The organism is Burkholderia sp. Ed8 (genome assembly GCF_040761425.1).
Taxonomy (GTDB): domain Bacteria; phylum Pseudomonadota; class Gammaproteobacteria; order Burkholderiales; family Burkholderiaceae; genus Burkholderia; species Burkholderia seminalis.
Map to the genome: position 1 here is coordinate 56,860 of NZ_CP142886.1, position 57,471 is coordinate 114,330.

Annotated in this window: 51 protein-coding genes and 1 pseudogene (2 of these 52 cut by a window edge); 27 read left to right on the top strand and 25 right to left on the bottom strand. The window is 69.4% G+C overall.

The window, feature by feature from the left end:
* The 7 genes from VXM69_RS14075 to VXM69_RS14105 form a co-directional block, all read left to right on the top strand.
* Positions 1-273, top strand: the 3' end of a protein-coding gene (locus VXM69_RS14075; RefSeq protein ID WP_034190788.1) for a UDP-2,3-diacylglucosamine diphosphatase. 666 nt of this gene lie to the left of the window's left edge; the window shows 273 of its 939 coding nt (coding positions 667-939); its start codon lies off the left edge, out of view; it ends in the stop codon at positions 271-273.
* A gap of 29 nt (positions 274-302) precedes the next feature.
* A complete protein-coding gene (locus VXM69_RS14080) occupies positions 303-1,337 on the top strand; it encodes a glycosyltransferase family 1 protein (protein ID WP_034190787.1) in 1,035 nt (344 codons plus the stop codon).
* Positions 1,334-1,870, top strand: a complete 537-nt coding sequence (locus tag VXM69_RS14085; protein WP_069705560.1) for a diacylglycerol kinase — start codon at positions 1,334-1,336, stop codon at positions 1,868-1,870. The genes VXM69_RS14080 and VXM69_RS14085 overlap by 4 nt, the downstream gene beginning before the upstream one ends.
* Before the next feature lie 206 nt (positions 1,871-2,076).
* Complete coding sequence (locus tag VXM69_RS14090; protein ID WP_034190785.1) at positions 2,077-2,835, top strand: TetR/AcrR family transcriptional regulator; 759 nt, start codon at positions 2,077-2,079, stop codon at positions 2,833-2,835.
* Positions 2,832-3,413: a TIGR00730 family Rossman fold protein gene (locus VXM69_RS14095; RefSeq protein WP_049031317.1), complete on the top strand. Its 582-nt coding sequence runs from the start codon at positions 2,832-2,834 to the stop codon at positions 3,411-3,413. Before VXM69_RS14090 ends, VXM69_RS14095 begins: the two co-directional genes overlap by 4 nt.
* 22 nt (positions 3,414-3,435) lie before the next feature.
* Positions 3,436-4,197, top strand: coding sequence for an SDR family oxidoreductase (locus tag VXM69_RS14100; protein ID WP_034190783.1), 762 nt, complete (start codon positions 3,436-3,438; stop codon positions 4,195-4,197).
* A 229-nt stretch (positions 4,198-4,426) separates the two neighbouring features.
* The gene (locus VXM69_RS14105; RefSeq protein WP_124609487.1) at positions 4,427-6,319 is read left to right on the top strand and encodes a glycosyltransferase family 39 protein; all 1,893 of its coding nucleotides are present in this window, start codon (positions 4,427-4,429) and stop codon (positions 6,317-6,319) included.
* Between the two features lie 153 nt (positions 6,320-6,472).
* On the opposite strand, the gene VXM69_RS14110 is transcribed toward VXM69_RS14105, so the two are convergent.
* From VXM69_RS14110 to VXM69_RS14185, 16 genes are all read right to left on the bottom strand, one after another.
* Positions 6,473-7,090 (bottom strand): DUF924 family protein, encoded by a 618-nt coding sequence (locus VXM69_RS14110; RefSeq protein ID WP_059558120.1) that lies wholly within the window; start codon positions 7,088-7,090, stop codon positions 6,473-6,475.
* Positions 7,087-7,818 (bottom strand): alanyl-tRNA editing protein, encoded by a 732-nt coding sequence (locus VXM69_RS14115; protein ID WP_367189765.1) that lies wholly within the window; start codon positions 7,816-7,818, stop codon positions 7,087-7,089. Before VXM69_RS14115 ends, VXM69_RS14110 begins: the two co-directional genes overlap by 4 nt.
* A 104-nt stretch (positions 7,819-7,922) precedes the next feature.
* Complete coding sequence (locus tag VXM69_RS14120; protein ID WP_034190779.1) at positions 7,923-8,333, bottom strand: group II truncated hemoglobin; 411 nt, start codon at positions 8,331-8,333, stop codon at positions 7,923-7,925.
* A 43-nt stretch (positions 8,334-8,376) separates the two neighbouring features.
* On the bottom strand, positions 8,377-10,992 hold the full coding sequence (locus tag VXM69_RS14125) for an ABC transporter permease (protein WP_367189766.1): 2,616 nt from the start codon (positions 10,990-10,992) through the stop codon (positions 8,377-8,379).
* Complete coding sequence (locus VXM69_RS14130) at positions 10,989-11,606, bottom strand: DUF4126 domain-containing protein (protein ID WP_034190778.1); 618 nt, start codon at positions 11,604-11,606, stop codon at positions 10,989-10,991. Before VXM69_RS14130 ends, VXM69_RS14125 begins: the two co-directional genes overlap by 4 nt.
* A gap of 240 nt (positions 11,607-11,846) precedes the next feature.
* Positions 11,847-12,167, bottom strand: a complete 321-nt coding sequence (gene sugE, locus VXM69_RS14135) for a quaternary ammonium compound efflux SMR transporter SugE (protein ID WP_034190777.1) — start codon at positions 12,165-12,167, stop codon at positions 11,847-11,849.
* A 160-nt stretch (positions 12,168-12,327) separates the two neighbouring features.
* Positions 12,328-12,609 carry a DUF333 domain-containing protein gene (locus tag VXM69_RS14140; RefSeq protein WP_034190835.1) on the bottom strand — a complete coding sequence of 94 codons (282 nt, stop codon included), beginning with the start codon at positions 12,607-12,609 and terminating at the stop codon, positions 12,328-12,330.
* Positions 12,610-12,767: 158 nt separating this feature from the next.
* Entirely contained in the window at positions 12,768-13,466 is a 699-nt protein-coding gene (kdpE, locus tag VXM69_RS14145; protein ID WP_034190776.1) for a two-component system response regulator KdpE, read from the bottom strand.
* A complete protein-coding gene (locus VXM69_RS14150; RefSeq protein ID WP_059558123.1) occupies positions 13,459-16,302 on the bottom strand; it encodes a DUF4118 domain-containing protein in 2,844 nt (947 codons plus the stop codon). Before VXM69_RS14150 ends, kdpE begins: the two co-directional genes overlap by 8 nt.
* Before the next feature lie 152 nt (positions 16,303-16,454).
* A complete protein-coding gene (gene kdpC, locus VXM69_RS14155; protein ID WP_049036776.1) occupies positions 16,455-17,036 on the bottom strand; it encodes a potassium-transporting ATPase subunit KdpC in 582 nt (193 codons plus the stop codon).
* A 25-nt stretch (positions 17,037-17,061) separates the two neighbouring features.
* On the bottom strand, positions 17,062-19,146 hold the full coding sequence (gene kdpB, locus VXM69_RS14160; protein ID WP_034190773.1) for a potassium-transporting ATPase subunit KdpB: 2,085 nt from the start codon (positions 19,144-19,146) through the stop codon (positions 17,062-17,064).
* A gap of 46 nt (positions 19,147-19,192) precedes the next feature.
* Positions 19,193-20,998 (bottom strand): potassium-transporting ATPase subunit KdpA, encoded by a 1,806-nt coding sequence (gene kdpA / locus VXM69_RS14165; RefSeq protein ID WP_367189767.1) that lies wholly within the window; start codon positions 20,996-20,998, stop codon positions 19,193-19,195.
* On the bottom strand, positions 20,995-21,087 hold the full coding sequence (gene kdpF, locus VXM69_RS14170; protein WP_006752209.1) for a K(+)-transporting ATPase subunit F: 93 nt from the start codon (positions 21,085-21,087) through the stop codon (positions 20,995-20,997). The genes kdpA and kdpF overlap by 4 nt, the downstream gene beginning before the upstream one ends.
* A gap of 300 nt (positions 21,088-21,387) precedes the next feature.
* A complete protein-coding gene (locus VXM69_RS14175; RefSeq protein WP_069705567.1) occupies positions 21,388-22,362 on the bottom strand; it encodes a quinone oxidoreductase in 975 nt (324 codons plus the stop codon).
* A 176-nt stretch (positions 22,363-22,538) separates the two neighbouring features.
* The gene (locus tag VXM69_RS14180; protein WP_034190770.1) at positions 22,539-22,931 is read right to left on the bottom strand and encodes a methylglyoxal synthase; all 393 of its coding nucleotides are present in this window, start codon (positions 22,929-22,931) and stop codon (positions 22,539-22,541) included.
* Between the two features lie 56 nt (positions 22,932-22,987).
* Complete coding sequence (locus tag VXM69_RS14185; protein ID WP_034190769.1) at positions 22,988-23,767, bottom strand: SDR family oxidoreductase; 780 nt, start codon at positions 23,765-23,767, stop codon at positions 22,988-22,990.
* Positions 23,768-23,974: 207 nt separating this feature from the next.
* Between VXM69_RS14185 and upp the strand changes: the two genes are divergently transcribed.
* The 13 genes from upp (at position 23,975) to VXM69_RS14250 (ending at position 35,395) form a co-directional block, all read left to right on the top strand.
* Complete coding sequence (gene upp, locus VXM69_RS14190; RefSeq protein WP_006478229.1) at positions 23,975-24,625, top strand: uracil phosphoribosyltransferase; 651 nt, start codon at positions 23,975-23,977, stop codon at positions 24,623-24,625.
* A 217-nt stretch (positions 24,626-24,842) separates the two neighbouring features.
* On the top strand, positions 24,843-25,571 hold the full coding sequence (locus VXM69_RS14195) for a YebC/PmpR family DNA-binding transcriptional regulator (RefSeq protein ID WP_034190768.1): 729 nt from the start codon (positions 24,843-24,845) through the stop codon (positions 25,569-25,571).
* Between the two features lie 105 nt (positions 25,572-25,676).
* On the top strand, positions 25,677-26,957 hold the full coding sequence (gene purD, locus VXM69_RS14200; protein WP_034190767.1) for a phosphoribosylamine--glycine ligase: 1,281 nt from the start codon (positions 25,677-25,679) through the stop codon (positions 26,955-26,957).
* Positions 26,958-27,075: 118 nt separating this feature from the next.
* Entirely contained in the window at positions 27,076-27,999 is a 924-nt protein-coding gene (hemF, locus tag VXM69_RS14205; protein ID WP_034190766.1) for an oxygen-dependent coproporphyrinogen oxidase, read from the top strand.
* Between the two features lie 14 nt (positions 28,000-28,013).
* Positions 28,014-28,739 (top strand): nicotinate-nucleotide adenylyltransferase, encoded by a 726-nt coding sequence (locus VXM69_RS14210; protein ID WP_226104024.1) that lies wholly within the window; start codon positions 28,014-28,016, stop codon positions 28,737-28,739.
* A gap of 4 nt (positions 28,740-28,743) precedes the next feature.
* Positions 28,744-29,184: a ribosome silencing factor gene (gene rsfS, locus VXM69_RS14215; protein ID WP_367189768.1), complete on the top strand. Its 441-nt coding sequence runs from the start codon at positions 28,744-28,746 to the stop codon at positions 29,182-29,184.
* An 18-nt stretch (positions 29,185-29,202) separates the two neighbouring features.
* The gene (gene rlmH / locus VXM69_RS14220) at positions 29,203-29,673 is read left to right on the top strand and encodes a 23S rRNA (pseudouridine(1915)-N(3))-methyltransferase RlmH (protein WP_006484265.1); all 471 of its coding nucleotides are present in this window, start codon (positions 29,203-29,205) and stop codon (positions 29,671-29,673) included.
* Positions 29,674-29,724: 51 nt separating this feature from the next.
* Positions 29,725-30,357, top strand: a complete 633-nt coding sequence (locus VXM69_RS14225; protein WP_367189769.1) for a nucleoside triphosphate pyrophosphatase — start codon at positions 29,725-29,727, stop codon at positions 30,355-30,357.
* An 8-nt stretch (positions 30,358-30,365) separates the two neighbouring features.
* A complete protein-coding gene (rng, locus tag VXM69_RS14230) occupies positions 30,366-31,835 on the top strand; it encodes a ribonuclease G (RefSeq protein ID WP_034190763.1) in 1,470 nt (489 codons plus the stop codon).
* Between the two features lie 127 nt (positions 31,836-31,962).
* The gene (locus VXM69_RS14235; RefSeq protein ID WP_367189770.1) at positions 31,963-32,298 is read left to right on the top strand and encodes a YggL family protein; all 336 of its coding nucleotides are present in this window, start codon (positions 31,963-31,965) and stop codon (positions 32,296-32,298) included.
* 267 nt (positions 32,299-32,565) lie between these two features.
* A complete protein-coding gene (locus VXM69_RS14240; RefSeq protein ID WP_367189771.1) occupies positions 32,566-33,528 on the top strand; it encodes a PRC-barrel domain-containing protein in 963 nt (320 codons plus the stop codon).
* Positions 33,525-34,787: an MFS transporter gene (locus tag VXM69_RS14245; protein WP_034190760.1), complete on the top strand. Its 1,263-nt coding sequence runs from the start codon at positions 33,525-33,527 to the stop codon at positions 34,785-34,787. The genes VXM69_RS14240 and VXM69_RS14245 overlap by 4 nt, the downstream gene beginning before the upstream one ends.
* Positions 34,788-34,828: 41 nt before the next feature.
* A complete protein-coding gene (locus VXM69_RS14250; protein ID WP_034190759.1) occupies positions 34,829-35,395 on the top strand; it encodes an FUSC family protein in 567 nt (188 codons plus the stop codon).
* Between the two features lie 56 nt (positions 35,396-35,451).
* Here the strand turns inward: VXM69_RS14250 and VXM69_RS14255 are convergent.
* Positions 35,452-35,831 (bottom strand): annotated as a pseudogene (locus VXM69_RS14255) (RcnB family protein).
* Between the two features lie 94 nt (positions 35,832-35,925).
* Positions 35,926-37,677, bottom strand: a complete 1,752-nt coding sequence (gene msbA / locus VXM69_RS14260) for a lipid A export permease/ATP-binding protein MsbA (RefSeq protein ID WP_367190185.1) — start codon at positions 37,675-37,677, stop codon at positions 35,926-35,928.
* A gap of 225 nt (positions 37,678-37,902) precedes the next feature.
* Here msbA and VXM69_RS14265 point away from each other — a divergent pair, with 225 nt between their 5' ends.
* The 3 genes from VXM69_RS14265 to VXM69_RS14275 all read left to right on the top strand — a co-directional run bounded on the left by VXM69_RS14265 (position 37,903) and on the right by VXM69_RS14275 (position 41,038).
* Positions 37,903-38,655 (top strand): glycosyltransferase family 2 protein, encoded by a 753-nt coding sequence (locus VXM69_RS14265; protein ID WP_034190756.1) that lies wholly within the window; start codon positions 37,903-37,905, stop codon positions 38,653-38,655.
* 123 nt (positions 38,656-38,778) lie between these two features.
* Entirely contained in the window at positions 38,779-39,621 is an 843-nt protein-coding gene (locus tag VXM69_RS14270) for a glycosyltransferase family 2 protein (protein WP_367189772.1), read from the top strand.
* Between the two features lie 136 nt (positions 39,622-39,757).
* The gene (locus VXM69_RS14275; protein ID WP_034190754.1) at positions 39,758-41,038 is read left to right on the top strand and encodes an O-antigen ligase; all 1,281 of its coding nucleotides are present in this window, start codon (positions 39,758-39,760) and stop codon (positions 41,036-41,038) included.
* Between the two features lie 133 nt (positions 41,039-41,171).
* Here the strand turns inward: VXM69_RS14275 and VXM69_RS14280 are convergent, their stop codons facing one another.
* The 3 genes from VXM69_RS14280 to dnaE form a co-directional block, all read right to left on the bottom strand.
* Positions 41,172-42,350, bottom strand: coding sequence for a glycosyltransferase family 9 protein (locus VXM69_RS14280; protein ID WP_367189773.1), 1,179 nt, complete (start codon positions 42,348-42,350; stop codon positions 41,172-41,174).
* 163 nt (positions 42,351-42,513) lie between these two features.
* Entirely contained in the window at positions 42,514-43,599 is a 1,086-nt protein-coding gene (locus VXM69_RS14285) for a glycosyltransferase family 9 protein (RefSeq protein WP_049032629.1), read from the bottom strand.
* A gap of 307 nt (positions 43,600-43,906) precedes the next feature.
* A complete protein-coding gene (dnaE, locus tag VXM69_RS14290) occupies positions 43,907-47,440 on the bottom strand; it encodes a DNA polymerase III subunit alpha (protein WP_034190751.1) in 3,534 nt (1,177 codons plus the stop codon).
* 216 nt (positions 47,441-47,656) lie between these two features.
* Between dnaE and VXM69_RS14295 the strand changes: the two genes are divergently transcribed.
* Positions 47,657-48,511: a sulfurtransferase gene (locus tag VXM69_RS14295; protein ID WP_034190750.1), complete on the top strand. Its 855-nt coding sequence runs from the start codon at positions 47,657-47,659 to the stop codon at positions 48,509-48,511.
* Between the two features lie 19 nt (positions 48,512-48,530).
* Positions 48,531-49,424, top strand: coding sequence for a tRNA glutamyl-Q(34) synthetase GluQRS (gene gluQRS, locus VXM69_RS14300; RefSeq protein ID WP_034190749.1), 894 nt, complete (start codon positions 48,531-48,533; stop codon positions 49,422-49,424).
* A 174-nt stretch (positions 49,425-49,598) separates the two neighbouring features.
* Here gluQRS and VXM69_RS14305 read toward each other — a convergent pair whose 3' ends face one another.
* From VXM69_RS14305 to purT, 4 genes are all read right to left on the bottom strand, one after another.
* Positions 49,599-51,170: a DEAD/DEAH box helicase gene (locus tag VXM69_RS14305; RefSeq protein WP_034190748.1), complete on the bottom strand. Its 1,572-nt coding sequence runs from the start codon at positions 51,168-51,170 to the stop codon at positions 49,599-49,601.
* A 399-nt stretch (positions 51,171-51,569) separates the two neighbouring features.
* The gene (locus tag VXM69_RS14310) at positions 51,570-51,950 is read right to left on the bottom strand and encodes an MliC family protein (RefSeq protein ID WP_034190747.1); all 381 of its coding nucleotides are present in this window, start codon (positions 51,948-51,950) and stop codon (positions 51,570-51,572) included.
* 86 nt (positions 51,951-52,036) lie between these two features.
* Positions 52,037-52,222: a DUF6726 family protein gene (locus VXM69_RS14315; RefSeq protein ID WP_006497052.1), complete on the bottom strand. Its 186-nt coding sequence runs from the start codon at positions 52,220-52,222 to the stop codon at positions 52,037-52,039.
* An 18-nt stretch (positions 52,223-52,240) separates the two neighbouring features.
* The gene (gene purT / locus VXM69_RS14320) at positions 52,241-53,455 is read right to left on the bottom strand and encodes a formate-dependent phosphoribosylglycinamide formyltransferase (RefSeq protein WP_069705573.1); all 1,215 of its coding nucleotides are present in this window, start codon (positions 53,453-53,455) and stop codon (positions 52,241-52,243) included.
* Positions 53,456-53,668: 213 nt separating this feature from the next.
* Here purT and VXM69_RS14325 point away from each other — a divergent pair, with 213 nt between their 5' ends.
* On the top strand, positions 53,669-54,214 hold the full coding sequence (locus VXM69_RS14325; protein WP_034190745.1) for an META domain-containing protein: 546 nt from the start codon (positions 53,669-53,671) through the stop codon (positions 54,212-54,214).
* A 177-nt stretch (positions 54,215-54,391) separates the two neighbouring features.
* Positions 54,392-57,471, top strand: partial view of a DNA translocase FtsK gene (locus VXM69_RS14330; RefSeq protein ID WP_367189774.1) — the 5' portion only. The gene runs 1,354 nt beyond the window's last position; 3,080 of the gene's 4,434 nt are visible here — the first part of the coding sequence; it begins with the start codon at positions 54,392-54,394; its stop codon lies off the right edge, out of view.

Genomic DNA, 57,471 nt, shown 5'->3' on the forward strand with positions numbered 1-57,471 from the left:
GTCAAGAACGCGGTCAACTTCATTTCGCAGTTCGAGACCGTGATGACCGACGAGGCGCGCCGCCGCGGCTGCGACGGCGTGGTATGCGGCCACATCCACAAGGCGGAGATCCGCGACATCGACGGCGTGCTGTACTGCAACGACGGCGACTGGGTCGAAAGCCTGTCCGCGCTCGTCGAAACGATGGAAGGCGAACTGAAGATCGTCTACTGGACGGTGATGCGCTCCGCACCGTCGGAGATCACGTCGCGCAAGGCCAAGGCCACTGCCTGACACAACCCTACTTACAGGACAAAGCCGCGATGAAGATCATGATCGTCACCGACGCGTGGGAACCGCAGGTCAACGGTGTCGTGCGCACGCTGAAGAGCACGTCGCGCGAGCTCACCGCGCTCGGCCACCGCGTCGAACTGCTGACGCCGCTGGAATTCCGCACGGTGCCCTGCCCGACCTACCCCGAGATCCGCCTGTCGATCCTGCCGTACCGCAAGCTGCGCGCGCGGATCGATGCGTTCGCGCCCGACGCGCTGCACATCGCGACCGAAGGCCCGCTCGGCCTCGCCGCACGGCGTTATGCGCGCGCGCGCAAGCTGCCGTACACGACCGCGTACCACACGCGCTTTCCGGAATACGTGCAGGCGCGTTTCGGCATCCCGCTGGCCGCGACCTACCGCTTCCTGCACTGGTTCCACGGCCCGTCGCTCGCGGTGATGGCGCCGACGCCGGTCGTCAAGCAGGACCTCGAGAAATTCGGCTTCACGAACGTCGTGCTGTGGACCCGCGGCGTCGACCTCGAGATCTTCCGCCCGATGGAGTCGAAGGTGCTCAACACCGCGCGGCCGATCTTCCTGTACGTCGGCCGCGTCGCGATCGAAAAGAACGTCGAGGCGTTCCTGCGCCTCGACCTGCCCGGCTCGAAGTGGGTCGCGGGCGAAGGCCCCGCGCTCGCGGAACTGAAGTCGCGCTATCCGGAGGCGAACTATCTCGGCGTGCTGTCACAGGCCGAGCTTGCAAAGGTGTATGCTGCGGCCGACGTGTTCGTGTTCCCGAGTCGCACCGACACGTTCGGCCTCGTGCTCCTCGAGGCGCTCGCCTGCGGCACGCCGGTGGCCGCGTATCCCGTCACGGGCCCGATCGACGTGCTCGGCGAAGGCGACGCGGGCGCGATGCACGAGGACCTGCAGGAAGCCTGCCTCGAAGCGCTGAAGATCGAACGCACGACCGCGCGCGCGTGGGCCGAACGCTTCTCGTGGCGCGCGGCATCCGAGCAGTTCGCGTCGCATCTGAAGCCGCTGCCGAAGACCGCGTACTCGCCAGCCGAAGGTGCCGCCGTTTGAAACGAGACCTGAACGACAAGATCCCGCCTCCCGCCTCCACGCCGCAACGGCACCGTCCGTTCGACGAGGACGAGCCGCATGCCGAAGCGGACGTGCACGCGCACGAGCCGCTCGGCCCCGACGACCCATTGTCGCCGCTGCCGCCGAACCCGTACAAGCGCCACCGCGGCATCACGCGCGCGTGGTATGCCCTCAAGCATTCGCTGAACGGCTTTCGCGTCGCGATCCGCGAGGAGAGCGCGTTTCGCCAGGAACTCACGCTCGCCGCGCTGATGCTCCCGATCGGCGCATTCGCGCCGGTGCCGGCCGCGTCGCGCGCGCTGCTGATCGGCTCGGTGCTGCTCGTGCTGATCGTCGAGCTGCTGAACTCGAGCGTCGAGGCCGCGATCGACCGCATCTCGCTCGAGCGTCACGAACTCTCCAAGCGTGCGAAGGATCTCGGCAGCGCGGCCGTGACGGTCGCGCTGTTCGCGTGCGTGACGACGTGGGGCTTCGTACTCGGCCCCGTCGTCGCACGCTGGCTCGGCTTCTAGACGGGGACCGGGCGCGCGCGCCGCGGGCCGCCCGCGTGCGGCGCTGCACCATGCGCCGCGCGGGGGCGCGATCACGAAATGCCCCCGATGTGGCGAAACCCCGGTTTATAATCGTCCGCTAGACATAGAACAGCAACCCGCGCCGGACGAATCACGCAGCATCGATTGCAGCGCCCGCCAGTCCGGCACACACAGGGCCGGACGACATGGAAGCGAAACCTCCCCGCCGCACCCGCGAACGGATTCTCGAGTTGTCGTTGAAACTCTTCAACGAGATCGGCGAGCCGAACGTCACGACCACGACGATCGCCGAGGAAATGGAAATCAGTCCAGGCAACCTGTACTACCATTTCCGCAACAAGGACGACATCATCAACAGCATCTTCGCGCAGTTCGAGCAGCAGATCGAACGGCGGCTGCGCTTCCCCGAAGATCATCGTCCGACGATCGACGAAACCTGGTCGTACCTGCAGTACATGGCCGATTTCATGTGGACCTACCGGTTCCTGTACCGCGACCTCAACGACCTGCTCGCCCGCAACCGCACGCTCGAGACGCACTTCAAGCAGATCATCAGCCACAAGGTGCGCTTCGCGCGCGAGATGTGCGAGCTGCTCGTGTCCGACGCCGAAATGGTCGCGACGCCCGCCGAGATCGAAGTCATCGCGACCAACATGGCCGTGATCTCGACCTACTGGCTGTCGTATCAGTACGTGATGCATCCGCGCAAATACAACGATCAGGACGCGATTCGCGAAGAACTGCACCAGGTCAGCATGCACGTGATCTCCGTGATGGCGCCGTACCTGCGCGGCCGTTCGCGCCAGTTGTTCGACGATCTGGTCTCGGGCAAGCTGCCCAAGCGCCAGTTCACCGACTACCTGCCGCCGCGCGACGGCTCGCCGCGCCCGGCCGACAGCCCCGTCACCCTCGGGCAGGCCTCCGCCAAGGATTCCAAGCAATGAAGGCAGTCTGCGTTTATTGCGGCTCGTCGCCCGGCGTGCGGCCCGTCTATGCCGACGCCGCGCGCGCGTTCGGCCGCGCGCTCGTCGAGGCGGGCCTCACGCTCGTCTACGGCGGCGGCCGCGTCGGCCTGATGGGCGTGATCGCCGACGAGGTGATGGCAGCCGGCGGCCACGCGGTCGGCGTGATCCCCGAGCTGCTCGTCGACAAGGAAGTCGGTCACACGGGGCTGTCGGAACTGCACGTCGTGCCCGACATGCATCACCGCAAGAAAATGATGGCCGACCTCTCCGACGCGTTCGTCGCGATGCCCGGCGGCGCCGGGACGCTCGAAGAGCTCTTCGAGGTCTACACGTGGGCGCAGCTCGGTTATCACCGCAAGCCCGTCGCGGTCTACAACATCGATTCGTTCTACGATCCGTTGATCGCGCTGCTGCGCCATACGGTCGACGAAGGCTTCATGCGTCCGGCCTATTTCGACGCGCTGTGCGTCGAATCCGAACCCGTCGAACTGATCGAGCGGCTGCGCCGCTATCAGCCGCCCGCCCGCGACAAGTGGGCGCCCGACGCAGCGAAGTAACCGTCACCGGAAACCGCACGCCATGGCCGCACCGTCCGATCGCAAGGCCGTCCTCATCACCGGCGCGAGCCGGGGCATCGGCCGCGCGACCGCCGTGCTCGCGGCCGAACGCGGCTGGGACGTCGGCATCAACTACGCGCGCGACGCGGCGGCGGCCGAGCTCACCGCGCAGGCTGTCCGCGACGCGGGCGGCCGCGCGTGCATCGTCGCGGGCGATGTCGCGAACGAGGCGGACGTCATCGCGATGTTCGACACCGTGACGGCCGCGTTCGGACGGCTCGACGCGCTCGTCAACAACGCGGGCATCGTCGCGCCGTCGATGCCGCTCGCCGACATGACGGCCGACCGGCTGCGGCGGATGTTCGATACCAACGTGCTCGGCGCGTATCTGTGCGCGCGCGAAGCCGCGCGCCGGCTGTCCACCGACCGGGGCGGCCGCGGCGGCGCGATCGTCAACGTGTCGTCGATCGCATCGCGGCTCGGTTCGCCGAACGAATACGTCGATTATGCGGGGTCGAAAGGCGCGGTCGACTCGTTGACGATCGGTCTGGCGAAGGAACTCGGCCCGCACGGCGTGCGCGTCAACGCGGTGCGCCCCGGCCTGATCGAGACCGACATTCACGCCAGCGGCGGCCAGCCCGGCCGGGCAGCGCGCCTCGGCGCGCAAACGCCGCTCGGCCGCGCGGGCGAGGCACCGGAGATCGCCGAAGCGATCGTCTGGCTGCTCGGCGACGCGGCGTCGTACACGACGGGCGCCCTGCTCGACGTCGGCGGCGGCCGGTAATCTCGCCCGCCCGGCGCGCCCGAAGCGCCGCCAGGCACGCCCTGTCGTCACGACACCACAAATCTCCACAATTTCGTGACGGTTTCAGTAAACATTCGTAACAGTTCCGTGCTCTACTAGCGGGCAATCAGACAGGCGTCGTCTACGCCAAGTCTCCGCCACCCTGATGTGGCCCTTATCGGTCCCGCCCAAGTAGCGGACCGGCTCGACTCGACCCGAGATCTTTTCCATGCCTGGAACCGCAGCGCCCAGCCGGCGACGCACGTCTGTGCCCGCGCCGGCTCAGCACACCCGCTCGACTGCCGACACCGACGCCACCGCGACGCTCGACGCCGCCGGCACGCCCGTCGTGGCGTCGACCACCGCAACCCGCACCGCGCGCGACCGCGCGGCCCTGCTCGGCTGGCGGGCCTGGCTGCTCGTCGCCGTGCTGGTCTGCGCGTACACGCTGCCGGGCGTGCTCGGCCACGATCCGTGGAAACAGGACGAAACCTATACGTTCGGCATCATCCAGCACATGCTCGAGACCGGCGACTTCGTCGTGCCGACCAATGCCGGCCTGCCGTTCATGGAAAAGCCGCCGCTTTACGCATGGGTCGCGACGAGCCTCGCCTGGCTGCTGCAGCGCGTGATGCCGCTGCACGATGCGGCGCGACTCGCCAGCGCGCTGTTCGCCACGCTCGCGTTCGGCTTCATCGCACGTGCGGCGCGCGTCGCCAGCCGCGCGGACAGCTGGTTCGACCTGCGCGTGATCGGCCCCGTCGTGCTGAGCGCGAGCACGCTCGTCGTCATCAAGCACCTGCACGACATGATGACGGACGTCGCGCTGTTCGCCGGCACGGCGATGGGCTTCTGCGGGCTGCTCGAACTCGTGATGCAGCACGTCGCGCGCGCGCAGCAGATGCGGCACGGGCTGCCGGTCCGGCCGTCGGGCCGCTGGGCCGCGCCGCTCTTCGGCGCGGGCGTCGGCATCGCGCTGATGACGAAGGGGCTGTTCGTGCCGCTCGTGTTCGCGGCCACGCTCGTCTGCACGCTGGTGCTCTACCCGGCCTGCCGCACCCGCTCGTTCGCGCGCGCGCTCGGTGTCGCCGCGCTCGTGTTCGCGCCGTTCGCGCTGATCTGGCCGACCGCGCTGTTCCTGCGCTCCGAAACGCTGTTCATGACGTGGTTCTGGGACAACAACGTCGGCCGGTTCTTCGGCTTCTCCGTCCCCGAACTCGGCGCGGAAAACGACAAGCCGTTCTTCATCCTGCGTGCGTTCCTGCTCGTCGGCTTCCCGGTCGCGCCGCTCGCGATCGTCGCCGTCGCGCGCGGCGCATGGCGCGACTGGCGCACGCCGCGCGTCGCGCTGCCGGTGCTGTTCGCCGGTATCGGGCTCGTGGTGCTGCAAATATCCGCGACGTCGCGCCAGCTCTACATCCTGCCGTTCTTCGCGCCGCTCGCGCTGGTTGCTGCGCAGGCGATCGACCGCCTGCCGCGCCGGTTGCATCTCGCGTGGGATTATTTCAGCCGCGTGCTGTTCGGCACGACCGTCGCGCTCGCGTGGGCGATCTGGGCCGTAATGGCCGATCCGGCCGCGTCGCGCGCCGATCTCGCGCTGCTCGGCCGCTGGCTGCCGCTCGACTGGACGATGCCGATCCGGCCCGCGCTCGTGATCGGTGCGCTCGCGCTGACCATCGGCTGGCTGACACTGTTGCCGAAGCTGCGCTCGACGGGCCTGTGGCGCGGCGCGCTGTCGTGGGGCGCCGGCGCGCTCGTCGCGTGGGGCCTCGTCTATACGCTGCTGCTGCCGTGGCTCGACGTCGCGAAGAGCTACCGCTCGGTGTTCGACGACCTGAACGCGCATCTCGCGCTCGAATGGAACGACGGCGACTGCATGGCGAGCCTGCACGGGCTCGGCGAATCGGAAGCGCCGATGCTGTACTACTTCTCCGGCATCCAGCACACGCCGATCGACGACGCGAAGTCGACGCGCTGCACGTGGATGATCGTCCAGGGCGTGCGTGCCGTCGATCCGGCACCCGGCAGCGAATGGCAACTGTTCTGGACCGGCGCCCGCCCGGGCGACAACGAGGAACTGCTGCGCGTGTACGTGCGGACGCCCGAACAGCACCTGCAGTGACACAGGGCGGTGCGCCGCCCTGCCCGCCTTCATCTTTCGCACCGGTCGCGCCCGCCCGGTCGGCCGGCGCGCAACCTCTGCGCGATATCCATCCTTGACGCACCCGCATCAAGCCGCGGGCTCGCACTCCCCTTTACACCACGGCCTGGATCTTCAGAACGACGAACCGGGCTCGCGCAGGAACGCCGTTTCCTCGTCGGTCGACGCGCGGCCGAGGATCGCGTTCCGGTGCGGGAAACGGCCGAAGCGCTCGACGACCGCCGCGTGCAGCACGGCGAAGCGGTGATAACGCTCGCACCCGGCCTCGTCGCGAATGCCCGCGCACAGGCGCACGGCTTCGCGCTGGCTCTCGACCGACTCGTCGTGCTCGAACGGCAGGTACGCGAACGCACGATGATGCCCGCTCGGCAGCCGTGCGTCCCAGCCGGTCGCGACGACACGGCGGGCGATCGCGAGCGCCTTCGGATCGGCGGCAAACGCGCGCGGCGTGCCGCGATGGATGTTGCGCGAGAACTGGTCCAGCACGACGATCAACGCCAGCGCACCCGACGGCGAGCCGGCCCAGTGATCGCAGGCGCCGTCGCATGCGGCGTCGAGCAACGCGCCATAGCGTGCGCGCAGCAGATCGTCGAAGGCGGCGCCGCCGTTGAACCACACCTTGCGTTGCCGCCCGAATTCGGCCGAGCCCGGCTCGCCGAACCAGAAATCCAGAATCTCCCGTGCTTGCGGATCCAGCGCTGCCGCGCCGGCGTGGCCGGTGTCGATCGTCATGCAAACGCCAGGACGAGGCGCCGTGTACGCGCGCTCTTCTTTTCCAGTTTCGCGACCCGCAGCGCGCCGATTTCGGACGTGTTGCGCACATGCGTGCCGCCGCACGGCTGCAGGTCGACTTGCTCGATCCGCAGCAGCCGCACGCGGCCGAGGCCCATCGGCGGCTTCACGCTCATCGTGCGCACGAGTTCGGGCCGCTCGGCCATCTCGTCGTCGGTGATCCATTCGGTCGTGACCGGATGCGCGCCGCCGACCAGCGCCGCGAGACGCCGTTCGACGTCGTCGCGGTCGATCGCATCGGACGTCGCGAAATCGAGCCGCACGTAGTCGGCCGTCACGCTGCAGCCATCGACCGCGTACGGCAGCACCGCGCACATCAGGTGCGCGGCCGTGTGCAAACGCATGTGCCGGTAGCGGCGCAGCCAGTCGATCTCCGCGATCACGCGCGTGCCGGGCGCGAGCGCCGCGACGCGGGCCTCCTGCCCCGGCGCCGGCACGTGGACGGCGTCGTCGGGCGTCGCGCCGTCGAACTTCGCCTTGCGCGTGTCGGCGATCACGATCGTGCCGCCGTCGGGCAGCGTCAGCGTGCCGGTGTCGCCGGCCTGGCCGCCGCCGAGCGGATAGAACACCGTGCGGTCGAGCCGGATGCCGTCGTCGCCGACGGCCCGGACCATCGCGTCGCATTGCGTGAGGTACGCGTCTTCGCGAAACAGCGCTTGTGTCGTCATCGGGCGAGCCTCGTATCGGTGGAGGAAACGGCCAGTGTCGCGCGATGCCTCCCGCGCGCCCAGACGCAGATCGTCCGGCGCACGGGCAGCGGCGTACCGGTCGATCAACCGGGCCGGTTGCGCATCCAGTCGGCCGTGTCGTAGAACGAATGCATCAGCCGCTCGCGCAGCGGCTCGGCCAGCCCGACATCCTCCATCGCCCACGCCATGCAGCGCAGCCACTGGTCGCGCTCGACCGACGCGATCGGGAACGGCAGGTGCCGCGCGCGCAACCGCGGATGGCCGAACCGGCTGATGTAGTGGTCGGGGCCGCCGAGCCAGCCGCACAGGAACCAGAACAGCTTGTCGCGCGAGCCGTCGAGCGACTGCGGATGCAGCGCGCGAATCTGCGCGAACTCCGGCTCGAGGTCCATCAGGTCGTAGAAGCGGTCCACCATTTCGCGCACGCGGGCTTCGCCGCCCACGAGTTCGAACGCCGTCGGCTGCGACGGCGCATCGTCATTCACATCGGTCATACGGATAGTCGGAAAACGGGATCTTCGGGGCCGCCGGCGACGCTCATGCGTCGCGCAGCGACTGCAGCGCGGGGCGCCGCAACACATTATGCAGGCTCAGCCAGCCGGCCGCACCGGCGCAGGCGACACCGGCCGCGATGCCGGCCGGCACGAGCCACGGATCGACGGCGAGCTGGAAATCGAACACGCGCGACGCGAGCACCCAGCCGACCGCGATCGCGCCCGCCGAAGCCAGCACGCCGGCCAGCGCGCCGACCACGACGAATTCCGCGCGCTGTACCGCATTGACCTGCGCGCGCGACGCGCCGAGCGCGCGCAGCAGCGCGGCCTCGCGCACGCGCTCGTCGCGCGAGCCGGCAAGCGCCGTGTACAGCACGAGCACGCCGGCCGCGAGCGTGAACGCGAACAGGAACTGCACCGCGCCGACCACCTGCAGCATCATCCGCTGCAACTGCGCGAGGATCGGCGCGACGTCGATCGCGGTCAGGTTCGGATAGCGCGCGATCAGCGGATCGAGCAGCGCGGCGTTCGATGCGGGCAAATGGAAGCTCGTCAGGTAGACGGCCGGGAAATCCTTCAGCACCGGCGGCGGCATCAGCACGAAGAAGTTCACGCGGAACGAACCCCAGTCGAGCTTGCGCACGCTCGTGACCGGCGCGTCGACCGTCAGCCCCGTCACGTCGAAACGCAGCGTGTCGCCCGGCTTCACGTTCAGCGTCTTCGCGAGGCCGGCCTCGATCGAGATCTGCGGCGTCGCCGCGGTGCCGAACCAGTCGCCCTCGACGATCCGGTTGTCGGACGGCAGTTCGGTCGTATACGACAGGTTGAACTCGCGGTCGACGAGCCGGCGCGCCTCGTCGGACGGATACGCGTCCGGATTCACCGGCTTGCCGTTGATCGCGACGAGGCGGCCGCGCACCATCGGCGCGGGCACCGCGTCGCGCACGCCGTGCGCGGCCAGATAGGCCGCGACGTCGTCGCGCTGGTCGGGCTGGATATCGATCAGGAACTGGTTCGGCGCATCGGGCGGCGTCGACTGCCGCCAGCCCGCGACGAGATCGTTGCGCGTGATCGCGATCAGCAGCAGGCACATCAGGCCGAGCGCGAGCGCGGTGATCTGCAGCGCGCTCGCCGTGCCGCGCCGGTGCAGCGACGCCAGCGCGTAGCGCCAGCCGACGCCGGCGGCCACGCGCGCGTTGCGTACCGCACGTGCCGCCGCGAACAGCACGAGCCGCGCGATCAGGGCGAAACCGACCAGCGCGCCGGCGAAGCCGCCCGCGACGATCAGGCCGAGCTTCAGGTTGCCGGCCGCCACGATCAGCAGCCCCGCGAACAGCACGACGCCGATCGCATACGCGGCCCACGCGGTGCGCGACGCGTCGCCCCACTCGCGGCGCAGCACGCGCACCGGCGGCACGCGCGTGAGCGGCACGAGCGGCGGCAGCGCGAAGCCGAGCAGCAGCACGAGCGCCGCGCCCATGCCGATCAGCGCCGGCCACAGCGTCGGCGGCGGCAGCGCGACGTCGATCAGGCCGCCGAGCGCGGCCAGCAACGCCCAGTGGCCGCCGTAGCCGAGCACCGCGCCCGCGGCGCCCGAGACGATGCCGACCCCGGCGAATTCGAGCGCGAACAGCGCGCCGAGCGTGCGGCGGCTCACGCCGAGGCAGCGCATCGTCGCGCAACCGTCGAGATGGCGCCGCATGTAGCGCTGGGCGGCCATCGCGATCGCGACCGCCGCGAGCAGCGCGGTCAGCAGCGCGACGAGCGTCAGGAAATGGCGCGCGCGGTCCAGCGTCTGCCGCACCTGCGGCTGCCCCTCCTGCAACGACTCGAGCCCGACGCCGCGCAGTTTCCCGCCATCGACGCGCGCGTGCGCGTAGGCTTCGAAACGCGCGACGGCCGGTGCGTCGCCGGCGACCAGCAGCCGGTAGGTGACGCGGCTGCCGTAGCCCGTCAGCCCCGTCGCGGCGAGGTCGTCCGCGCGCATCATCAGCCGCGGCGAAAAATTGACGAACGAAAAACCGCGATCGAGTTCGCGGGAAATCGACGCGGCGACCGTGAACGTGCGCAGACCGACGCGCACGGTGTCGCCCGCCTTCAGGTGCAACGCGTCGAGCAACGCGGGATCGGCCCACACGGTGCCGGGCGCGGGAATCGCGGCCGCCTTCTGCGCGGTGGTCGCGCCGGCCGGCACGATGTCCACGGCGCCGCGCAGCGGATACCCGGGCGACACGGCCTTCACGGCTGCGAGGCGCGACGGCGCGGCATCGGCTGCCTGGCCGCCCGCGGCGGACGCGATCATGCTCGGGAAGATGGCGGTCGTCGCGGTGCGCAGGCCGAGCGCCCGGGCCTGCCGGTCGAACGACGGATCGACGGGACGATCGGCGCGCACGACGAAATCGGCGCCGAGCATCTGGCGTGCATCGCGCTCGAGCCCCTGGCGCAGCCGGTCGGCCAGAAAACCGACGCTCGTCAGCGCCGCGACCGCCAGCACCAGCGCGAGGACGAGCAACGTCAACTCGCCCGCGCGCCAGTCGCGCGCGGTCATCCGGGCGGCCTGGCGGATCAGGTCGTGCAGGCCGAAGCGGCCTGCCTGCGCGGGCCCGTCATGGCCGGGCTGCCCGGCCGGCGGCTGCGCCGCGTGTCGCCGCTCGTTCAATCGCGCTTGCCCCCGATCGAGTTGAGCCGCGACACCATGTGGTTCGCCATCCCGCGGAAGCCGCCCGACACGCCGCGCCACAGACGCGGCAGCGCCCACGCCGACGCCGCGATGAACGCGGCGAGCAGCACGAGGAACGCGAGCGGAACGAAGAACGCGAGCACGAGCCCGCCGACGACGAGGCCGTCCTCGGTCGACGACGCGACCCAGTTCGAAATCGGCTCGGGGGACAGGTTGATCAGCGCACGCGTGCCGGCCTTCGCGACGTGCGCGGCGCCGGCCAGCGAGCCGCCGGCGAGCCCCGCGACCGCGAGCACGGTCGGATCGGCATGGCCGAGCGCGCCGGCGGCCAGGACGGCACCGGCGGGAATGCGGATGAAGGTATGCACGGCATCCCACAGCGAGTCGAATGCGGGGATCTTGTCGGCCAGGAATTCGGTGAGGGTGAGCACGGCCGCCGCGCCGATGACCCACGGCGACATCAGGACGGCCAGCGTATCGGGCAGATGGAGCCAGCCGACCCGCGCGAGCACGCCGGCGATCAGCACCGTCAGGTACAGGCGCAGCCCGCTCGCCCACGCGAGCCCCGCGCCGAGCGAAATGGCTTCGATCATCGCCCTCTCCTTGCACTTTCCGTGCGATTTGCCGATTGACCGGATCGGGTCGGACAGGCCGGCCGCGCGGCGCGTGGCGACCGGCACCGCGTGCCGCGAGAGGCACGACGGTATTCAGGCCCGAATGCGTTCCATTATAGACAGGCTATCCGGGTGACCGGCGCAATTCCGCAGCGCGACATGCCGGGCACACGCGCGGCCGGATGCCGGTGCCGCGGTATCGACGCCCTGACGCCGGCGTCAGGCGGCCGACGACAGCTTGAGGCCGACCAGCCCCGCGACGATCAGCGCGGCGCTCGCGACGCGCGCGGCGGTCAGCGCCTCGCCCATCATCACGATGCCGAACACGAACGCGCCGACCGCGCCGATGCCCGTCCACACCGCGTACGCGGTGCCGAGCGGCAACTGGCGCATCGCGACCGCGAGCAGCCCGAAGCTGGCCAGCGCCGTCACGATCGTGAACACCGACGGACCAAGCTTCGTGAAGCCGTCCGACGATTTCAGGCCGGCCGCCCAGGCCACTTCCAGCAAACCGGCAATCAACAACCATACCCACGCCATCTCGACGTACTCCGTATCGGATGGGGCCGTCCCCGTTGAAGCGAATGACCCGGGGTCGTCCCCGGGCGGCGCCGAGTATAACAAGTTGCTTACGGACCGCCGCGGCGGGGCAGCCCAACGGCCGATCCGGGGCGCGATCGGCCGGGCCCGGCCAGTTCGGTCAGTTCGACACGCGCTTGGGCGCGCCGCCGCCGACGCAGCGGTCGTCGCGGTACAGCGCCCACTCCTCGCACACGCGGCCATCCTTGAACATGCACATCCCGACCTGCCCGCGCGGCAGGCTGCGGACCACGTGGCGGCCGCCGAGCTTCTCGCAGTTGACCGACGCGGGGTTGGCCAGCGCCGCCTGGGCGGGCGGCTGCTGCCCGGGCGGCAGCGGCTGGGCGAACGCGCCGGGCGCAGCAAGCGCCAGCGCACAGATGACGACCAGACGGACGGACATTGCACGCTCCTCGTTTTCGTTCGCGGAACGGTCAGGATAACGGGGAATGAGCGGACGGTGTGCGAGGCCGGCGCGCGGCGCGAGATTGTCGCGCCGGCGCAACCCTGCCGGCGCGCGACGTCCGGCGCGGGGATGCCGCCAGCGCCCTCGCCGCGCCGTCACGCGGCGCCGACGAGCCGGTAGCCGACGCCCGTCTCGGTGACGATGTACTCGGGCTGCGCGGGGTCGAGTTCGAGCTTCTGCCGCAGGTGCGCCATGTAGATGCGCAGGTAGTGATGGCTTTCGACGTGCGACGGCCCCCACACGTCGCGCAGCAGCTGGCGGTGCGTGAGCACACGCCCCGCGTGCCGCACGAGCGTCGCGAGCAGCCGGTATTCGAGCGGCGTCAGGTGCACGATCTCGCCGTCGCGCCACACCTGGCGCAGCGCGAGATCGACGGTCACGGTGCCGAAGCTCACCTTCGGCGACTCGTTCGCGCCGCCCTGGTTGCGCCGGCGCAGTTGCGCGCGGATCCGCGCGCGCAGCTCGGACACGCCGAACGGCTTGGTCAGGTAGTCGTCGGCGCCCGCGTCGAGCGCGGCGACCTTCTCCTCTTCCTGCGTGCGCGCGGACAGCACGATCACCGGCACCTCGGACCAGCCGCGCAGTTCGCGGATCACGTCGAGGCCGTCGGTGTCGGGCAGGCCGAGGTCGACGATCACGAGGTCGGGCTTGCGCGTGGCCGCGTCGATCAACCCCTGCTTGCCGGTCTCGGCCTCGAACACCGCGATGTCCTCCTCCTCGAGCGCGGCGCGCACGAAACGGCGGATCTGCTTTTCGTCCTCGATCAGGACGACGGTCAGGCTGGGTTCACTCATGGTCTGGCAATGACTCGGATGGGGACGAGGCGCCCGGCAGGTCGGATTCGTCGTCGGGCACGGCGGGCGCGGCCGGCGGCGTCTCGACCGGCAACGTGAACCAGAAGCGCGCGCCCGTCACGTGGCCGTCGGGCGCGGTGCGGTTGAGCGCGCCGATTTTACCGCCGTGCGCCTCGACGATCGCCCGGCAGATCGCGAGACCGAGCCCGATGCCCGGCGTCGCCGACTCCTTCTCGCCGCGCGTGAACTTGTCGAAGATGCGCGTTTCCATCCCGGCCGGCAAGCCCGGGCCGTGATCGTCGACATGCACGCGCACGAACGGCAGCCCGTCGTCGGTCACGCGCTCCGCGCCGATCTCGATCGACGTATCGGGCGGCGTGTACTTCGCGGCGTTCTCGAACAGGTTGGTGAACAGGCGCTCCATCAGCACCGCGTCCATCTGCAGCAGCGGCAGGTCGGCCGGCAGCGCGACGCGCGCGGGATGACGCGCGAGCACGCGCTTGCACGCGGCGAGCGCGGCGCCGACGGTCTCCTCGAGCAGCGACCATTGGCGCTTGAGCTGCAGGCTGCCGGCCTGCAGCCGCGCCATGTCGAGCAGGTTCGTGACGATGCCCGTCATGCGCAGCGCCTCGTCGTGGATCGCGTCGACCAGCTCGCCCTCGCGCTGCGCGAACCGCTCGGCCGCCGCCGCGTCGCCGCCCTGCGCGGCCGCGCGCCCGTTCGCGAGCATCGACGAGAAACCGACGATCGTCGTCAGCGGCGTGCGCAGGTCGTGCGAGATCGCCGACAGCAGCGAGTTGCGCAGCCGCTCGGACTCCATGTTGACGAGCGCGTCGCGCGCGATCTCGACGTAGTGCACGCGCTCGAGCGCGAGCGCGATCTGCGCGGCGAACGCGTCGAGCATCCGCTGCTGCTCGGGCACCTCGAGCTCGCGCGGCTCGCGCGACGCGACCGCCAGCACGCCGCGCGTGCGCATCGGCGCCTTCAGCGGCAGGTACAGCGCGGCCGTCGCGGGCAAGGTGTCGGTGCCGCGGCCGGCCGGCTTCTGCTGGTCGTACACCCACTGGCCGACGTCGCTGTCGAGGTCGGCACCCGTCAGCGTGACGGCTGCGTCCGGCTCCTCGATCTTCTGCCGCACCTTGTCCGCGCTGTCGGGCAGCAGGAACGCGACGCGGGCGCGGAACACCTCGCCCACGTGGCGGCTGCCGATCTCGACGATCTGCTCGGTGGTGAGCGCCGCGCCGAGCTCGCGCGCCATCGCGTAGATCGCGCCGGTGCGGCGCTCGCGGCGCTGCGCGACACTCGCCTGGCGCGTCAGCGTCGACGTCAGGTGGCTGATCACGAGCGACGTCAGCAGCATCCCGAAGAAGGTCAGCAGGTATTGCGTGTCGCTGACCGAGAACGACATGCGCGGCGGCACGAAGAAGTAATCGAACGCGGCCACCGACAGGAACGACTGCAGCACGCCCGGGCCGCGCCCGAGCCGCACGGCCGAGAACACCACGCCAAGCAGGTACAGCATCACGAGGTTCGTCAGGTCGAGCCGCTCGGACACGAGGCTCGCGACGACCGTGATCGCCGCGCAGATCGCGGCCGCATAGATGTAGTGGCGCGGCGGCGAACGATGCGTGCCGAACTGCGCGAACGCGTCGCGCCAGTCGCGCGCCCGCGCGTCGAGCGGCGCGGCGCGCGCCTCGTCGCTCGCGGACGCGCGGATCAGCATCAGGTCGACGTCGCCCGCGCGTTCGGCGAGCTGCTCGCCGAACGGCCGCGCGAGGCGGCGCAAGAGCCCGGCCTTCGGCGAGCCGCCCGCGACGATCTTCGACACGTTGCGCACCTTCGCATAGCCGATCAGCGCGGCCACCGCGTCGGCGCCCGCGAGCGTGGCCGTTTCCGCGCCGAGCTCGGCGGCGAGCTTCAGCGCATCGAGCGTGCGCTGCCGCCGCGCGTCGGGCAGCCGCTGCAGGCGCGGTGTCTCCACGTACACGGCAAGCCAGTCGGCCTTCAGGCTCGCGGCGAGCCGCGCGGCCGCGCGCACGAGCGTCGGCGCTTCGGCGCCCGGCCCGACGCACACGAGCAGCCGCTCGCGCGCCTGCCAGATGCGCTGGATCGAACGGTCGGCGCGGTATTCGCGCATTTGCGCATCGACCCGATCGGCCGTGCGGCGCAGCGCGAGTTCACGCAGCGCGATCAGGTTGCCCTTGCGGAAGAAGTTGCGCACCGCGCGCTCGGCCTGCTGCGCGAGATAGACCTTGCCGTCGCGCATCCGCTCGAGCAGCTCCTCGGCCGGCAGGTCGACGAGCGTGACCTCGTCGGCCGCGTCGAACACGCGGTCGGGCACGGTCTCCCACACGCGGATGCCGGTGATCGCGCCGACCACGTCGTTCAGGCTTTCGAGATGCTGGACGTTGACGGTCGTATAGACGTCGATGCCCGCGTCGAGCAGTTCGTAGACGTCCTGCCAGCGCTTCAGGTGCCGCGCGCCCTGCACGTTCGAATGCGCGAGTTCGTCGACGAGGATCAGTTGCGGCTGGCGGGCAAGCGCACCGTCGAGGTCGAATTCGGCGAGCGTGCGGCCGCGATAGTCGATGCGCGCGAGCGGCAATACGTCGAGGCCGTCGAGCAGCGCGGCGGTCTCGCCACGGCCGTGGGTCTCGACGATGCCGACGACGACGTCGACGCCTTCCTGCAGGCGCTGGCGCGCGGCCTGCAGCATCGCGTAGGTCTTGCCGACACCGGCCGACGCGCCGAAGAAGATCTTGAGCTGGCCGCGCCGCTGCTTTTCTTCGTCTCGCTGCAGCTTGTCGAGGAGTTGGTCTGGATCGGGACGGTTCATGCGTCAGGAAAGCGGAGCGCCCGGATGCGCGCGAGTACGAGCATTGTTGTGCCAAATCGCCGCAAAAGGCAAAGACGGCGCATGCGCCGTCGGGAATGAATGCGTCCGGCGCGGGTCATGCCGCGCCGGACGCCGGTCGTCGGGTACCCGAATCAGTGCGCGGCCTGCGCCGCGTCGAGCGCGAGGTTCAGCTTCAGCACGTTCACGCGCGGCTCGCCGAGCACGCCGAACTGGCGGCCCGTCGTGTTCGCGGCGACCAGCTGCGCGACCGCGTCCGGCGTCAGGTTGCGCGCCTTTGCAACGCGTTCGACCTGGTATGCGGCCGCAGCCGGCGTGATCTCCGGATCGAGACCGCTCGCCGACGCCGTCACGAGGTCGACCGGCACGGGCTTCGACATGTCGGTCCCGGCGTCGCGCAGCGCGGCGATGCGCCCCTTCACCTGGTCGGCGAGCGACGGATTCAGCGGGCCGAGGTTCGAGCCGCCGGAGCCGGTCGCGTTGTACGGCATCGGCGCGGTGGCCGACAGCCGGCCCCAGAAATACTTCGGCGCATCGAACGACTGGCCGATCAGCGCGGAGCCGACCGCCTGGCCGTTCTTCTCGATCAGGCTGCCGTTCGCCTGCGACGGGAACACGGCCTGGCCGAACACGGTCATCACGGCCGGGTAGGCCAGGCCCGTCACGGCGGTCAGGACCACAAAGAGCACGACGAGCGGGCGAATCAACGTTTTCATGATGTTTCCTTCAAGGACGGCCGGCTCAGGCCCAGCCGAGTGCGGCGAGCGTCATGTCGATCAGCTTGATGAACGGGAACGGCAGCAGCACGCCGCCGAGACCGTAGACCAGCAGGTTGCGGCGCAGCAGCGACGCGGCGCCGAGCGGCCGGTACGTGACGCCCTTCAGCGCGAGCGGGATCAGCGCGACGATGATCAGCGCGTTGAAGATCACCGCCGACAGGATCGCGGACGCCGGCGACGTCAGGTGCATGATGTCGAGCACGCGCAATTGCGGGTAGGTCGTCACGAACGCGGCCGGGATGATCGCGAAGTACTTCGCGATGTCGTTCGCGATCGAGAACGTCGTCAGCGAGCCGCGCGTCATCAGCATCTGCTTGCCGATCTCGACGATCTCGATCAGCTTCGTCGGGTTCGAGTCGAGGTCGACCATGTTGCCGGCTTCCTTCGCGGCCTGCGTGCCCGTATTCATCGCGACGGCCACGTCGGCCTGCGCGAGCGCCGGCGCGTCGTTCGTGCCGTCGCCCGTCATCGCGACGAGCCGCCCGGCGGCCTGGTGCTCGCGGATCGTCGCGAGCTTGGTTTCCGGCGTCGCTTCCGCGAGGAAGTCGTCGACGCCCGCTTCCGCCGCGATCGCCGCGGCCGTCAGCCGGTTGTCGCCCGTCACCATCACGGTCTTGATGCCCATCTTGCGCAGCTCCGCGAAGCGCTCCTTGATGCCGCCCTTCACGATGTCCTTCAGCTCGATCACGCCGAGCACGCGCGCCGCCCCTTCGTGCAGGTCGGCCACGACGAGCGGCGTGCTGCCGCGGCGCGCGACGTCGTCCACCGCGCGGCGCACGTCTTCCGGGAAGCGGCTGCCATGCGTCTCGACGTAGCGGCGGATCGCGTCGGCCGCGCCCTTGCGGATCTCGCGGCCCGGCAGGTCGACGCCGCTCATCCGCGTCTGCGCGGAAAAGCCGAGGAACGTCGCGTGCAATTGCGCCATGTCGCGCTGGCGGATGTTGAAGCGCTCCTTCGCGAGCACGACGATGCTGCGGCCTTCCGGCGTTTCGTCGGCGAGCGACGACAGTTGCGCGGCGTCGGCCAGCGCTTCCTCGGTCACGCCCGGTGCCGGCACGAACGTCGACGCCTGGCGGTTGCCGAGCGTGATCGTGCCGGTCTTGTCGAGCAGCAGCACGTCGACGTCGCCGGCCGCTTCCACCGCGCGGCCCGACGTCGCGATCACGTTCGCCTGCATCATCCGGCTCATCCCCGCCACGCCGATCGCGGACAGCAAGCCGCCGATCGTCGTCGGGATCAGGCACACGAGCAGCGCGACGAGCGCGGTGATCGTCACCACGTGGCCGGCCTTCATCGCATCGACCGAGAACATCGAGAACGGCAGCAGCGTCGCCGTGGCGAGCAGCATCACGATCGTCAGCGCGACCAGCAGGATCGTCAGCGCGATCTCGTTCGGCGTCTTCTTGCGCTTCGCGCCTTCGACCATCGCGATCATCCGGTCGAGGAACGCCTCGCCCGGGTTCGCGGTGACCTTGACGACGATCCAGTCGGACAGCACGCGCGTGCCGCCCGTCACCGACGAGAAGTCGCCGCCCGATTCGCGGATCACCGGCGCGGATTCGCCGGTGATCGCCGATTCGTCGACCGACGCGACGCCGTCGACGACCTCGCCGTCGGCCGGGATCACGTCGCCGGCCTCGACCAGCACGACGTCGCCCTTACGCAGATCCGACGCGGTCGTGACGCGGATCGGCGACTTCGGATGCGGCTCGTTGAGCTTCTTCGCCATCACGTCCTTCTTCGCGCTGCGCAGCGACGCGGCCTGCGCCTTCGAGCGCCCTTCGGCAAGCGCCTCGGCGAAGTTCGCGAACAGCACGGTGAACCACAGCCACAGCGCGATCGCGAGGATGAAGCCCGCGGGCGCCTCGGCCTGGCCGGCGAGCGCCGCGATCCACAGGATCGTGGTCAGGATACTGCCGACGTACACGCAGAACATCACCGGGTTGCGGAACTGCGTGCGCGGCGTGAGTTTCTTGAACGAGTCCACGATCGCCGGGCGCAGCAGCGCCGGGTCGAACATGGACCGTGTTGCGGAATGTTGAGTCATTGCGATCTCTTCAATCTCTTCAGTCTTTTCAACGTGTCGCCGCGCGTCATGCGCCCAGCCACATCATCAGGTGCTCGACGCCCGGGCCGAGCGCGAGCGCCGGCACGTAGGTCAGCGCGCCCACCAGCAGCACGGTGCCCAGCAGCAGCACGACGAACAGCGGACCGTGCGTCGGCAGCGTGCCGCTCGTCACCGCGATGCGCTTCTTCGCGGCGAGCGAGCCGGCGATCGCCAGCACCGGCACGATCGTGCCGAAGCGGCCGAACCACATCGCGATCGCGGTCATCCAGTTGTAGAACGGCGTGCCGACCGTCAGGCCCGCGAACGCGCTGCCGTTGTTGTTCGCGGCCGAGCTGAACGCGTACAGGATTTCCGAGAAGCCGTGCGGGCCGGGATTCGCGATGCCGGCCTTGCCCGCATCGGCGAGCACGGCGATCGACGTGCCGACCAGCACGAGCAGCGGCGTGAGCAATACGACGATCGACACCATCTTCATCTCGTACGCCTCGATCTTCTTGCCGACGTACTCCGGCGTGCGGCCGATCATCAGGCCCGCGACGAACACCGCGAGCAGCGCGAACACGAGCATCCCGTAGAGGCCCGAACCGACCCCACCGTAGACCACCTCGCCCAGCTGCATCAGCAGCATCGGCACAAGGCCGCCGAGCGGCGTCAGCGAATCGTGCATCGTGTCGACCGCGCCGCACGACGCGGCCGTCGTCGCGACCGTGAAGATGCCGGTCTGCGCGATGCCGAAGCGCGTTTCCTTGCCTTCCATGTTGCCGCCCGGCTGCAGCGCGCTTGCCGACTGATCGACGTGCAGCGCGGCGAGCGTCGGGTTGCCGCCCTGCTCGGCATTCACCTCGACACCGATCGCGATCACGAACGCGACCGTCATCGCCGCGAGCACCGCGATGCCCTGCCGGCGGTCGCCGATCATGCGGCCGAACACGAGACACAGCGCGGCCGGAATGATCAGGATCGCGAAGATCTGGACGAAGTTCGCGAACGGCGTCGGGTTCTCGTACGGATGGGCGGAGTTCGCGTTGAAGAATCCGCCGCCGTTGGTGCCGAGCATCTTGATCGCTTCCTGCGACGCGACCGGCCCCATCGCGAGCGTCTGCCTGGTCAGCGGCGTCGGCACCGTGACCGCATTCCCCTTGTCGTCCTTCACCGGATTGCCCTGCGCGTCGAGCTTCGGCGCCGCGTAGGTGCTCGTCTGCAGCACCGGCACGTCCTGGTAGGCCTTCATGTTCTGGATCACGCCCTGGCTCATCAGCAGCGCGGCGATCACGACCGACATCGGCACGAGCACGTACATCGTCACGCGCGTCAGGTCGACCCAGAAGTTGCCGATCGTCTGCGCGGTGTGACGTGCGAAGCCGCGGATCAGCGCGATCACGACGACGATGCCGGTCGCCGCCGACAGGAAGTTCTGCACGGTCAGGCCGAGCATCTGCGTCAGGTAGCTGACGGTCTGCTCGGGCGTGTAGTCCTGCCAGTTCGTGTTGGTGACGAAGCTGACGGCCGTGTTGAACGCGCCGTCGACCGTCATCGCGCCGAATTGCTGCGGGTTGCCGGGCAGGAAGCCCTGCAGGCGCAACAGGCCGTAGAGGAACAGCGCGCCGAGCGCGTTGAACGCGATCGTCGCGATCGCGTACTGTTTCCAGTTCATCTCGCTGCCGGCATCGACGCCGGCAATGCGGTACAGCGCGCGTTCGAGCGGCCCGAACACGCGCACGACGCGCGAGCTGCCGTCCATCACCGCGCTCAGGTAGCGCGCGACCGGCACGGCCGCCGCGAGCAGCACGACGATGAACAGCAGCGTCTGCAACAGGTTGTTCGCGTTCATTCGATGTCCTCCGCGCGCAGCAGCGCAAAGACGAGATACGCGAACAGCAGGGCCGTGGAGGCGCCCGCCAGCCAAAGCATCCAGGTCATGCCCGCCCCCCGCGACCGTATTGCACGAGCTTGTCGCAACCGGCAACCAAGCCGAGGATCAGCGTGGTGAAGAGCACCAGAGCGCCGATGAAAACCCCATCCATTTTTGTGTTCTCCGTCGTCGAAATCAGACGACTAGAACCTTATGGGAACGCACGTAAAGGACGGGTCAAAGGTATCGGGGCGGATATAAAAAACGTGTAAACACGCGGACGAGGCGAACCGGAAGGCGGGACGGGCGGCGCCGGGGCGCCGCCCGCGAGGGCGCGTGCCGGCGCGGCGCCGGCACGGAGAATCGGGTCAGGGAACGAGGATCGTCGAGCCGGTGGTCTTGCGCGCTTCGAGCTCGGCATGCGCGCGGCCGACTTCCGCGAGCGGATAACGCTGGTTGATGCTGGTCTTCACCTTGCCCGACAGGATCACGTCGAACAGCTCGGCGGCCGCGGATTCGAGATCGGCGCGCTTCGCGATGTACGAGAACAGCGTCGGCCGCGTGAAGAACAGCGACCCGCGCGACGAGAACTCCTTCGAATCGATCGGCGGCAGCGGGCCCGACGCGTTGCCGAAGCTGACGAAATAACCGAGCGGCGCGAGGCAGTCGAGCGAGCCGATGTAGGTGTCCTTGCCGATCGAATCGTAGACGACCGGCACGCCCGCGCCGTGCGTGATCTCCTTCACGCGCTGCGTGAAGTTCTCGCGCGTGTAGACGATCGGGTGATCGCAGCCGTGCGCCTTCGCGAGCGCGGCCTTTTCGTCGGAACCGACCGTCCCGATCACGGTCGCGCCGAGCGCCTTCGCCCACTGGCACACGAGCAGGCCGACGCCGCCGGCCGCCGCGTGGATCAGGATCGTGTCGCCGGCCTTCACCGGGTACGTGCGACGCAGCAGGTAGTGCGCGGTCAGGCCCTGCAGCATCACCGATGCCGCATCGTCGTAGCCGATGCCGTCCGGCAGCTTCACGAGCCGCCCGACCGGCATCACGCGCTCCTGCGCATACGCGCCGGGCGGCTGCCCGACATACGCCACGCGATCGCCGACCTTGAACGCGGTCACGCCGTCGCCGACGGCCGTCACCTCGCCCGCCGCCTCCATCCCGAGGCCGCCGGGCAGCGGTTGCGGATAAAGGCCGGTGCGGAAATACACGTCGATGTAGTTGAGCCCGACCGCGTGCTGCCGGATGCGGACTTCGCCCGCCTGCGGCTCGCCGACCTCGACATCGACCCACTTCATCACCTCCGGGCCGCCCGGCTGGTCGTATCGGATTGCTTTCGGCATCGTTTCGCTCCTCGTCTGTCTATCGGTCAGGAAAAATCCGGGTCGCCGATGCGCGGGCCGGCCGGTTCATCCAGGAACCGGGCTGCGGGTGCGCATCGAGACGCACGATTCTCGCGCGTTGCCGCCGTGCGTGCATGGCCCTGCCGCCGGCAGGGGCAATCGGGCGCGGCCCACGCCTAGCACACGTCCTGCATGGTGCGCGCCAGATCGTCGAGCAGCATCCGCGCGGTGGCGACGTTGGTCGCGACCGGCACGTCGTGCACGTCGCACGCGCGCACGAGCGCGGTGATGTCGGGATCGTGCGGCTGCGCGGTCATCGGGTCGCGCAGGAACACGACGATGTCGACGCGGCCCTCGGCCAGTTCCGCGCCGATCTGCAGGTCGCCGCCGAGCGGGCCCGACAGCTTGCGCTCGACCTCGAGCCCGTGCGCGGCCGCGATGCGGCCGCCCGTCGTGCCCGTCCCGACCAGCCGGCATTGCGCGAGCGTCGCGCGGTATTCGCCCGCGAGCGCGACGATCTCGTCCTTCTTCGCGTCGTGCGCAATCAATGCGATGCGGGGTTTGCTCATCTCCAGTTCCTTCGTCGTCCGGTTGTTGTCGTGATCGTGAATCGAAAAGCCGCGCGTCAGAACGTGCCCGGATACGCGCCGCCGTCGAGCAGCCAGTTCTGCCCGGTGATGTAGCCGGCATGCACGCTGCACAGGAACGCGCACGCCGCGCCGAATTCGGCGCGCGTGCCGAGGCGGCCGGCCGGGATGTCCTTCGTGCGCCGCGCGCGCAGGTCGTCGACCGTCACGCCCTGCGCCCGCGCCGAGGCGGCGAGCGTGGTCGCGATCCGGTCGGTGTCGAACAGCCCCGGCAGCAGGTTGTTGATCGTCACGCCCTGGCCCGCGACCTTGCGCGACAGCCCCGCGACGAAGCCGGTCAGCCCCGAGCGCGCGCCGTTCGACAGCGCGAGCACGTCGATCGGCGCCTTCACGGCGGAACTGGTGATGTTGACGATGCGGCCGAAGCGGCGCGCGATCATCCCGTCGAGGGTCGCGCGGATCAGCTCGATCGGCGTCAGCATGTTCGACTCGAGCGCGCGGATCCAGTCGTCGTGCGAGAAGTCGCGGAAATCGCCGGGCGGCGGGCCGCCGGCATTGTTCACGAGAATGTCCGGTTGCGGGCACGCGGCGAGCGCGGCCGCGCGGCCTTCCGGCGTCGTGATGTCGCACGCGACCGGGGTGATCGATACGTTCGACGCCGCGCGGATCTCCTCCGCGGTTTCCTCCAGCGTGTCGCGCGTGCGCGCGACGATCACGAGGTTCACGCCCTCGGCGGCCAGCGCTTCCGCGCAGCCGCGACCGAGCCCCTTGCTCGCCGCGCATACGAGCGCGGTCTTTCCTTCGATACCGAGATCCATCGTCGACTCCCTGGTGGCGACGCGCGCCGGGACGGCCCCGCCGCGCCGGTGGGCGGGCGAACGGGCGGGCGCGGCGCGCGGATTGTCGTGAGACGTCGATAATATCCGGATCATGCGGCGCGCCTTGGTAAAATTGCGGCCATAAGCGGCGGCCGGCGTTCGCCCGCCGCCGCCCCGATCCCCTTTTGCCGCCAAGGCGCCTCCGTCATGAAACAGGACAGCCGTTTCCCGAACCTCTTCATCACCGATCACCCGCTGATCCAGCACAAGCTCACGCACATGCGCGACAAGGACACGTCCACGCGCACGTTCCGCGAACTGCTGCGCGAGATCACGCTGCTGATGGGCTACGAGATCACCCGCAACCTGCCGATCACGACCAAACGGGTCGAAACCCCGCTGGTGGCGGTCGACGCGCCCGTGATCGCGGGCAAGAAACTCGCGATCGTGCCCGTGCTGCGCGCGGGCATCGGGATGTCGGACGGCCTGCTCGACCTGGTGCCGTCCGCACGCGTCGGCCACATCGGCGTGTATCGCGCCGAGGATCACCGCCCGGTCGAGTACCTGGTGCGCCTGCCGGACCTCGAGGACCGCATCTTCATCCTGTGCGACCCGATGGTCGCGACCGGCTATTCGGCCGTGCATGCGGTCGACGTGCTCAAGCGCCGCAACGTGCCGGCCGCGAACATCATGTTCGTCGCGCTGGTCGCCGCGCCCGAGGGCGTCCAGGTGTTCCAGGACGCGCATCCGGACGTGAAGCTGTTCGTCGCGTCGCTCGATTCGCACCTGAACGAGCACGCGTACATCGTGCCGGGCCTCGGCGACGCGGGCGACCGCCTGTTCGGCACCAAGAACTGAGTGCCCGCACGGCCGCGCGGCGCGCGGTCCGGTCCGCGACGGCCTGCCCGGCCGTTCGGCCAGGCGCGGCGGCCCCGAACCGGCGGTCGCCGCGTGATAAAATCACGATCCACTCGATACGCGCGGCCCCGCGGCTTCATGCCCGCCGACACGGCCGCCGACTCAACGACACACTGAAACAATCGCCCGCGCCGCGCGCCCGGGCACGGAGAAAGGTATGGCTGGTCATTCGAAATGGGCCAACATCAAGCATAAGAAGGCAGCGGCCGACGCGAAGCGCGGCAAGATCTGGACCCGCCTGATCAAGGAAATCCAGGTCGCGGCGCGCCTCGGCGGCGGCGACGTCAACTCGAACCCGCGCCTGCGCCTCGCGGTCGACAAGGCGGCCGACGCGAACATGCCGAAGGACAACGTCAAGCGCGCGATCGATCGCGGCGTCGGCGGCGCGGACGGCGCGAACTACGAAGAGATCCGTTACGAAGGCTACGGCATCAGCGGCGCGGCGATCATCGTCGACACGCTGACCGACAACCGCACGCGTACGGTCGCGGAAGTTCGCCACGCCTTCTCGAAATTCGGCGGCAACATGGGCACCGACGGCTCGGTCGCGTTCATGTTCGATCACGTCGGCCAGTTCCTGTTCGCGCCCGGCACGTCGGAAGACGCGCTGATGGAAGCCGCGCTCGAAGCCGGCGCGAACGACGTGAACACGAACGACGACGGCTCGATCGAAGTGCTGTGCGACTGGCAGGAATTCTCGAAGGTGAAGGACGCGCTCGAAGCCGGCGGCTTCAAGGCCGAACTCGCCGAAGTGACGATGAAGCCGCAGAACGAAGTCGAATTCACCGGCGACGACGCGGCGAAGATGCAGAAGCTCCTGGACGCGCTCGAGAACCTCGACGACGTGCAGGACGTGTACACGAACGCCGTCATCGTCGAGGAATGAGATGCCGGCCGCCGCTCGCCTGTCGCGGGCGGCGGCCCGACCGATTCCGCGGCCGGCGCGCCTGAGCGTGCCGGCCGCCCTGTTTTCTAGTCTGCGGGGAATCCCATGAAACTACTCGTCGTCGGTTCCGGCGGCCGCGAACATGCGCTGGCGTGGAAGCTCGCGCAGTCGCCGCGCGTCCAGATGGTCTACGTCGCGCCCGGCAATGGCGGCACGGCGCAGGACGAGCGTCTGAAGAACGTCGATATCACGTCGCTCGACGCACTCGCCGATTTCGCGGAAAGCGAAGGCGTCGCGTTCACGCTCGTCGGGCCGGAAGCACCGCTCGCGGCCGGCATCGTCAACCTGTTCCGCGCACGCGGCCTGAAGGTCTTCGGCCCGACCCGCGAAGCCGCGCAGCTCGAAAGCTCGAAGGATTTCGCGAAGGCGTTCATGAAGCGCCACGGCATCCCGACGGCCGACTACGAAACCTTCGCCGACGCGGCCGCCGCCCACGCGTACATCGACGCGAAGGGTGCGCCGATCGTCGTGAAGGCCGACGGCCTCGCGGCCGGCAAGGGCGTCGTGGTCGCGATGACGCTGGAAGAAGCGCACGCAGCCGTCGACATGATGCTGTCGGGCAACAAGCTCGGCGATGCCGGCGCGCGCGTCGTGATCGAGGAATTCCTCGACGGCGAGGAAGCGAGCTTCATCGTGATGGTCGACGGCAAGCACGCGCTGGCGCTGGCTTCGAGCCAGGACCACAAGCGCCTGCTCGACGAAGACCGCGGCCCGAACACCGGCGGCATGGGCGCGTATTCGCCCGCGCCGATCGTCACGCCGCAGATGCACGCACGCGTGATGCGCGAGATCATCATGCCGACCGTGCGCGGGATGGAGAAGGACGGTATCCGCTTCACGGGCTTCCTGTACGCGGGCCTGATGATCGACAAGGACGGCAATCCGCGCACGCTCGAGTTCAACTGCCGGATGGGCGACCCGGAAACGCAGCCGATCATGGCGCGCCTGAAGAGCGATTTCTCGAAGGTCGTCGAGCAGGCGATCGCGGGCACGCTCGACACGGTCGAGCTCGACTGGGACCGTCGCACCGCGCTCGGCGTCGTGCTGGCCGCGCACGGTTATCCGGACGCGCCGCGCAAGGGCGACCGCATCAACGGGATCCCGGCCGAGACCGAGCAGGCCGTGACGTTCCATGCGGGCACCACGCTCGGCGACGGCGACAAGCTCGTGACGTCCGGCGGCCGCGTGCTGTGCGTGGTCGGCCTTGCCGATTCCGTGCGCGAAGCGCAGCAGCATGCGTACGACACGATCAACCAGATCAATTTCGAAGGCATGCAGTACCGCCGCGACATCGGCTTCCGCGCGCTCAACCGCAAGAGCGCGTGACGTCGCAATCGCCGCCCCGCCCCCGCGCGGCGGCGGCTCCTCTGCCGGGGTTCGATAGAATGCCCGGCAGAGGCCTTTTTTACGGCCCCCGCTTCGGGCGGGGGCGCCCAGTCCAGACATGACCGATTCGACCTACGACGTGGCGCGCGTGCGCACGTACCTCCAGGGCCTGCAAACACGCATCGCCGACGCGCTCGGTGCGCTCGACGGCACGCCGCTCGCGACCGACACGTGGCAGCGCGGGCCGGCCGAACGCCTGCGCGGCGGCGGCTGCACGCGGATTCTCGAAGGCGGCCGCGTGTTCGAACGCGCGGGGATCGGCTTTTCCGACGTCGCGGGCGACGCGCTGCCGCCGTCGGCGAGCGCGGCGCGCCCGCAGCTCGCGGGCCGCGGCTTCGAGGCGCTCGGCGTGTCGCTGGTACTGCACCCGCGCAATCCGTACTGCCCGACCGTCCACATGAACGTGCGGATGCTGATCGCGACGAAACCGGGCGAGGCGCCCGTGTTCTGGTTCGGCGGCGGCATGGATCTGACACCCGTTTACGGTTTCGAGGACGACGCGCGGCATTTCCACCAGACCTGCAAGGATGCGCTCGACCCGTTCGGCGCCGAACTCTACCCGCGCTTCAAGAAATGGTGCGACGAGTATTTCTTCCTGAAGCACCGCAACGAAATGCGCGGCATCGGCGGGATCTTCTTCGACGATTTCTCCGAGCCCGGTTTCGAACGCTCGTTTGACCTGATGCAAAGCGTCGGCGATGCGTTCCTGCAGGCCTACCTGCCGATCGTCGAACGCCGCGCCGGGCTGCCGTACGGCGAGCGCGAGCGCGACTTCCAGGCGTATCGCCGCGGCCGTTACGTCGAATTCAACCTCGTGTTCGACCGCGGCACGCTGTTCGGCCTGCAAAGCGGCGGCCGGACCGAGTCGATCCTGATGTCGATGCCGCCGGTCGCGAACTGGCGCTACAACTGGCAGCCCGAACCGGGAACGCCCGAAGCGCGCCTGTACAGCGACTTCATCGTGCCGCGCGACTGGGTGTGAGCCCGCGCGCCCCGCTGCCCCAAGGAAAGGACGCGTTTCTGGACACCACCGCCCGCCCCGCCCCGCTGCCGCGTCGTATCGGCTTGCTGGGCGGTACTTTCGACCCGATCCACGACGGCCATCTCGCGCTCGCGCGCCGGTTCGCCGAGTTGCTCGGCCTGACCGAACTCGTGCTGCTGCCCGCCGGGCAGCCGTACCAGAAGCGCGACGTGTCGGCCGCCGAGCACCGGCTCGCGATGACGCGCGCGGCCGCCGGCTCGCTGTCCCTGCCGGGCGTGACCGTGACCGTCGCCACCGACGAGATCGAGCACGCCGGCCCGACCTACACGGTCGAGACGCTCGCGCGCTGGCGTGAGCGCATCGGTGCGGATGCCTCGCTGTCGCTGCTGATCGGCGCCGACCAGCTCGTGCGGCTCGACACGTGGCGCGACTGGCGCAAGCTGTTCGACTTCGCGCACATCTGCGTGTCGACGCGCCCGGGTTTCGACCTGGGCACCGCGCCGCCGGACGTCGCGCGGGAAATCGCCGCGCGGCAGGCCGGCGCCGACGTGCTGAAGGCCACGCCGGCCGGCCACCTGCTGATCGATACGACCCTTTCGTTCGACATCGCCGCGACCGACATCCGCGCGCACCTGCGCGAATGCATCGCGCGCCATGCGCAAATGCCCGATGCGTCGGCCGAGCATGTGCCGGCCGCCGTATGGGCCTATATTCTTCAACATCGCCTCTACCATTCCTGAATCCATGGATATTCGCAAACTGCAGCGCGTGATCGTCGACGCCCTCGAAGACGTCAAGGCGCAAGACATCAAGGTGTTCAACACCAGCCACCTGACCGAACTGTTCGACCGCGTGGTCGTCGCATCGGGCACGTCCAACCGCCAGACCAAGGCACTCGCCTCGAGCGTGCGCGACAAGGTCAAGGAAGCCGGCGGCGACATCGTCAGCTCCGAAGGCGAAGACACCGGCGAATGGGTGCTGGTCGATTGCGGCGACGCGGTCGTGCACATCCTGCAGCCGGCCCTGCGCCAGTACTACAACCTCGAGGAAATCTGGGGCGACAAGCCCGTGCGGATGAAGCTCGGCGGCGACAAGGGCCCGAACGGCTTTGCCACGGCCAGCGAAGGCGACGAGGAAGCCGCGCCCGCACGCCCGGCGCGCAAGACGGCCGCCCGCCGCCGTTAAGCCGTCACGCGTGTTCCGATGAAGCTTTTCATCCTCGCGGTCGGCCACAAGATGCCGGGCTGGATCGCATCCGGCTTCGACGAATACACGAAGCGGATGCCGCCCGAGCTGCGCATCGAGTTGCGCGAAATCAAGCCCGAACTGCGTTCGGGCGGCCGCAGCGCCGAAAGCGTGATGGCGGCCGAGCGGCAGAAGATCGAAGCCGCGCTGCCGAAGGGTGCGCGCCTCGTCGCGCTCGACGAGCGCGGCCGCGACTGGACCACGATGCAGCTCGCGCAGGCGCTGCCCGGCTGGCAGCAGGACGGCCGCGACGTCGCGTTCGTGATCGGCGGCGCCGACGGGCTCGATCCGGAACTGAAAGCGCGCGCCGACGTGCTGCTGCGCATCTCGAGCATGACGCTGCCGCACGGGATGGTGCGCGTGCTGCTCGCCGAACAGCTTTACCGGGCGTGGAGCATCACGCAGAATCACCCCTACCACCGCGCATGACGTGTCGTCCTCGAGACGCGCGCCGCGCGCGCACACCGAGATAACGACACCATGCCGTCCAGCACGTCCCCCGCGCTTTTCCCGATCCTTTACCTCGCTTCCCAAAGCCCGCGCCGCCAGGAGCTGCTGCAGCAGATCGGCGTTCGCTTCGAACTGCTGCTGCCGCGCCCCGACGAAGATGCCGAAGCGCTCGAGGCCGAGCTGCCCGGCGAAGCCGCCGACGCCTACGTGCGGCGCGTGACCATCGCGAAGGCCGAGGCCGCGCGTGCGCGCCTCGTCGCGAGCGGCAAGCCGGCCGCGCCGGTGCTGGTCGCCGACACGACCGTGACGATCGACGGCGCGATCCTCGGCAAGCCGGCCGACGCGGACGACGCGCTCACGATGCTCATGCGCCTCGCGGGCCGCGAACACGCGGTGCTGACCGCCGTCGCCGTGATCGATGCCGGCGGCGAACTGCTGCCGCCCGCGCTGTCGCGCTCGTCGGTACGCTTCGCGGCCGCGTCGCGCGACGCCTACGCGCGTTACGTCGAAACCGGCGAGCCGTTCGGCAAGGCCGGCGCGTATGCGATCCAGGGACGCGCCGCCGAATTCATCGAGCGGATCGACGGTTCCCATTCGGGTATCATGGGTCTGCCCCTTTTTGAGACCGCGGCGCTGTTGCGCACCGCGCGTGTCGCCTTCTGAAGCCCACCATGAACGAAGAAATCCTGATCAACCTCACGCCGCAGGAAACGCGGGTCGCACTCGTGCAGCAAGGCGCGGTGCAGGAGCTTCACGTCGAGCGCACGCTGTCGCGCGGGCGGGTCGGCAACATCTATCTCGGCAAGGTCGTGCGCGTGCTGCCGGGCATGCAGTCGGCGTTCATCGACATCGGCCTCGAGCGCGCGGCATTCCTGCACGTCGCCGATATCTGGCATCCGCGCCTCGCCGGCGAACCGCAGTCGGGCACGCCGCACCAGCCGATCGAGAAGATCGTGTTCGAAGGCCAGACGCTGATGGTCCAGGTGATCAAGGATCCGATCGGCACGAAGGGCGCGCGGCTGTCGACGCAGGTCAGTATCGCGGGCCGCACGCTCGTCTACCTGCCGCAGGAGCCGCATATCGGCATCTCGCAGAAGATCGAGAGCGAAGCCGAGCGCGAGGCCGTGCGTGCGCGCCTGACGGCCGTGATCCCGCCGGACGAGAAAGGCGGCTACATCGTGCGCACGATCGCCGAGGATGCGACCTCCGACGAACTGGCCGGCGACGTCACGTACCTGCGCAAGACGTGGGCGACGATCGTCGCGCAAGCGCAGCGCTTGCCGGCGACGAGCCTGCTGTACCAGGATCTCGATCTCGCGCAGCGCGTGCTGCGCGATTTCGCGAACGACGACACGACGCGCATCCAGGTCGATTCGCGCGAGACGTACCAGCGCCTCGCGGAATTCGCGGGCGAGTTCACGCCGGCCGTGAGCCCGAAGCTGCACCACTACACCGGCGAGCGGCCGCTGTTCGACCTGTACAACATCGAGACGGAGATCCAGCGTGCGCTGTCGCGCCGCGTCGACCTGAAGTCGGGCGGCTACCTGATGATCGACCAGACCGAGGCGATGACGACGATCGACGTGAACACGGGCGGCTACGTCGGCGCGCGCAACTTCGACGACACGATCTTCAAGACCAATCTCGAGGCCGCGCATACGATCGCGCGCCAGCTGCGGCTGCGCAATCTCGGCGGGATCATCATCATCGACTTCATCGACATGGAGAACGCCGAGCATCGCGACGCGGTGCTGTCGGAGTTGAAGAAGGCGCTGTCGCGCGACCGCACGCGCGTGACGGTCAACGGCTTCTCGCAGCTCGGGCTCGTCGAGATGACGCGCAAGCGCACGCGCGAATCGCTCGCGCACGTGCTGTGCGAGCCGTGCCCGACCTGCCAGGGCAAGGGCCAGGTCAAGACGTCGCGCACCGTGTGCTACGACATCCTGCGCGAGATCCTGCGCGAGTCGCGGCAGTTCAATCCGCGTGAATTCCGCGTGATCGCCGCGCAGCAGGTGATCGACCTGTTCCTCGACGAAGAGTCGCAGCATCTCGCGATGCTGATCGACTTCATCGGCAAGCCGGTATCGCTGCAGGTCGAGTCGAATTTGAGTCAGGAGCAGTACGATATCGTGCTGATGTAGCGCTCCGCCCCTGCGCCGCCGGCATCGCCGCGCGGCGTCCGGATGCGGTGCCCGGGCCGCTCGCGCCTGTCGCGCCGGCGCCCGCCGCCGCCCTTTCATTCACCCCTTTTCGCATTCATCACCCACCATGAGCCAAGGCTACAACCGCCGCCAGCGCAAGAAACTCCATATCGGCGAGTTCCAGGAACTCGCGTTCAACGCCACCGCGCACTACCGCAACGACATGACCGATCTCGCGCGCGGCGAACTGATCGACGCGTTCATCGACTTCGTCGAGGCGAACGGGCTGATGACCGTCGCATCCGCGGACGAAGGCATCGGCGCCTACGTGATCTCCGGCGCGCCGCGCGGCACGACGACCGACGCCGATCGCGAGCTCGTGCGCGGCTGGCTGGCCGCCCGTCCGGAACTGACGGACGTCAAGGTCAGCGATTTCACCGACGCGTGGTATCCGGACGCCTGACCTTCCGGTTTCCTGCGCCGCGCATCGGGCCATGCGCGGCGCCCGCATCGTCGCCGATGACCGGGCGCCGCGGCGCCACGCTTCGCTTCACCTCGCCCGCCACCGATCCCTTCCTTTTCCCGACGGTCAGCCTGCGACAAGCCGTCGAAATCGGTCCTGAAAGCAAGACACGTTAAACTCTCACCTCGCGTGGTGCGCCGCCCGCACCCGCCATCCATCGCCAGCCGCGTGCCCTCGGGCCGCCCCCGACCCATGGAGTGAGTGTCAATGAGCGGCGGACTTCCGTTTCCCGCATCCCGCAAGTCGTTGCCGTCCTCGACGGTCTTCCTGATTCTCGCCGCCGTCGCGCTGCTGTCCGGCTGCGGGCTGCTGCCGGTCCAGAACCCGCCCGCGCCGATCAGCGAGGCGCTCGTCGAGCCCATCGAGGAAACCGCCGGCGAGCCGCTGACGATGCCGCCCGTGCCGGCGCCGACGCAACCCGAGGCGCCGGAAGCACCGAAGAAGCCGCACCGCGAAGTGACGCGGCCGAAGCCCGTGCAGCGGCCCGAATCGCCGACACCGCCACCGCCGCCGCCCCCGCCGATCGTCGCGACGCGCCCGCTCGACCGCACCCAGATCCACGCGCTGCTCGACAGCGAAGTCGCGCGCCGCAACGGCAAGGTGGTCGGTCGCGCGGTCGACATGGTGGTGGACGGAAGCGGCAAGCCGCGCGAGATGGTCGTCAACCTGCAGGGCTTCATGGGCGTCGGCGACCGCAAGGTCGTCTTCCCGTGGAACGTGTTCCGCTTCACGCCGGGCGGCAAACAGGAGCCGATCGTGCTCGACGTGCCGTCGGGCGACCTGCCGCCGGCCGCGCGGCCGAAGGCCGTGCCGCTGTCGGGTTCGGCCGCGGCGTCGCCCGCGACGCGGCTGCCGATGCTCGACAGCGACGTCGAGCGCCCGAACGGCACGAAGATCGGCCGCATCGTCGACGTGCTGATCGACCGCGCCGCGCAGCCGCAGGCGGTCGTGCTCGACCTCGGCGGCCTCGTCAATACCGACCGCCGCTCGATCGCCGCGAGCTGGGGCGCGCTGCGCTTCGTCACGCGCGACAAGGCGCTGCACCCGCAGCTCGACCTGAACGACGCGCAGATCAAGGCGTCGCCGCCCTACGCGGCCGACAAGCCGGTCGTCGCGGTCTACCCGCCCGTCGCGCCAGCCCCGGCTTCCTCTGCGAGTGCTGCCCGATGACGATCAAGCATTCCGTCAGCGTACGCAGTCTGCGGTCCCTCGACTGGCTCAACTTCTTCGTTGCAAACGTTCAAACCGGCTTCGGCCCGTTCATCGCGTCCTACCTCGCATCGCACAAGTGGACGCAGGGCGAAATCGGCATGGTGCTGTCGATCGGCACGATCAGCGCGATGGTCAGCCAGGTGCCGGGCGGCGCGGCCGTCGATGCGCTGAAGAACAAGAAAGGCGCGGCCGCCTGGGCGATCGCAGCCATCATCCTGTCGGCGGTGCTGCTCGCGTCGAGCCCGACGATCGTGCCGGTGATCGCCGCCGAGGTGTTCCACGGTTTCGCGAGCTGCATGCTCGTGCCGGCGATGGCCGCGATCTCGTTCTCGCTCGTCGGCCGCGCCGACCTCGGCGACCGGCTCGGCCGCAACGCGCGCTGGGCATCGATCGGCAGTGCGGTCGCGGCAGGCCTGATGGGGCTCACCGGCGAATACTTCTCCGCGCGCGCGGTGTTCTGGCTGACCGCCGTGCTGGCGCTGCCCGCGCTGTTCGCGCTCGCGATGATCCAGCCGACCCACGAAGTGATCCCGCAATCGTCGAAGCCCGACGATCACCACGACGAAGCCGGCGAACGCGAAACGCTGCTCGAACTGCTGCGCGACCGCCGGATGCTGATCTTCGCTGCGTGCGTCGTGCTGTTCCACCTGTCGAACGCGGCGATGCTGAACCTCGCGGCCGGCGAAGTCACGGCCGGGATGGGCGAGAACGTGCAGCTCGTGATCGCCGCGTGCATCATCGTGCCGCAGGCGATCGTCGCGATGCTGTCGCCGTGGGTCGGCCGCTCCGCGCAACGCTGGGGGCGCCGGCCGATCCTGCTGCTCGGCTTCTCCGCGCTGCCCGTGCGCGCGCTGCTGTTCGCCGGCGTGAGCAGCCCGTACCTGCTCGTGCCGGTGCAGATGCTCGACGGCATCAGCGCCGCCGTGTTCGGCGTGATGCTGCCGCTGATCGCGGCCGACGTCGCGGGCGGCAAGGGCCGCTACAACCTGTGCATCGGGCTGTTCGGGCTCGCGGCCGGAATCGGCGCGACCCTCAGCACGGCCGCGGCCGGCTACGTCGCCGATCACTTCGGCAACGCGGTCAGCTTCTTCGGGCTCGCGGGCGCCGGCGCGCTCGCGGTGCTGCTGGTCTGGCTCGTGATGCCCGAAACGCGTGTCGCAAACGGCGAGGCGGCGGCCGACGAGCCGGCTGCCGCCTCGCCCGAACAGGCGCACTGAACGCGGCGCGCCGCCGTTACCCGCTTCTTGGCCGACTCACGATGGATACGATCAGGACACTCAACGAAGCCCGCCAGCAAATCCAGCAGTCGATCTTCGATCTGTTCAAGGGGCTGTCATTCAGCGAACGGCTCGCGCAAGGCGGGCTGATGGCGCTCCAGGCCGTCTGCGGCGCGTGCCTCGCGTATGCGATCGGCCGCGCGATGCATACCGAGCAGGCCGTATGGGCGGCGATCACCGCGATCGCCGTCACGCAGCACAACTACTCGGACACGATGTCGCTGTCGCGCGACCAGTTCATCGGCGCAATGGTCGGCGGCATGCTGGGCTTCGCCGGTGCGGCGGTCGGCGGCGATCGCCTCGTCACGTATGCGATCACGGTCGCGGTCGTGATCGTCTGCTGCTGGTGCCTGAACGTCGGCAGCGCGGCACGGCTCGGCGGCGTGACCGCGACGATCGTGATGCTGTTCCCGGGCAACGGCCCGCTGTGGGACATCCCGCTGGTGCGGCTCGGCGAAGTGACGCTCGGCACCGTCTGTGCGCTGGGCGTGTGCTGGGTGATGTCGAGAATCGAGCGGCGCTGGTTCCGCCGCGCGCAAGCGAAGTGACGCGGCTACCCGGCGCGCATCGCGGCATCGCGATACGTGCCGGGCGCTCGGCAAGGTCAGTCGCCGATCCGCAGCACGATGCCGGAACCGATCTGCACCAGCAGGTGATCTCCGCCGACGCCAACCCATTGATAGCCGCGCGGCGGCGGGCTCAGGCGATAGCCGCGCCAGTCGTCGATCACGTACTGGCGATCGCGGAATTCGGGGGAAGCCGGTCCCCCTTGTGCCACTCGCGGCGCGGCTGGTCGGCCCAGCGCGGCGGCACGTCGTCCTCATGGCGCATCTGGCCGGGCGGCATGTGTTTCGGGCCATGGCCATGCTGCATGCCGTGGCCGCCCCGGTCGTCGTGGTTGCCGTGGTCCTGCGCCATCGCGGCCGGCGCGGCGCAACCCGCCGCGATCATCGCGGCCAGCATCATCCCGTGCATCTTCCTCATCGCGCTCTCCCTCCGTGTCGTCACGTCGAACGAAACCACTCGAACTGCCCGATGAAGACTAGCACACGGCACCGCGCGGCCGCATGACCGCGCGTTACGCGGCCTGCTGCTGGTACTGGATCCGGTGCAGGTGCGCGTAGAGGCCGCCGTGGCGCAGCAGTTCGTCATGGCTGCCCTCCTCGACGATCTTGCCGGCCTCGAGCACGAGGATGCGGTCCGCACGCTCGATCGTCGACAGCCGGTGCGCGATCACGAGCGTCGTGCGGCCTTCCATCAGCCGTTCGAGCGCGGCCTGCACGTGGCGCTCCGATTCCGAGTCGAGCGCCGACGTCGCTTCGTCGAGGATCAGGATCGGCGCGTCCTTGTAGATCGCGCGCGCGATCGCGAGCCGCTGGCGCTGGCCGCCGGACAGCCGCATCCCGTTGCCGCCGACGAGCGTGTCGAGGCCCTCGGGCATCGCGGCGACCGCATCGGCGAGGTTGGCGGCCTCGAGTGCGGCCTGCACGCGCGCGCGATCGGGCGTCTGCCCGTACGCGACGTTCGCGGCGATCGTGTCGTTGAACAGCACGACGTCCTGGCTGACCATCGCCATCTGGCCGCGCAGCGCATGGAGGTCGTAGTCGGAAACCGGCACGCCGTCGACCAGGATCGCACCGTCGGTCGGGTCGAAGAAGCGCGGCAGCAGGTTCACGAGCGTCGTCTTGCCGCTGCCGGACGGGCCGGCCAGCGCGATCATCTCGCCCGGCGCGACCTTGAACGAGATGCGGTCGAGCGTCGGCCGCTCGGCCGCGCCGTAGTCGAACGACACGTTGCGGAATTCGATCTCGCCGCGCGCGTGCGTCAGCGGCCGGCCGCCGCCCTGCGGTTCGGCCGGCTCGTCGATCAGCCCGAAGATCAGCTCGGCGGCCGTCATCCAGCGCTGCAGCGGCTGGTTGACGTCGATCAGGTGCTTGAGCGGCGAGATCACCAGCAGCATCGACGTGACGAACGCGACGAAACCGCCGACCGTCGTCTGGTCGTTCGACGACTGCACGACCGCGATCGTGATCACGACCGCGAGCGCGATCGACGCGAGGAACTGCGTGAGCGGCTGCGCGAGGCCGCCCGAGATCGTCATGCGCATCGCGTAGCCGCGCAGGCGCTTGCTCATCGTCGTGAAGCGGTCCATCTCGTACGCTTCGCCGTTGTGCACCTTGACGACCTTGTAGCCGCCGACCGTCTCCTCGACGATGTACGACAACTCGTTGGTGAGCGTCTGGTGCTCGCGGTTCAGGCGGCGCAGGCGGCGGTTGATCTTGCTGACGAGCCAGCCGATGCCGGGCAGGATCACCGCGACGATCAGCGTGAGCCGCCAGTTCAGGTAGAACAGATAGCCGAGCAGGAAGATCACGGTCAGCGAATCGCGCACGAGCGTGACCATCACGCCGGTCAGCACCGACAGGATCTGGTTGACCTCGAACACGATCGCGTTGATCACCGTGCTGGCGGTTTCGCGCTGGAAGAACGACGCGCCGGTGTGGAGCATCCGCTGGAACATCTCGAGCCGCAGTTGCAGCAGGATGCGGTTCGATACGTAGTTGAGCAGGTAATTCGACGTGTACTGCGACACGCCGCGTACGAGCGCGAGGCCGATCACCGCGATCGGCACGTACCATTTCGCGTTGTCGCTGCCGTGCGCGCCGAAACCGTGGTCGAGCAGCGGCTTGAGCAGCGCCGGGATACCGGCCTCGGTGGCCGCGACGACGCCCATCGTCATCACGGCGAGCACCACGATGCCGATCAGCGGCCGGATGTACGGCCACAGGCGCTTGAGGACTGTGACCGGCGAGGTGCCGGTGCCGTCCATCGGTTTGCGAAGTGTGTTCTGGGTTTCCAAGGCAATCCTTCTTGAGCCGCGATGCGGCGCCCGGCGCGTGGCCGCCCGGGCGTTCGCCCCTGTCGGGCGGGTGCCTAAAAGGGCCCAACATTATAGCCGCACCGCCCCCGCCGGCACGGGCAGGGACGATGCGGCCGGCGGCCGGGCCGCGGGTATACTGCCGCTCACCGATTTCACCGCCTTTCCGACGATTTCATGGCTGAACCCTCCCTCGGCGTCGCCCTCATCGCCCTCAACGCGTCCGCGCGGCTCGCGCAGTGCCTCGGCGCGCTGTCGTTCGCCGACGACGTCGTCGTCATCGACGGCGGCAGCACCGACGATACCGTCGCGATCGCGCAGGCGCACGGCGCGCGCGTGATCGTCGAGCGCGACTGGCCGGGCTTCGGCCCGCAGAAGAACCGCGCGCTCGACGCGCTCGGCACCGACTGGATCCTGTCGCTCGATACCGACGAAGTCGTCACGCCGGAACTCGCCCGGTCGATTCGCGACGCGATCCGCGCGCCGGCCGCGCAGGTCTATGCGGTCGACCGGCTGTCGAGCTTCTGCGGCCAGTGGATCCATCACAGCGGCTGGTATCCGGACTGGGTGCCGCGCCTGTTCCGGCGCGGCACCGCGCGGTTCTCGGACGACCTCGTGCACGAGCGCCTCGTGTTCGACGGCGCCGCGCAGCGCCTGGCCGGCAAGCTGATGCACTATTCGTACGAGGACTTCGAGACCGTCGTGCGCAAGCTCGACGCGTATTCGACGGCCGGCGCGCGCCAGCGCCGCGCGGCCGGCCAGCGCGGCGGCTTCGGCAAGGCGCTCGCGCGCGGCGCGTGGGCGTTCGTGCGCACCTACGTGCTGCGGCGCGGGTTCCTCGACGGTCGCGCCGGCTTCATGATCGCCGTCTTCAACGCGGAAACCGTGTATTACCGCTTCCTGAAGCTCGGCCACGAAGCCGCGCGCTGAGCGCCCGCCCCGCACACCGCCGGCGTGCGGGCGACCCGGCGTTACAATGCCGGGCTGCCCGCGCCGCGCGTGCCCGCCCGAAGGCGCCGCCGCCCGCCACGACGACCAACGAATCCGACCGCCATGTTCTCCATCATCATTCCGACCTGGAACAACCTGCCGTACCTCAAGCTCGTCGTCGACAGCCTGCGCCGCCACTCCGCGTACGATCACCAGATCATCGTGCACGTGAACGACGGCTCGGACGGCACGCTCGACTGGGTGCGCGGCGAAGGCATCGAACACACCGCGTCACCGGCCAATATCGGCATCTGCCATGCGGTGAACCTGGCCGCCGCCCGGGCGTCGCGCGACTACGTCGTCTACATGAACGACGACATGTTCTGCTGCCCCGGCTGGGACACGGCCCTCGTGCGCCGTATCGAGCAGATGCCGACCGACCTCTTCATGCTGTCGGGCACGATGGTCGAGCCGGTCGACACGCGCAACCCGTGCGTCGTCGTCAGCAATTTCGGCCGTGACGCCGAGCAATTCGACGCGGCGGGCCTCGTCGCCGCGACGCCGAAGCTCGCCCGCGCGGACTGGCTCGGGTCGACCTGGCCGCCGACGCTCGTGCACCGCGACTGGTGGAACCGCATTGGCGGCTACAGCAGCGAACTGTCGCCCGGCATGAGCAGCGACAACGACTTCTCGATGAAATTCTGGGACGCCGGCTGCCGGATCTTCCTCGGCGTCGGCGACAGCCTCGTCTATCACTTCCAGCAGAAAAGCACGGGCAAGATCGTCAAGAACGACGGCCGCCGCCAGTTTCTCAATAAATGGGGCATGACCCAGGCGACGTTCGACCGCTACTACCTGCATCGCGGCGAGCCCGCCGGCCCGAACATCACGCTCGACACGCCAGCCGTGGAAGGCCGCCTGAAGCGCGCGCTGCTGCGCTCGCGGATCAAGCGCGCCTTCAGCTGATCGGGCCCCGAAAACGACACGGAAACCCGTCCCGCTTCGCGTATACTTTGCGGTTCGTCCCGAATCTCTTGTCGGGACGCGCGGCGACGTGCAGCAGGATGTCCGCCAGCCGCATTCGTCCATTCGACAGGTTCCGATGCTTTCGTTTTCCGCTCCCGCCTCGCGGCGCCTGACCGCCGCACGCGCATTCGCCGTTGCCGCGCTCTGCATGGTGCCCGTCTCGACCGCGCTGACCAATGTGTTCTGCGGGCTGTTCGCCGCCGCGCTCGTGATCTCTCCCGAATTCTGGCGCAACCTGCGCTCGTTCTTCACCGATCCGGCTTCGCTCGCGGCACTGCTGATCCTCGCGGCGCTCGCCGTCAGCGTCACGTATACGATCGCGCCGCACAACAAGGCATGGAACTGGGTCGCGAAGTACGACAAGCTGCTGTTGCTGCCATTTGCCGTGCTCGCGTTCCGTCATTCGAACTGGGCGCCGATCGTGCAGCGCTGCTGGTTCGGCACGCTGTGCGTCATCCTGTTGCTGTCGACGACCAACTATCTCGGGTTGACCGCGATCGGGCCCGCATATGCGTCCGCGCTGCCGGTATCGCGCGCGTGGGTGTTCAAGAACCACATCGCCGCCGGCATGTTCGGCGCACTGCTGTTCTACCAGGCTGCGGATCTCGCGCTGGCGGCTCGCACGGCGCTGTCGCGCATTGCCTATGCGGTTGTCGCCGCATGGACGCTCGTCAACGTGTTCGTGATGCTGCAGGGACGCACGGGGCAGGTCATCGCGCTACTGCTGATTCTCGTTGTCGCGGTGCGTTTCGTGCTGTTGCTGCGTCGGCAGTCGGCGCTGCGCGCCGGGCTGGCCGCCGGCGTGCTCGTCCTGTCCGGCATTGCACTGGTCGTCGCAGCGTGTACGGTTCACAACGGCCGGCTCGCGGAGGTCGTGACGGAAGTGCAGCAATATCGGCAGAGCGATGCCGTCACGTCATCCGGCCTGCGCCTCGAATGGTATAAGAGAGGGCTCGAGCTGTTCAGCCAGCGCCCCGTGATCGGCTACGGTGCGGGCGGCCTCGAGGTCGAGTTCCAGAAGCTCTCGGCCGGCAAGACGGCGGCCGAAGGCCAGCTCACGTCGAACCCGCACAACGAATACCTGCTGATGGCCGTCCAGCTCGGCTCGGTCGGCCTGCTGCTGTTCGTCAACCTGATCGTGCAGATCGCGCGCGGCAGCCGCGCGCTCGATCCGCGCTCGCGGCACCTGCTGCTCGGGTGGCTCGCGATCTTCGCGATCGGCAGTCTCGCGAACTCGCTGCTGCTCGATTTCGCCGAAGGGCACCTGATCGTGCTGCTGGCCGGCATCCTGCTCGGTTGCGGCGAACGCAGCGAGGCGTTGCCGCGCGAAACGTCGGCGATCCGGCGCAGCGCGTAACGCATGACGAAACGGGTTCCGCTGCCGGCCCGCTCCGGCGGCAGCGCCCGCACATCACGCCGACGCGAGCGGGCTGCGCCGCCTCGGCACGGCGCCCCTTCGAAAGCGGGAAAGCGCGCGCCTCGCGCGCGCGTCAGTCGGACCCGGCGCGAGGCAGTCGCGACGTGTCGACGATCGCGTGGGCCACACCCGGCGGATTCAGTCCGAGCATCTCGGCCGCCGCGGCCTTCACGCGCTGCGCGCCGAGATTGGCGAGGCAGTCGCTGCGGCTGTCGACCTTGCGCTCGCAGCCTTCGTGCCGGCACGGCACGCAATCGCCCTCCCCCTGCAGCAGCCATACATTCCCGTGCCGTCCCGAGCCGCGCAACGGCCAGGGATTCTCGGTCGCGGGCCAGTGCTGCGGCCACGGCCCCCAGCGCACCGGATCGGACGGGCCAAACAGCGCGATCGTGTCGGTGCCCGTCGCGGCCGCCACGTGGGTCGCGCCGGTGTCGGGCCCGATGAAGAGCCGCGCGCGCCGCACGAGCTCCGCGCTCTCGCCGAACGTCAGCCGGCCGACCAGGTTGAGCACGTCGCCGCCCGCTTCGGCCGCGACCTGCTCCGCATACTCGCGTTCGCTGTCCGCCGGCCCGCCCGACAGCGCGACCGCGAAGCCGTGCTCGCGCAGCCAGCCGATCATCTCGACCCAGCCGTCGAGCCGCCATTGCTTGTAGCGGAACATCGGATACGGATGCAGGACGACCAGCGGCTTGCCGGCGCGAATCGCCGGCGACTCCGCGAGCCGCGCGTCGAAGCGCGCGCGCCGCGCGGGATCGTCGCCGATGCCGGGCGCAACGACCTCGGACACCGGCTCGATGCCGATCACCGGCGCGAGTGCGAGCGTGCTGACGACCGTATGCGCGGATGCGTGATGATTGATCGCGATGCCGTTCAGCATCATTCGCGTGAGCCATGTGACACGATCCGGATCGACGAGGCCGACCCGCTTGCGGCCGGCGAACCAGCTGTAGAAACGCGGCCGGTCGGAACTCAGCGCCGCGCACGCGAGATCGTAGCGGCGCCACATCGACAACGCGTCGCGCAGCCGCTCGCGGAATCCCGCTCGCTGCGCGACGACGATCACGCGGCGTACGTCGGGATTGTGCTCGAGCACCCCCTCGGTGCCGCGAAATACCAGCATGTCGATCTGCGCATCCGGCCAGCGGGCCTTCAGCGAACGGACGAGCGGCGTCGTCAGCAGGACGTCGCCGATCCGGCGCGGCGCGGCAACGAGGATGGTTCTGGGCGGGCGGGCAGAAGAAAACAGGGCCACGGCGATCGATCTGTCTAGCTGGCTGAACAAGGCTGGCAATGTACAGGATTTTGCCGCAGCCGGCGCAGCGTGGCGCACCGGCCGTGCATGCCGTCCCGAAACGGCCCTGATGCGGCCCCGCCGGCGGGCCGCGCCCACCGTCAGCGCCGTACGGGTGCGCCCGCTACGACGCGATCGTCGCGATCGCGGGCGCGGCGGCAGCCGGCTGCTCGTGTCCCGCAGCGGCCACCGGCTCGTCGCGATGGCCGGCCCGCGGCAGCAGATGGCGCACCGCCCGCTCGACCGCGTCGACGCCGATCGCGTCGACGGTCGCGCCGGCGCGCAGGATCACGTGCGGCACGCCGAGCGGGTGCCAGCGCAGGTATTTCTCGGGGCGGTCCTCGAACAGCGCGGCGACCGGCACGCCGAGCGCCGACGCGAGATGCACGGGCGCGCTGTCGGCCGACACGATCACGTCGAGCAAGCTCGCGGCAGCCATCAGTTCGGCAACCGACGACGGCGCCACGTGCCGCGCATTCACGTCGCGCCACGCATCGTCCTCGCCGCACGTGCCGATCGCCGGGTCGCGGAACACGATCACGTCGGCGCACGGTGCAAGCCGCAGGCCGAGGTCGCGCCAGCGGTCCGCGGGCCAGCGGCGCTCGACCGCCTTGTTCGACACGAACAATCCGACGCGCGGCTTCGTGCGCGCGCCGAGCAGGCGGTACCACGTGTCCTGCAGCGTACGGTCGGGATGAACCGACAGTTCGAGGCGGTCGAGATCGGCACGGCCCAGTTCGGGCACCAGCCGGAAACCCGACAGCGCCTCGTGACACATCTGCCGCTGCGCAACGTGCTCGGGCTTGCGATCGTCGAATTCGCTGTCGGCATCGTGCCAGCGGCAATCCTTCGCGCGAAGCTGGCGCGCGAACTGCATGCTGCTGCGATGCATGCCGCCGTTCGGCACGACCACGAGGTCGAACCGCAGGCGACGCAGGCGGCGCACGAGCCGCAGCCGGTCGAAGAATGCGCGCATCCGCCCGGGACGGTCGTTGCGCTCGCACTGGCGGCTGTACACGTAGGTGTGGACCGCGTGCACGTCCGGGTTGCCGGCCAGCGCGGCCGCATTGTAGCGGTTCGCGACCACATGGAGCTCCGCACCGGGCCAACGCGCCTTCAGCGCGCCGAGAAACGCCGTTGTACACAGCATGTCGCCGAGAAAATCAATCCGGATCACGAGGATCCGCCGCGTCGGGTTCCCATTGGCCATAGTCATGTGGTGACAGTCAGTTTTTTATCGTCGCGACGGGCCGTTCCACGGCATCCCGATCCAGGGTGATCCTGTCGCGCGTCCCGCAGACCGCCCCCGTGCATGCACACGACACACGACGGCGGTGCCGTTCGCCGCGCGAACCCGCGGCAGGCGCCGCATACATGCGGCCAGCGCGCGATTGTATAGCGTCCGGATGACCGGCCCAAGGCCCGATTACCCTCGGATGAAAGAAAACGGCCCGCCGCACCGCGCGATGGCGATGCGCCGGGCCGTCTGTCGCGACAGCCGTCTAAACAGGGCGCGATCAGTACGTGATTTCGACGACGCTACCGTCGAACGCCGCGCGCAGTTCCGCGAGCAGCACGTCGCTCGGCTTCACGCGCCACGCGTCGCCCAGACGCATTTCGCCTTGCGCCCGCGCATTGCTGTACTGGATCTGGACCGCGAGCCCGTTCGGCAGCGGCGCCTGCGGGCGACGGCCGCCATCGCGCCCGCCGCCGCGCGGCGCCGGCGCTTCGACCGCGGTCGCGGCCGCCGGATCGTCCTTCGACACGTGCGGCTCGAGCACGCGGCGCAGCGCGACCGCGTCGGCGTTGCCGTTCATCGTCAGCCGCACGGCCTGCGCGTAACGGCTGCGTGCGCGTTCGAGATCCATCACGGTATCGGCCGTGAAGCGGATGCCGCCGGTGAACGCGTCATTGCGCGCCTGCCCCTGCACGATCAGCAGTTCGTCTTCCTTGAACAGCGCCTTGTTGGCCTCGAACTGTTCGTTGAAGATCGTGATCTCGCACTGGCCCGACCCGTCGTCGAGCAGCGCGATCAGCATCTTGCCGCGCTGGGTCATCTGCGTGCGCAGCGACGCGATGATGCCCGCGACGAGCTTGTCGCGCCCTTCCTTCAGGTCGCCGACCTTCTGCCGCACGAAGCGGCGCACTTCGTCACGATATGCGTCGAACAGGTGGCCGGACAGGTAGAAGCCGAGCGCCCCCTTTTCCTCCTGCAGGCGGCGCTTGTCGTCCCAGGCGGGCTCGTCGACGAGCGCATGCGCGTGCGGCGACTCGGCGCCCATGTCGAACAGGCCGGCCTGCATCGCGTTCGCCTCGGCCTGGTCGGCCGCTTCCATCGCGAGCGGCACCGACGCGATCAGCTGCGCGCGGTTCGCATTCAGCGAATCGAACGCGCCGGCGCGGATCAGCGCCTCGACCGTGCGGCGGTTGACGACGCGACGGTCGATCCGTTCGCAGAAGTCGAACAGGTCGGTGAACGCCTTCTCCTCGCGAGCGCGCAGGATTTCCTCGATCGCGTTCTGGCCGCTGCCCTTCACCGCGCCGAGGCCGTAGCGAATCGTGCGCGAACGCTTGCCGTCGGCTTCGGCGACCGGCTCGAACCGGTAATGCGACTGGTTGATGTCGGGCGGCAGCACGGCGAGGTTGTTCACGACGCAGTCGTCGAACAGGATCTTCACCTTGTCGGTGTCGTCCATCGCGAGCGTCATGTTGGCCGCCATGAATTCGGCCGGATGGTGCGCCTTCAGCCACGCGGTGTAATACGCGAGCAGTGCGTAGGCAGCCGCGTGCGACTTGTTGAAGCCGTAGCCCGCGAACTTCTCCATCAGGTCGAAGATCTCGTCGGACTTCTCGCGCGAGAGGCCGTTCTTCGCCGCACCCTCGGCGAAGATCTCGCGGTGCTTGACCATCTCCTCGGGCTTCTTCTTGCCCATCGCGCGACGCAGCAAGTCGGCGCCGCCGAGCGAGTAGCCGCCGATGATCTGCGCCATCTGCATCACCTGCTCCTGATAGACCATGATGCCGTAGGTCTCTTTCAGGACGGGTTCGACGCGCGGATCCGGATACTCGACCTTCTCGCGGCCGTGCTTCCGTGCGCAGAAACTCGGGATCAGGTCCATCGGGCCCGGACGGTACAACGACACGAGCGCGATGATGTCCTCGAAGCGGTCGGGCTGCGCATCCTTCAGCATGCCCTGCATCCCGCGGCTTTCCAGCTGGAACACCGCGACCGTGTTGGCCTTCTTCAGGATCTGGAACGAAGCCGGATCGTCGAGCGGCACCTGCGCGAGCGACCAGTCGGCCTTCGACGGATCGAGGCGGCGAATGTAGCGCTCGGCCCAGTCGAGGATCGTCAGCGTCGTGAGACCCAGAAAGTCGAACTTCACGAGGCCGACGGCTTCGACGTCGTCCTTGTCGTACTGGCTGACGACACCGCCTTCGTCGCCCTGCGTGTACAGCGGGCAGAAATCGGTCAGCTTGCCGGGCGCGATCAGCACGCCGCCCGCGTGCATCCCGACGTTACGCGTGAGGCCCTCGACGCGCTGCGCGAGATCGAGCAGCTGGTGGACTTCGTCCTCGTGGTCGTAGCGCTCCTGAAGCTGCGGCTCTTCCTTCATCGCGTCGGCGATGGTCACGTGCTTGCCCGGCTTGAACGGGATCAGCTTCGCGACGCCGTCGGTGAACATGTAGCCGAGGTCGAGCACGCGGCCGATGTCGCGCACGGCCGCCTTCGCGGCCATCGTGCCGAAGGTGGCGATCTGCGACACGGCGTCCGCGCCGTATTTTTCCTTCACGTACTGGATCACGCGATCGCGGCCGTGCTGGCAGAAGTCGATGTCGAAGTCGGGCATCGACACGCGTTCCGGATTCAGGAAGCGCTCGAACAGCAGGTTGTAGCGCAGCGGATCGAGATCGGTAATGCCGAGCGCGTACGCGACCAGCGAACCGGCGCCCGAGCCGCGGCCCGGGCCGACCGGCACGCCGTTGTTCTTTGCCCAGTTGATGAAGTCCGCGACGATCAGGAAGTAGCCGGGAAAGCCCATCTTCGTGATGGTCCCGCACTCGAATTCGAGGCGCTTGTAGTAGGTGTCGCGCTGCGCGTCGCGCTCGGCTTCGACCGGATACAGCTGCGCGAGACGGGTCTCGAGCCCTTCCTTCGACAGCTGGACGAGGTAGTCGTCGAGCGACATGCCGTCGGGCGTCGGGAACAGCGGCAGCTTCGGCTTGCCGAGCTCGAGCTTCAGGTTGCAGCGCTTCGCGATCTCGACCGTGTTCGCGACCGCCGACGGCAGGTCGGCGAACAGCGCGACCATGTCGTCCTGCGTGCGGAAGTACTGGTCGGTCGTGAACCGCTTCTGGCGCCGCGGATTCGCGAGGATGTCGCCTTCCGAGATACACACGCGCGCTTCGTGCGCGGTGAAATCGTCGTCGGTCATGAACTGCGTCGGGTGCGTCGCGACGACCGGCAGCTTCAGCGCCGCGGCGAGCGTCGCGGCCTGCTGGATGTACGCCTCCGCGCCCGGCTGGCCGTAACGCTGCAGCTCGATGTAGAAGCCGCCCGGGAATACCTTCGCCCAGCGCTCGGCGTGACGGCGCGCGGCGTCCTCGTTGCCGGCGGCCAGCGCGAGCCCGATGTCGCCCTGCTGCGCGCCCGACAGCGCGAGCAGCCCCTGCGAAAGCGGGCCATCGAGCCAGCTCGCGTCGAGTTCCGCGCGGCCGCGGTACTGGTTCGTGAGCCATGCCTTCGACAGCAGCTCGCAGAGATTCAGGTAGCCGACCTTGTCCTTGACGAGCAGCAGCAGCCGCGACGGCTTGTCGCGATCGTCGGGATTGGCGATCCAGACGTCGCAGCCGGCGATCGGCTTGATGCCCTTGCCGCGGGCTTCCTGGTAGAAACGGACGAGGCCGAATGCGTTGCCGAGATCGGTGAGCGCGAGCGCGCCCTGACCGTCCGCGGCCGCCGCCTTGACGATGTCGTCAATGCGCACGATGCCGTCGGCAATCGAGAATTCGGAGTGAACGCGAAGATGGACGAAGCGGGGATCTGACATGGGCGCTATTGTAGCCGCCCCGCCGCGCAGGCTGCCCAAAAAATCCCCGCGCCGGCCGTTCGGCCGATGCGCGCGGCGACACGTCGCGCGACCGGCCGGACAGCCGGGTGCCGATGCCCGCGCGGTTTGCGGGATAATACGGGTTTTCGAATCAACGCCCCGGCTTCGCACCCTATTTTGCGGGCCGCCGTGCGGCCGTTTTCCCGTCGGACCATCATGACCATCGTCAACCTCGCCGCCTACCACTTCGTGTCGCTCGACGCGAACGAACAATGGCGCCCGCTCGTCACCGCCCGCTGCAACGAACTCGGCCTGCGCGGCACGATCCTGCTCGCCCCGGAAGGCATCAACCTGTTCATCGCCGGCACGCGCGACGCCACCGACGCGTTCATCGCGTACCTCCGCCACGATCCGCTGTTCGAAGGCAAGTTCGCGTCGCTGCAGTTCAAGGAAAGCCTGTCCGACTCGCAGCCGTTCCGCCGCATGCTCGTGCGCCTGAAGCGCGAGATCATCACGATGAAGAAACCCGCGATCAAGCCGGAGCTCGGCCGTGCGCCGTTCGTCGACGCGCACACGCTGAAGGCGTGGCTCGACCGCGGCCACGACGACACGGGGCGCCCGGTCGTGATGCTCGACACGCGCAACGCGTTCGAGGTCGACGTCGGCACGTTCGACAACGCGCTCGATTACCGGATCGACAAGTTCAGCGAATTCCCCGAAGTGATCGACGCGAACCGCGCCGACCTCGAAGGCAAGACAGTCGTGTCGTTCTGCACCGGCGGCATCCGCTGCGAGAAGGCCGCGATCCACATGAAGGAAATCGGCATCGAGAACGTGTACCAGCTCGAAGGCGGGATCCTGAAGTACTTCGAGGAAGTCGGCGGCGCACACTATCACGGCGACTGCTTCGTGTTCGACTACCGCACCGCGCTGAACCCGCAACTCCAGCCGACCGAGAACGTCACCTGCTTCGCATGCCGCGCGGTCGTCACGCCGGAAGCGCAACAATCGCCGAGCTACGTGCCCGGCAAGTCGTGCCCGGCCTGCGCGCAGGCAGCCAGCGCCGCGTAAGCGCGCAACCGGCGTTCCGATGAACGACTATCGCGGCCGCTTCGCGCCGTCGCCCACCGGCCCGCTGCACTTCGGCTCGCTGGTCGGCGCGCTCGCGAGCTGGCTCGACGCACGCGCGCACGGCGGCGCGTGGCTCGTGCGCATCGAGGATCTCGACGGTCCGCGCACGGTACCCGGCGCGGCCGACGACATCCTCGCGACGCTCGCGCATTTCGGCATGACGCCCGACGAACCGCCCGTGTGGCAAAGCACGCGCGACGCGGCCTACACGGCCGCGCTCGAACAGCTCGTCGCGGCAGGGCTCGTCTATCCGTGCGGCTGCACGCGCAAGGAAATCGCCGATTCGCTGCGTGCCGCGCACGAACGCCACACGACGCTCGCGTACCCGGGCACGTGCCGCACCGGCCTGCACGGCAAGCCCGCGCGCGCGTGGCGGCTGCGCGTGCCGGACGGCGGCGACGCGATCGTCGCGTTCGACGACCGCTGGCAGCACACGCAATCGCAGAACCTCGCGACCGAAGTCGGCGATTTCGTGCTGAAGCGCGCGGATGGCCAATGGGCCTATCAGCTCGCGGTCGTCGTCGACGACGCCGCCGCGCGTATCACGCATGTCGTGCGCGGCGCCGACCTGCTCGATTCGACCGCGCGCCAGATCCATCTGCAACACTGCCTCGGGGTGCCGACGCCACGGTATCTGCACGTGCCCGTCGTCGTCGATGCAAACGGCGAGAAACTCAGCAAGCAGACGGGCGCGACCGCGCTCGAACGCACCGCCCCGCTGCCCGCGCTGCAGGCCGCGGCAGCGCACCTGGGCCTTGCGCCCGACGGTGCGCTGCCCGGCGCGACGCTGGAGGCGTTCTACGCCGCCGCGACGGCAGCGTGGGCGCGGCGCTTCGGCCCGCGGGCCGGCTGACGCGCGTGCAGCGAGCCGGCTTCGCGGCAATCGCGGCCGGCGCCCCATGACGGATGCGTCGCCTGCCGCGCCACGATCCCCCAGCCGCACCCCCAATGAAAAACGGGCACATGCTTGTCGCATGCACCCGCTCGTCCGGCAGCGCTCGCGCGCCGCCCCTGCCTTCCGCCGACCTTACGCCGACGGCTTGCGCGGCATCCCGAACCCGCCGAGCAGCGCCGCAACCTGACGCTTCGGCCCTTTCTTCTCGGGCTGTTGCGCGGGTTGTGCGTCGTCCGCCTGCTTCGCCGGCGCCGACGGCTCATACGGCTTCAGGAAGAAATCATCGACCGGCGCTTCGTGGCGACGGTGATGACCGCCGCGCTCGGAACCGCCCGACCGGCGCCCCGATGCGCCGCGATGCTCGTCGCGATCGCGACGGCCGCCTCGTTCGCCACCGCGTTCGCTGTTGCGATCGCCGCCACGGTCACCACCGCGCTCGCCGCCGCGGTCGTCGTGACGATGGCGCGCCGGCTTGTCGAGCGTGAGCGTCTGCACGTCGAGCGGACGCTTGATCAGCTTCTCGATATCGGCAAGCTGCTTGCGCTCGTTCGGGCTGCACAGCGACAGCGCATCGCCCGTCGCGCCCGCGCGGCCGGTACGGCCGATCCGGTGCACGTAGTCTTCCGCGCTGAACGGCAGGTCGAAGTTGATCACGGCCGGCAGCTCGGCGATGTCGAGGCCGCGCGCGGCCACGTCGGTCGCGACCAGTGCCTCGATCTCGCCGCGCTTGAACGCGTCGAGTGCCTGCATCCGCTCGATCTGCGTCTTGTCGCCGTGAATCGCCGACGCGACGACACCGTCGCGCTCGAGATTGCGCGCCAGGCGGCTCGCGCCGATCTTGCTGTTGCAGAACACGATCACCTGTTTCAGGCCGCGATCGCGCAGCAACTGCACGACGGCCGCCTGCTTGTCGCCTTCGGCGACGTCGTAGACGATCTGCGTGACGTTCGCGTTCGTCGAGTTGCTGCGCGCGACCTCGATCGTCTGCGGGCTGCGCAGGTAGGTCGACGCGAGCTTCTTGATTTCCGGCGAGAACGTGGCCGAGAACAGCAGCGTCTGGCGCTCCTTCGGCAGCAGGTTCAGGATGCGCTGCAGATCGGGCAGGAAGCCCATGTCGAGCATCCGGTCGGCTTCGTCGAGCACGAGGATCTGCACCTGGCCGAGGTTCGCGGTCTTCTGCTGCACGTGGTCGAGCAGGCGGCCCGGTGTCGCGATCAGGATCTCGACGCCGCGGCGCAGCTCCGCCGACTGCGGGTTCATGTCGACGCCGCCGAACACGACCGCGCTGCGCAGCGGCGTGTGCTTCGCATACGCGTGCACGTTCGCGGCGACCTGGTCGGCGAGTTCGCGGGTCGGCGTGAGGATCAGCGCACGCACGGGGTGGCGCGCCGGTGACGCGCTCGTGTTGGCCTGCGGCAGCAGGCGCTGGATGATCGGCAGCGAGAAGCTCGCGGTCTTGCCGGTGCCCGTTTGCGCGGCGCCCATGACGTCGCGGCCGGCGAGCACGACCGGAATGGCCTGCGCCTGGATCGGCGTCGGCGTCGTATAACCCTGCTCCGCAATGGCTTTCAGGATATCGGCGGCAAGGCCGAATTGGTCGAAGGTTGCGTCGACGGGCTTGGCGACAGAATCGGACATGGTGGCGTTTCGCTCAAAAGGCGCGGCGGGGACATCGTGCGTCAGGCCGGCCGGGCCTGCGCTCATCACAATTCGGAAATAGACGGAGCCGCGGCGCGCCGCGCGGCGCCGCTCTGGCGCTTGGGACCGGTTCAATGCGAACGCTGGACGCCAGGCCGTGCGGACTCCGTTCGGCGCGAATGCCGGCGGAAAGGGCCGTATTGTAGCACTGTGCGGCCGTCTGTCCGTGACAACGCCGCGAACGGCCGCATCGGCGGTTCGCGCGGCCGGCCGGTACAGGCCCGCGCGGGGCGACGGACGGCCCGCGCGGGCTATCCCGATCGGCCGGCGGCAATATCAGGGGACTGATCGCGGAGTGTCGCGTCCGGAGGCCCGCCGCCTGCCCGCGGAACGGGCGAACGGGCGGCCAGGCCCGGCAGCCGGTCGATGCGAGCGGCGCGTACGGTCCGCGACCGCGCCCGGCGCTCAGCCCTTCTTCTTTTTCTTCTCGACCTGCGCGCAATCGCCCAGCAGCGGCGGCGAATTCGGGTCGGCGATCTCGTCGCGCAGCGTCGCTTCCTTGCCCTTCGTCCACCACGTATAGCGGCCGGCCTGGTAGCGCGCGCCCGACGCCGACACGGTGTCGACGAACAGCATCTGCTTCCCGTTGACCGGCACGAGCGCGAAGCTCTGGCCGTTGCCCGCGAGCCAGTACGACACGCGCACGGGCTGCTTCTGGTTCGCGCACTGGTAGACGGCCTGCTGGCGCGCATCGGCATCGATTTCCTCGACGGTCAGCTGCGCGGCGTGCGCGACGGAAACGGCAGTGCCCGCAAGCGCGAGCGCGGCAAGGGTGTGGCGAATCATGCAGGTCCTCTCACGAGACGGGTGGAAGCGCGCCCTCCCGGGGCGCGCGATTACTGTTGACGGGCGAGCGCCCCGGCTGGCGGGGATCAGGGATCGATGACGTCGGCGCACGCGTCGGTCGGCGCCGCCGCGACGTGGCCGACGAGCGGCACGATCTTGAGCCCGGCCGAAGCCACCCGGCACGGCGCGGCCGCGAGGCCGCAACCCGCGAGACTCGCGACGAGCGCCAGCGCGGCGCCCAGCTTGCCGATACGCAACCACCTCGACGCCATCGCCCTCTCCTCGTTCCGTCAGCGGGCCGACACGGGCCGGACGGCCGCGGCGGCGCGCTTCGCGCGTTCGCGGGCTTCGTCGACGGTCGCGCCGGTCGCCAGCGCGACGCCCATGCGCCGCTTCGCAAAACTTTCCGGCTTGCCGAACAGGCGCAGGTCCGCGCCCGGCACCGCGAGCGCGTCGCGTACGCCTTCGAACGCGATCCCGCGCTCGTCGAGCCCGCCGTAGATCACGGCCGACGCGGCCGGGGTCCCGAGCGCCGGATCGACCGGCAGCCCGAGAATCGCGCGCGCATGCAGCTCGAATTCCGACTGGCGCTGCGACGCGAGCGTGACGAGGCCCGTATCGTGCGGCCGCGGGCTCACTTCCGAGAACCACACGTCGTCGCCGCGCACGAACAGCTCGACGCCGAACAGCCCGCGCCCGCCGAGCGCCTCGGTAACCTTGTGCGCGATCTCGCGCGACTTCTCGAGCGCCACCGCGCTCATCGGCTGCGGCTGCCACGATTCGACGTAGTCGCCCGCGACCTGCACGTGGCCGACCGGCTCGCAGAAGTAGGTGCGCGTGGCGAGCGTCGCCGGGTCGATCGCGCGCACGGTCAGCTGCGTGATCTCGTAGTCGAAATCGATGAAGCCCTCGACGATCACGCGGCCGTGGTTCACGCGCCCGCCCGCCATCGCGTAGTCCCACGCGGCCTTCACGTCGGCGTCGGTCTTCACGACCGACTGCCCCTTGCCCGACGACGACATCACGGGCTTCACGACGCACGGCATGCCGATCTTCGCGACCGCCGCGCTGAAGGCCTCGAACGAATCCGCGAACGCATACGGCGACGTCGGCAGGCCGAGCTCCTCGGCCGCGAGCCGGCGGATCCCTTCGCGATTCATCGTGAGCTGTGTCGCGCGCGCGGTCGGGATCACCTCGGCAAGACCGGCCGTCTCGATCGCCGCGAGCGCGTCGGTGGCGATCGCCTCGATCTCCGGCACGATCAGGTGCGGACGCTCGGCCTCGACGATCGCACGCAGCGCGGCGGCGTCCGTCATGTCGATCACGTGCGCGCGATGCGCGACCTGATGGCCCGGCGCGTCCGGATACCGGTCGACCGCGATGACTTCGACACCGAGACGCTGCAACGCGATGATGACTTCCTTGCCGAGCTCGCCCGCGCCGAGCAGCATGACGCGCGTGGCCGAGGGTGAAAGCGGCGTACCGAGCCGCTGACCGATCTGCATGTGATTTCCCGCTTCTGGTGGAGGACGAAAACGGCTCCGATGTTAACACGCGCGATGACGCCGGTTTGAGGCGTTTCGACGCGCCGGCGCCCGACCACGCACGACGCGCAGGCACGCTGCGAACGTTTTCATGCGTGAAGTGTCGGCTCGCCTGCCGCGGGGCGGGTGCGTTACTCTTACGCCTTGATCAGAATCCGATGAGGAACGAGGCTCATGTCCCACCTGTCCGCCGCCGCACGCGCACGCACCGGCCTGCTTCGCCCGTTGCGCGCGCCGCTCTGCGCGTTGACGCTCGCCACGCTTCTCGCCGCCTGCGCGATGCCGACCCATCCCGATTCCGCCGCCCCCGCGCCCGACCCGTACAACCCGGCCGCCGTCCAGCTGCTCGACGACACGAGCTGGGAACTCACCAGCTGGACGAATGCCGACGGCACGCCGCGCGCGATCCCGCACGGCGACAACGGCGAGCCGATCAAGCTCGCGCTGTCGACCGAGTCGGGCATCCGGCGCGCCAGCGGGTTCTCGGGCTGCAACCGCTACACGGGCACCTACGCGATCAAGAACGGCCTGCTGAGCTTCGGGCCGCTCGCCGGCACGCGGATGGCCTGCCCGAATTCGCTCGGCGGCCAGCTCGAGCGCGCGTACCTCGACGCGCTTGCGCACGTCGACAAGACCGGCGTGCAGATGCGCGAGCCGCAGCAATTGCAGATCGTGACCAGCGCCGGCGCAACGCTCGTTTTCACGCACCGGAGCCCTTGATGCATCACGCACGCGAAGGCCGGCCGACCGCCTTCGCGTCGCGTGTCGCGCGCGTGTGCCGGCCGCACGCGCCGCACGGCGTGAACCGAATTCACGTCGCCCGGGAATCTTGTTCGCCGGCCGGTTAAACTCGGCGGGTCGCGCCTCGCGCGCCCCTCCCTACTCCTGTTTCAAAGCATGCACACGGTAGTCTTCGGCTGGTTCGGCATCTCCGCCGTCTGGTTCCTCCTTCTCTTCTGGCGTCTCGTGCAGGCGATGCTGCCCGGCGGCGGCGGGCTCGCCGGCCGCGGCTCGATCCGCCTGTGGCTCGGCTTCGTCGCGGTATTCGTCGCGAGCTGCACGCTGACGAGCCCGCTGTCGGGCCCCGACACGAACGCGCTCGGCCATGCGTTCTCGGCGGGCTTCGCGCACGTACTCGGTCCGATCGGCACGCCGGTCGCGATGGTCGTCCTGTTCTTCGCCGGGTTGCCCTGGCTGACCGGCATCGGCTGGCGGCAGTTCGCCGCGTGGGTCGACACGTCGTTCGGCGTCAAGCTGTCGCGCGACGGCGGCGACGACGACGCGCGCGGGATCGCCGACCTGCCGCGCAGCGCGCTGCATCGCGACGACGACCTCGTGCAGCCGACCACCGCGCATACCGTCAACTCGATGGCGCCGCGCCAGAACGGCCGGTATTCACGCCCGACGCTGTGGAAACCCGATCCGCAGGCACGGCCGAAGCCGCGCGGCAAGACGCCGCCGCGGCCGCACACGGAACCCGTCGCGCCGTCGGGCTGGCTGAAGCCGACCGTGCCGCAGCGCACGCCGGTGGCGCCCGCCGCGCCGATTCCGGCCGGCGCGATGCCGCCGCCGACGACCGGCAGCACCGCGAGCCTCGCGCGCGCGGCAGCCAACTCGCAAGTGCCGCGCCCCGATCCAGCCCCGCTTCCTGTCGGATTCGAACCCGTCCGGCCGCGGCCGACTGCCGTGCGACCGGCCACCGCCGCGCTGAAACAGACGCCACCGCGTGCGACGGTCACGCCGCGCCCGGCCGCCGCGCCACCGCAGCGTCCGCTGGCACGCCCGGTCGCGGGAACGGCCGCAGCCGGTGTGTCGCCGGACACGACGCGACGCCGTCCGGTGCCGCCGACGCCGGCGCGCGCGCCGCTCTATGCCTGGACTGAAAAACCCGCGACGCCGATCACGCCGGCGCCGAGCGTTCACGACACGCTGCGTTCGATCGAAGCCAGCACCGCGCAATGGGCCACGCTCGGCGGCGCACAGTCGACCGATGCGACGCACGCCGCGACGGCCGCCGCAGCCGTGGCTGGAATGGCTGCGACAGCAGGCAGCGTCGCCGCGCCGGCAGCGGCGGCCGTGTCGAACGCATTCGCCGAGGCAACGCACGGTATCGCGGCCCGTGACACTGGTGCTCCGGTCCAGCACGATGCCGCGCCCGCACGCGACGACAGCGCGCCGATCGTGCTGGATGCGTTCATGCCGGCGGAGCCCGGCATCCCCGCGACGATTGCCGATTGGGCCACCCCGGCGCTCGACGCGCCCGCACCGCACGCGCTGCCGAATGCTGACACCGGCGCCGGCAGCGACGATGCCGCGTCGTCGCATCAAACCGACGATGACATCCGTCACGTCGACGCTGCGCCCGCCGCACCTGCACCTGCACCTGCACATGGGATCCCGCCGGCGCCGTCGTTCGACGCCCCGGTCAATCTCGCGCCGTGGGAGGACCTCGGCCGCCCGTCGGTTTCCGCGTTCGAAGCATCGCCCGCGCATCCGATCGCTGAATCACCGGCAGACGCAACGCAACCGGAGCCGGCCCACGCCGCCTTCGCGCAACAAGCTGACGAAGCAGCGGTCGACGAAGCCCCCGCACGCAATCCGGCAGCATTCTTCGATACCGCCGCCCCGGCGATCGAACGCCCTGCATCGGCTTACCTGCCACCGGGTGTCGATGACGCACATGACGACCTGAAGCCCGCCGGTGGCATCGCGCCGTTCGCGGCGCTCCCCTCTTCGTCGATCGCCGCGACATCGGCACGCGCCATGACCGGAACGACGCCGATTGCGGCAACGTCGGCACGCCCTGCATCGAACCTCGTTCCGGAGGCCGCCCAACCGGCAGGGGCGGAACGTAGTGCATCGCTGTCGGCCATCGCCGAAGGCGGCACGCCCGTCACGCATTGGGCGCCGCCGGTGCAACCCGCAACGACACCCGCGGCGGCTTCCGCGGAATTGCCTGAATCGCCGACGATTCAACCGTTTGCCGCGGCTGCGTCGCCGTTCGTCGGCACGGCCCTCGGTTCGACCGCACCGGTACCTGCCTCCGCTTCGGGTGTTGCGCCCGTCGCCGCCATACCCGCCGCGACACCATCGACGGCCGGCATGACCGGCACGGCATCGGCATCGGTTTCGCCGTCGCAACCGGCCGTATCGGCATCGACCGGCGCCTCCGTTGCGCCGGCAGCGCCGATCGGTGTCCCGGACATGAGCTACGGTGCGTTCGTCCGCGCATCGATGCCCGAGACAACCGCCACGCCCGCCGCGGCACCGTCGACGACCGGCGCGCCGGGTTCGGCCGCGCAAGCGCCCGCGGCACCGGCGCCCGTGAGTTTCACGTCCGCCCCGCTTGCGGCACAAGCGTCCGTGCCGACACCGGCGCACCAGGCCGGCACGGCAACCTCGTCGAGCGGCACGGCAATCGACGGATCCGGCTCGTTCGGCGCAACCGCCGCGCAACCGGCAACCCGCCTTCCCGTGCCGCCGGCCGCTTCCGCTGCGGTCGGATCGCTCGCCTCCATCGGTGCAGCGGCCGCGTCGCCGACTCCGTCGGTCGCTGCCACGCCGGCCGCCGCCACGACGTTCACGACGGCGCCCGCCCCCGCCGCGTCGCCGGCAAGCTGGTCCGTGTCGAACGACGTGTCCGCGGCGCCGCAACCGGCCGCCCCGCTCCCGGGCGCGAGCCTGTCAGTGCCGGCAGCGATCGTTGCCGCGCCGGCGCTCCCGGTTGCCCCGCCGACCGGCGCAACCGCCGCCGTGACGGCCGAGCCGGCCGCAACCGACACCGCGGCCCCCGACGCCCCCGTGCGCCAGCCGCGCCCGAACGCGTTCGAATTCCACGCACCCGCGTCGTTCAGCGTCGAACTGCCGACGCTCGACCTGCTCGAGCCCGCATCCGACGACGTCGAAACGATCACCGAGGAACACCTCGCGCAAACGGCCCAGGTGATCGAACAGCGGCTGCAGGAATTCAAGGTGCC

Excerpts from the sequence above, each read along its gene's own strand:
- VXM69_RS14080 (WP_034190787.1), top strand. The coding sequence starts at position 303 with ATGAAGATCATGATCGTCACCGACGCGTGGGAACCGCAGGTCAACGGT.
- VXM69_RS14090 (WP_034190785.1), top strand. The coding sequence starts at position 2,077 with ATGGAAGCGAAACCTCCCCGCCGCACCCGCGAACGGATTCTCGAGTTG.
- VXM69_RS14095 (WP_049031317.1), top strand. The coding sequence starts at position 2,832 with ATGAAGGCAGTCTGCGTTTATTGCGGCTCGTCGCCCGGCGTGCGGCCC.
- VXM69_RS14100 (WP_034190783.1), top strand. The coding sequence starts at position 3,436 with ATGGCCGCACCGTCCGATCGCAAGGCCGTCCTCATCACCGGCGCGAGC.
- VXM69_RS14105 (WP_124609487.1), top strand. The coding sequence starts at position 4,427 with ATGCCTGGAACCGCAGCGCCCAGCCGGCGACGCACGTCTGTGCCCGCG.
- VXM69_RS14110 (WP_059558120.1), bottom strand. The coding sequence starts at position 7,090 with ATGACGATCGACACCGGCCACGCCGGCGCGGCAGCGCTGGATCCGCAA.
- VXM69_RS14115 (WP_367189765.1), bottom strand. The coding sequence starts at position 7,818 with ATGACGACACAAGCGCTGTTTCGCGAAGACGCGTACCTCACGCAATGC.
- VXM69_RS14120 (WP_034190779.1), bottom strand. The coding sequence starts at position 8,333 with ATGACCGATGTGAATGACGATGCGCCGTCGCAGCCGACGGCGTTCGAA.
- VXM69_RS14130 (WP_034190778.1), bottom strand. The coding sequence starts at position 11,606 with ATGATCGAAGCCATTTCGCTCGGCGCGGGGCTCGCGTGGGCGAGCGGG.
- sugE (WP_034190777.1), bottom strand. The coding sequence starts at position 12,167 with ATGGCGTGGGTATGGTTGTTGATTGCCGGTTTGCTGGAAGTGGCCTGG.
- VXM69_RS14140 (WP_034190835.1), bottom strand. The coding sequence starts at position 12,609 with ATGTCCGTCCGTCTGGTCGTCATCTGTGCGCTGGCGCTTGCTGCGCCC.
- kdpE (WP_034190776.1), bottom strand. The coding sequence starts at position 13,466 with ATGAGTGAACCCAGCCTGACCGTCGTCCTGATCGAGGACGAAAAGCAG.
- VXM69_RS14150 (WP_059558123.1), bottom strand. The coding sequence starts at position 16,302 with ATGAACCGTCCCGATCCAGACCAACTCCTCGACAAGCTGCAGCGAGAC.
- kdpC (WP_049036776.1), bottom strand. The coding sequence starts at position 17,036 with ATGAAAACGTTGATTCGCCCGCTCGTCGTGCTCTTTGTGGTCCTGACC.
- kdpB (WP_034190773.1), bottom strand. The coding sequence starts at position 19,146 with ATGACTCAACATTCCGCAACACGGTCCATGTTCGACCCGGCGCTGCTG.
- kdpA (WP_367189767.1), bottom strand. The coding sequence starts at position 20,998 with ATGAACGCGAACAACCTGTTGCAGACGCTGCTGTTCATCGTCGTGCTG.
- kdpF (WP_006752209.1), bottom strand. The coding sequence starts at position 21,087 with ATGACCTGGATGCTTTGGCTGGCGGGCGCCTCCACGGCCCTGCTGTTC.
- VXM69_RS14175 (WP_069705567.1), bottom strand. The coding sequence starts at position 22,362 with ATGCCGAAAGCAATCCGATACGACCAGCCGGGCGGCCCGGAGGTGATG.
- VXM69_RS14180 (WP_034190770.1), bottom strand. The coding sequence starts at position 22,931 with ATGAGCAAACCCCGCATCGCATTGATTGCGCACGACGCGAAGAAGGAC.
- VXM69_RS14185 (WP_034190769.1), bottom strand. The coding sequence starts at position 23,767 with ATGGATCTCGGTATCGAAGGAAAGACCGCGCTCGTATGCGCGGCGAGC.
- upp (WP_006478229.1), top strand. The coding sequence starts at position 23,975 with ATGAAACAGGACAGCCGTTTCCCGAACCTCTTCATCACCGATCACCCG.
- VXM69_RS14195 (WP_034190768.1), top strand. The coding sequence starts at position 24,843 with ATGGCTGGTCATTCGAAATGGGCCAACATCAAGCATAAGAAGGCAGCG.
- purD (WP_034190767.1), top strand. The coding sequence starts at position 25,677 with ATGAAACTACTCGTCGTCGGTTCCGGCGGCCGCGAACATGCGCTGGCG.
- hemF (WP_034190766.1), top strand. The coding sequence starts at position 27,076 with ATGACCGATTCGACCTACGACGTGGCGCGCGTGCGCACGTACCTCCAG.
- rsfS (WP_367189768.1), top strand. The coding sequence starts at position 28,744 with ATGGATATTCGCAAACTGCAGCGCGTGATCGTCGACGCCCTCGAAGAC.
- rlmH (WP_006484265.1), top strand. The coding sequence starts at position 29,203 with ATGAAGCTTTTCATCCTCGCGGTCGGCCACAAGATGCCGGGCTGGATC.
- VXM69_RS14225 (WP_367189769.1), top strand. The coding sequence starts at position 29,725 with ATGCCGTCCAGCACGTCCCCCGCGCTTTTCCCGATCCTTTACCTCGCT.
- rng (WP_034190763.1), top strand. The coding sequence starts at position 30,366 with ATGAACGAAGAAATCCTGATCAACCTCACGCCGCAGGAAACGCGGGTC.
- VXM69_RS14235 (WP_367189770.1), top strand. The coding sequence starts at position 31,963 with ATGAGCCAAGGCTACAACCGCCGCCAGCGCAAGAAACTCCATATCGGC.
- VXM69_RS14240 (WP_367189771.1), top strand. The coding sequence starts at position 32,566 with ATGAGCGGCGGACTTCCGTTTCCCGCATCCCGCAAGTCGTTGCCGTCC.
- VXM69_RS14245 (WP_034190760.1), top strand. The coding sequence starts at position 33,525 with ATGACGATCAAGCATTCCGTCAGCGTACGCAGTCTGCGGTCCCTCGAC.
- VXM69_RS14250 (WP_034190759.1), top strand. The coding sequence starts at position 34,829 with ATGGATACGATCAGGACACTCAACGAAGCCCGCCAGCAAATCCAGCAG.
- msbA (WP_367190185.1), bottom strand. The coding sequence starts at position 37,677 with ATGGACGGCACCGGCACCTCGCCGGTCACAGTCCTCAAGCGCCTGTGG.
- VXM69_RS14265 (WP_034190756.1), top strand. The coding sequence starts at position 37,903 with ATGGCTGAACCCTCCCTCGGCGTCGCCCTCATCGCCCTCAACGCGTCC.
- VXM69_RS14270 (WP_367189772.1), top strand. The coding sequence starts at position 38,779 with ATGTTCTCCATCATCATTCCGACCTGGAACAACCTGCCGTACCTCAAG.
- VXM69_RS14275 (WP_034190754.1), top strand. The coding sequence starts at position 39,758 with ATGCTTTCGTTTTCCGCTCCCGCCTCGCGGCGCCTGACCGCCGCACGC.
- VXM69_RS14285 (WP_049032629.1), bottom strand. The coding sequence starts at position 43,599 with ATGGCCAATGGGAACCCGACGCGGCGGATCCTCGTGATCCGGATTGAT.
- dnaE (WP_034190751.1), bottom strand. The coding sequence starts at position 47,440 with ATGTCAGATCCCCGCTTCGTCCATCTTCGCGTTCACTCCGAATTCTCG.
- VXM69_RS14295 (WP_034190750.1), top strand. The coding sequence starts at position 47,657 with ATGACCATCGTCAACCTCGCCGCCTACCACTTCGTGTCGCTCGACGCG.
- gluQRS (WP_034190749.1), top strand. The coding sequence starts at position 48,531 with ATGAACGACTATCGCGGCCGCTTCGCGCCGTCGCCCACCGGCCCGCTG.
- VXM69_RS14305 (WP_034190748.1), bottom strand. The coding sequence starts at position 51,170 with ATGAGCGCAGGCCCGGCCGGCCTGACGCACGATGTCCCCGCCGCGCCT.
- VXM69_RS14310 (WP_034190747.1), bottom strand. The coding sequence starts at position 51,950 with ATGATTCGCCACACCCTTGCCGCGCTCGCGCTTGCGGGCACTGCCGTT.
- VXM69_RS14315 (WP_006497052.1), bottom strand. The coding sequence starts at position 52,222 with ATGGCGTCGAGGTGGTTGCGTATCGGCAAGCTGGGCGCCGCGCTGGCG.
- purT (WP_069705573.1), bottom strand. The coding sequence starts at position 53,455 with ATGCAGATCGGTCAGCGGCTCGGTACGCCGCTTTCACCCTCGGCCACG.
- VXM69_RS14325 (WP_034190745.1), top strand. The coding sequence starts at position 53,669 with ATGTCCCACCTGTCCGCCGCCGCACGCGCACGCACCGGCCTGCTTCGC.